This is a genomic window from Niallia sp. HCP3S3_B10 (genome assembly GCF_052064465.1).
Taxonomy (GTDB): Bacteria; Bacillota; Bacilli; order Bacillales; family Cytobacillaceae; genus Niallia; species Niallia hominis.
The window spans coordinates 1-57,671 of record NZ_JBQHVO010000011.1; the positions used below are offsets into that span (position 1 = coordinate 1).

Annotated in this window: 52 protein-coding genes and 1 riboswitch (1 of these 53 running past the window's edge); of the genes, 39 read left to right on the plus strand and 13 right to left on the minus strand. The window is 35.7% G+C overall.

Features of this window, described 5'->3' with window-relative positions:
• Positions 1–140: 140 nt before the first annotated feature.
• A complete protein-coding gene (locus ACTNDN_RS07510; RefSeq protein ID WP_251628321.1) occupies positions 141–1,694 on the minus strand; it encodes an ABC-F family ATP-binding cassette domain-containing protein in 1,554 nt (517 codons plus the stop codon).
• A gap of 323 nt (positions 1,695–2,017) precedes the next feature.
• On the opposite strand from ACTNDN_RS07510, the gene ACTNDN_RS07515 reads away from it, so the two are divergent.
• Positions 2,018–2,506 carry a hypothetical protein gene (locus ACTNDN_RS07515; protein WP_441131021.1) on the plus strand — a complete coding sequence of 163 codons (489 nt, stop codon included), beginning with the start codon at positions 2,018–2,020 and terminating at the stop codon, positions 2,504–2,506.
• A gap of 96 nt (positions 2,507–2,602) precedes the next feature.
• Here ACTNDN_RS07515 and ACTNDN_RS07520 read toward each other — a convergent pair whose 3' ends face one another.
• Positions 2,603–3,691, minus strand: a complete 1,089-nt coding sequence (locus tag ACTNDN_RS07520) for a diguanylate cyclase (protein ID WP_441131022.1) — start codon at positions 3,689–3,691, stop codon at positions 2,603–2,605.
• A 442-nt stretch (positions 3,692–4,133) separates the two neighbouring features.
• On the opposite strand from ACTNDN_RS07520, the gene ACTNDN_RS07525 reads away from it, so the two are divergent.
• The 4 genes from ACTNDN_RS07525 to ACTNDN_RS07540 all read left to right on the plus strand — a co-directional run bounded on the left by ACTNDN_RS07525 (position 4,134) and on the right by ACTNDN_RS07540 (position 7,853).
• Positions 4,134–5,195 carry a diguanylate cyclase gene (locus ACTNDN_RS07525; protein ID WP_441131023.1) on the plus strand — a complete coding sequence of 354 codons (1,062 nt, stop codon included), beginning with the start codon at positions 4,134–4,136 and terminating at the stop codon, positions 5,193–5,195.
• Between the two features lie 122 nt (positions 5,196–5,317).
• The gene (locus tag ACTNDN_RS07530; RefSeq protein WP_441131024.1) at positions 5,318–6,547 is read left to right on the plus strand and encodes an ATP-binding protein; all 1,230 of its coding nucleotides are present in this window, start codon (positions 5,318–5,320) and stop codon (positions 6,545–6,547) included.
• Positions 6,548–6,632: 85 nt separating this feature from the next.
• Complete coding sequence (locus tag ACTNDN_RS07535; RefSeq protein WP_031539990.1) at positions 6,633–7,127, plus strand: DUF1456 family protein; 495 nt, start codon at positions 6,633–6,635, stop codon at positions 7,125–7,127.
• Between the two features lie 18 nt (positions 7,128–7,145).
• Positions 7,146–7,853, plus strand: coding sequence for a M48 family metallopeptidase (locus ACTNDN_RS07540; RefSeq protein ID WP_441131025.1), 708 nt, complete (start codon positions 7,146–7,148; stop codon positions 7,851–7,853).
• A 198-nt stretch (positions 7,854–8,051) separates the two neighbouring features.
• Here ACTNDN_RS07540 and ACTNDN_RS07545 read toward each other — a convergent pair whose 3' ends face one another.
• Complete coding sequence (locus ACTNDN_RS07545) at positions 8,052–8,960, minus strand: LysR family transcriptional regulator (RefSeq protein WP_441131026.1); 909 nt, start codon at positions 8,958–8,960, stop codon at positions 8,052–8,054.
• A 139-nt stretch (positions 8,961–9,099) separates the two neighbouring features.
• Between ACTNDN_RS07545 and ACTNDN_RS07550 the strand changes: the two genes are divergently transcribed.
• Positions 9,100–10,188 carry an NAD(P)-dependent alcohol dehydrogenase gene (locus ACTNDN_RS07550; protein WP_441131027.1) on the plus strand — a complete coding sequence of 363 codons (1,089 nt, stop codon included), beginning with the start codon at positions 9,100–9,102 and terminating at the stop codon, positions 10,186–10,188.
• A gap of 432 nt (positions 10,189–10,620) precedes the next feature.
• Here the strand turns inward: ACTNDN_RS07550 and ACTNDN_RS07555 are convergent, their stop codons facing one another.
• Both ACTNDN_RS07555 and ACTNDN_RS07560 read right to left on the minus strand, forming a co-directional pair.
• Positions 10,621–11,196 (minus strand): DUF6944 family repetitive protein, encoded by a 576-nt coding sequence (locus ACTNDN_RS07555; protein ID WP_048717068.1) that lies wholly within the window; start codon positions 11,194–11,196, stop codon positions 10,621–10,623.
• A 127-nt stretch (positions 11,197–11,323) separates the two neighbouring features.
• Positions 11,324–11,563 (minus strand): hypothetical protein, encoded by a 240-nt coding sequence (locus ACTNDN_RS07560; protein ID WP_031536027.1) that lies wholly within the window; start codon positions 11,561–11,563, stop codon positions 11,324–11,326.
• A 342-nt stretch (positions 11,564–11,905) separates the two neighbouring features.
• Between ACTNDN_RS07560 and ACTNDN_RS07565 the strand changes: the two genes are divergently transcribed.
• The 7 genes from ACTNDN_RS07565 to ACTNDN_RS07595 all read left to right on the plus strand — a co-directional run bounded on the left by ACTNDN_RS07565 (position 11,906) and on the right by ACTNDN_RS07595 (position 17,889).
• Positions 11,906–12,739: a phosphate ABC transporter substrate-binding protein gene (locus ACTNDN_RS07565; protein WP_035416093.1), complete on the plus strand. Its 834-nt coding sequence runs from the start codon at positions 11,906–11,908 to the stop codon at positions 12,737–12,739.
• 37 nt (positions 12,740–12,776) lie between these two features.
• Positions 12,777–13,691, plus strand: a complete 915-nt coding sequence (gene pstC / locus ACTNDN_RS07570; protein WP_035416095.1) for a phosphate ABC transporter permease subunit PstC — start codon at positions 12,777–12,779, stop codon at positions 13,689–13,691.
• A gap of 1 nt (position 13,692) precedes the next feature.
• Positions 13,693–14,517, plus strand: coding sequence for a phosphate ABC transporter permease PstA (gene pstA / locus ACTNDN_RS07575; RefSeq protein ID WP_031536034.1), 825 nt, complete (start codon positions 13,693–13,695; stop codon positions 14,515–14,517).
• Between the two features lie 18 nt (positions 14,518–14,535).
• Positions 14,536–15,369 carry a phosphate ABC transporter ATP-binding protein PstB gene (gene pstB, locus ACTNDN_RS07580; protein WP_081836559.1) on the plus strand — a complete coding sequence of 278 codons (834 nt, stop codon included), beginning with the start codon at positions 14,536–14,538 and terminating at the stop codon, positions 15,367–15,369.
• Positions 15,370–15,381: 12 nt separating this feature from the next.
• Positions 15,382–16,041 carry a phosphate signaling complex protein PhoU gene (phoU, locus tag ACTNDN_RS07585; protein ID WP_031536038.1) on the plus strand — a complete coding sequence of 220 codons (660 nt, stop codon included), beginning with the start codon at positions 15,382–15,384 and terminating at the stop codon, positions 16,039–16,041.
• A 163-nt stretch (positions 16,042–16,204) separates the two neighbouring features.
• Positions 16,205–17,341, plus strand: a complete 1,137-nt coding sequence (locus ACTNDN_RS07590) for a M20 family metallopeptidase (protein ID WP_031536040.1) — start codon at positions 16,205–16,207, stop codon at positions 17,339–17,341.
• Between the two features lie 116 nt (positions 17,342–17,457).
• Positions 17,458–17,889 (plus strand): VOC family protein, encoded by a 432-nt coding sequence (locus ACTNDN_RS07595; RefSeq protein WP_048719315.1) that lies wholly within the window; start codon positions 17,458–17,460, stop codon positions 17,887–17,889.
• 59 nt (positions 17,890–17,948) lie between these two features.
• Here the strand turns inward: ACTNDN_RS07595 and ACTNDN_RS07600 are convergent, their stop codons facing one another.
• Positions 17,949–18,782, minus strand: a complete 834-nt coding sequence (locus ACTNDN_RS07600) for an AraC family transcriptional regulator (protein WP_031536042.1) — start codon at positions 18,780–18,782, stop codon at positions 17,949–17,951.
• Between the two features lie 329 nt (positions 18,783–19,111).
• Here ACTNDN_RS07600 and ACTNDN_RS07605 point away from each other — a divergent pair, with 329 nt between their 5' ends.
• The 7 genes from ACTNDN_RS07605 to ACTNDN_RS07635 all read left to right on the plus strand — a co-directional run bounded on the left by ACTNDN_RS07605 (position 19,112) and on the right by ACTNDN_RS07635 (position 26,933).
• Entirely contained in the window at positions 19,112–19,966 is an 855-nt protein-coding gene (locus ACTNDN_RS07605) for a sugar phosphate isomerase/epimerase family protein (protein ID WP_031536044.1), read from the plus strand.
• A 13-nt stretch (positions 19,967–19,979) separates the two neighbouring features.
• Positions 19,980–21,140: a Gfo/Idh/MocA family protein gene (locus ACTNDN_RS07610; protein WP_048719320.1), complete on the plus strand. Its 1,161-nt coding sequence runs from the start codon at positions 19,980–19,982 to the stop codon at positions 21,138–21,140.
• A 345-nt stretch (positions 21,141–21,485) separates the two neighbouring features.
• Positions 21,486–22,469, plus strand: coding sequence for a ketoacyl-ACP synthase III (locus tag ACTNDN_RS07615; protein WP_031536048.1), 984 nt, complete (start codon positions 21,486–21,488; stop codon positions 22,467–22,469).
• A gap of 343 nt (positions 22,470–22,812) precedes the next feature.
• Positions 22,813–24,033 (plus strand): MFS transporter, encoded by a 1,221-nt coding sequence (locus ACTNDN_RS07620; RefSeq protein ID WP_048719323.1) that lies wholly within the window; start codon positions 22,813–22,815, stop codon positions 24,031–24,033.
• Positions 24,034–24,164: 131 nt separating this feature from the next.
• Positions 24,165–25,208: an ArsR/SmtB family transcription factor gene (locus ACTNDN_RS07625; RefSeq protein WP_441131028.1), complete on the plus strand. Its 1,044-nt coding sequence runs from the start codon at positions 24,165–24,167 to the stop codon at positions 25,206–25,208.
• Between the two features lie 262 nt (positions 25,209–25,470).
• Positions 25,471–25,638 carry a hypothetical protein gene (locus ACTNDN_RS07630; RefSeq protein WP_441131029.1) on the plus strand — a complete coding sequence of 56 codons (168 nt, stop codon included), beginning with the start codon at positions 25,471–25,473 and terminating at the stop codon, positions 25,636–25,638.
• Positions 25,639–25,715: 77 nt separating this feature from the next.
• Positions 25,716–26,933, plus strand: a complete 1,218-nt coding sequence (locus ACTNDN_RS07635; protein WP_441131030.1) for an MFS transporter — start codon at positions 25,716–25,718, stop codon at positions 26,931–26,933.
• A 55-nt stretch (positions 26,934–26,988) separates the two neighbouring features.
• On the opposite strand, the gene fabF is transcribed toward ACTNDN_RS07635, so the two are convergent.
• A complete protein-coding gene (fabF, locus tag ACTNDN_RS07640) occupies positions 26,989–28,221 on the minus strand; it encodes a beta-ketoacyl-ACP synthase II (RefSeq protein ID WP_048719327.1) in 1,233 nt (410 codons plus the stop codon).
• A gap of 106 nt (positions 28,222–28,327) precedes the next feature.
• Here fabF and ACTNDN_RS07645 point away from each other — a divergent pair, with 106 nt between their 5' ends.
• Complete coding sequence (locus tag ACTNDN_RS07645) at positions 28,328–29,161, plus strand: helix-turn-helix transcriptional regulator (RefSeq protein ID WP_031536056.1); 834 nt, start codon at positions 28,328–28,330, stop codon at positions 29,159–29,161.
• Between the two features lie 49 nt (positions 29,162–29,210).
• On the opposite strand, the gene ACTNDN_RS07650 is transcribed toward ACTNDN_RS07645, so the two are convergent.
• Entirely contained in the window at positions 29,211–30,065 is an 855-nt protein-coding gene (locus ACTNDN_RS07650) for an SDR family oxidoreductase (protein WP_441131031.1), read from the minus strand.
• Positions 30,066–30,240: 175 nt separating this feature from the next.
• Between ACTNDN_RS07650 and ACTNDN_RS07655 the strand changes: the two genes are divergently transcribed.
• The gene (locus ACTNDN_RS07655) at positions 30,241–30,588 is read left to right on the plus strand and encodes a winged helix-turn-helix transcriptional regulator (RefSeq protein ID WP_031536065.1); all 348 of its coding nucleotides are present in this window, start codon (positions 30,241–30,243) and stop codon (positions 30,586–30,588) included.
• A gap of 35 nt (positions 30,589–30,623) precedes the next feature.
• On the opposite strand, the gene ACTNDN_RS07660 is transcribed toward ACTNDN_RS07655, so the two are convergent.
• Together ACTNDN_RS07660 and ACTNDN_RS07665 are read right to left on the minus strand one after the other, a co-directional pair.
• Complete coding sequence (locus tag ACTNDN_RS07660) at positions 30,624–31,352, minus strand: amino acid ABC transporter ATP-binding protein (RefSeq protein ID WP_031536067.1); 729 nt, start codon at positions 31,350–31,352, stop codon at positions 30,624–30,626.
• The gene (locus tag ACTNDN_RS07665; RefSeq protein WP_031536069.1) at positions 31,339–32,787 is read right to left on the minus strand and encodes an amino acid ABC transporter substrate-binding protein/permease; all 1,449 of its coding nucleotides are present in this window, start codon (positions 32,785–32,787) and stop codon (positions 31,339–31,341) included. The genes ACTNDN_RS07660 and ACTNDN_RS07665 overlap by 14 nt, the downstream gene beginning before the upstream one ends.
• A gap of 481 nt (positions 32,788–33,268) precedes the next feature.
• Here ACTNDN_RS07665 and abc-f point away from each other — a divergent pair, with 481 nt between their 5' ends.
• Positions 33,269–34,903 (plus strand): ribosomal protection-like ABC-F family protein, encoded by a 1,635-nt coding sequence (gene abc-f, locus ACTNDN_RS07670; RefSeq protein WP_031536071.1) that lies wholly within the window; start codon positions 33,269–33,271, stop codon positions 34,901–34,903.
• Positions 34,904–34,933: 30 nt separating this feature from the next.
• On the opposite strand, the gene ACTNDN_RS07675 is transcribed toward abc-f, so the two are convergent.
• On the minus strand, positions 34,934–35,146 hold the full coding sequence (locus ACTNDN_RS07675; protein WP_031536072.1) for a DUF5316 family protein: 213 nt from the start codon (positions 35,144–35,146) through the stop codon (positions 34,934–34,936).
• A 124-nt stretch (positions 35,147–35,270) separates the two neighbouring features.
• Here ACTNDN_RS07675 and ACTNDN_RS07680 point away from each other — a divergent pair, with 124 nt between their 5' ends.
• The 3 genes from ACTNDN_RS07680 to ACTNDN_RS07690 are packed head-to-tail and all read left to right on the plus strand — an operon-like array spanning position 35,271 to position 38,168.
• Complete coding sequence (locus ACTNDN_RS07680) at positions 35,271–36,236, plus strand: S66 family peptidase (protein WP_031536074.1); 966 nt, start codon at positions 35,271–35,273, stop codon at positions 36,234–36,236.
• Positions 36,237–36,258: 22 nt separating this feature from the next.
• Positions 36,259–37,329, plus strand: coding sequence for a UvrB/UvrC motif-containing protein (locus ACTNDN_RS07685; protein ID WP_031536076.1), 1,071 nt, complete (start codon positions 36,259–36,261; stop codon positions 37,327–37,329).
• A gap of 14 nt (positions 37,330–37,343) precedes the next feature.
• Positions 37,344–38,168 (plus strand): GNAT family N-acetyltransferase, encoded by an 825-nt coding sequence (locus tag ACTNDN_RS07690; RefSeq protein WP_031536078.1) that lies wholly within the window; start codon positions 37,344–37,346, stop codon positions 38,166–38,168.
• A gap of 48 nt (positions 38,169–38,216) precedes the next feature.
• Here ACTNDN_RS07690 and ACTNDN_RS07695 read toward each other — a convergent pair whose 3' ends face one another.
• Complete coding sequence (locus ACTNDN_RS07695) at positions 38,217–38,753, minus strand: CueP family metal-binding protein (protein ID WP_031536081.1); 537 nt, start codon at positions 38,751–38,753, stop codon at positions 38,217–38,219.
• Positions 38,754–39,009: 256 nt separating this feature from the next.
• Positions 39,010–39,095, plus strand: a riboswitch (cyclic di-GMP riboswitch).
• 107 nt (positions 39,096–39,202) lie between these two features.
• Between ACTNDN_RS07695 and ACTNDN_RS07700 the strand changes: the two genes are divergently transcribed.
• From ACTNDN_RS07700 to ACTNDN_RS07740, 9 genes are all read left to right on the plus strand, one after another.
• The gene (locus tag ACTNDN_RS07700; protein ID WP_031536082.1) at positions 39,203–40,183 is read left to right on the plus strand and encodes a sensor domain-containing diguanylate cyclase; all 981 of its coding nucleotides are present in this window, start codon (positions 39,203–39,205) and stop codon (positions 40,181–40,183) included.
• Positions 40,184–40,463: 280 nt separating this feature from the next.
• Positions 40,464–41,573, plus strand: a complete 1,110-nt coding sequence (locus ACTNDN_RS07705) for a sugar ABC transporter substrate-binding protein (RefSeq protein WP_031536084.1) — start codon at positions 40,464–40,466, stop codon at positions 41,571–41,573.
• A gap of 133 nt (positions 41,574–41,706) precedes the next feature.
• Positions 41,707–43,227 carry an ATP-binding cassette domain-containing protein gene (locus ACTNDN_RS07710; protein WP_441131032.1) on the plus strand — a complete coding sequence of 507 codons (1,521 nt, stop codon included), beginning with the start codon at positions 41,707–41,709 and terminating at the stop codon, positions 43,225–43,227.
• A gap of 16 nt (positions 43,228–43,243) precedes the next feature.
• Positions 43,244–44,410, plus strand: coding sequence for a sugar ABC transporter permease (locus tag ACTNDN_RS07715; protein ID WP_441131033.1), 1,167 nt, complete (start codon positions 43,244–43,246; stop codon positions 44,408–44,410).
• Positions 44,411–44,616: 206 nt separating this feature from the next.
• Positions 44,617–45,603 carry a sugar ABC transporter substrate-binding protein gene (locus tag ACTNDN_RS07720; RefSeq protein WP_031536091.1) on the plus strand — a complete coding sequence of 329 codons (987 nt, stop codon included), beginning with the start codon at positions 44,617–44,619 and terminating at the stop codon, positions 45,601–45,603.
• Positions 45,596–47,026 carry a sensor histidine kinase gene (locus ACTNDN_RS07725; RefSeq protein ID WP_441131034.1) on the plus strand — a complete coding sequence of 477 codons (1,431 nt, stop codon included), beginning with the start codon at positions 45,596–45,598 and terminating at the stop codon, positions 47,024–47,026. The genes ACTNDN_RS07720 and ACTNDN_RS07725 overlap by 8 nt, the downstream gene beginning before the upstream one ends.
• Positions 47,027–47,037: 11 nt before the next feature.
• A complete protein-coding gene (locus tag ACTNDN_RS07730) occupies positions 47,038–48,585 on the plus strand; it encodes a response regulator (RefSeq protein WP_441131049.1) in 1,548 nt (515 codons plus the stop codon).
• A 66-nt stretch (positions 48,586–48,651) separates the two neighbouring features.
• A complete protein-coding gene (gene xylF, locus ACTNDN_RS07735; protein WP_031536097.1) occupies positions 48,652–49,731 on the plus strand; it encodes a D-xylose ABC transporter substrate-binding protein in 1,080 nt (359 codons plus the stop codon).
• 94 nt (positions 49,732–49,825) lie between these two features.
• Positions 49,826–51,301, plus strand: a complete 1,476-nt coding sequence (locus tag ACTNDN_RS07740) for a protein adenylyltransferase SelO (protein WP_441131035.1) — start codon at positions 49,826–49,828, stop codon at positions 51,299–51,301.
• An 844-nt stretch (positions 51,302–52,145) separates the two neighbouring features.
• Here the strand turns inward: ACTNDN_RS07740 and ACTNDN_RS07745 are convergent.
• Positions 52,146–52,664, minus strand: a complete 519-nt coding sequence (locus ACTNDN_RS07745) for a cysteine hydrolase family protein (protein ID WP_349204834.1) — start codon at positions 52,662–52,664, stop codon at positions 52,146–52,148.
• A gap of 289 nt (positions 52,665–52,953) precedes the next feature.
• Between ACTNDN_RS07745 and ACTNDN_RS07750 the strand changes: the two genes are divergently transcribed.
• The 4 genes from ACTNDN_RS07750 to ACTNDN_RS07765 all read left to right on the plus strand — a co-directional run.
• The gene (locus ACTNDN_RS07750) at positions 52,954–53,982 is read left to right on the plus strand and encodes a TFIIB-type zinc ribbon-containing protein (protein ID WP_349204836.1); all 1,029 of its coding nucleotides are present in this window, start codon (positions 52,954–52,956) and stop codon (positions 53,980–53,982) included.
• Positions 53,979–54,836, plus strand: a complete 858-nt coding sequence (locus ACTNDN_RS07755) for a TPM domain-containing protein (RefSeq protein ID WP_441131036.1) — start codon at positions 53,979–53,981, stop codon at positions 54,834–54,836. The genes ACTNDN_RS07750 and ACTNDN_RS07755 overlap by 4 nt, the downstream gene beginning before the upstream one ends.
• A gap of 33 nt (positions 54,837–54,869) precedes the next feature.
• Entirely contained in the window at positions 54,870–55,877 is a 1,008-nt protein-coding gene (locus ACTNDN_RS07760; protein ID WP_441131037.1) for an SPFH domain-containing protein, read from the plus strand.
• Between the two features lie 132 nt (positions 55,878–56,009).
• Positions 56,010–57,671, plus strand: the 5' portion of a protein-coding gene (locus ACTNDN_RS07765; RefSeq protein ID WP_441131038.1) for a helix-turn-helix domain-containing protein. It continues 117 nt past the right edge of the window; the window shows 1,662 of its 1,779 coding nt (coding positions 1–1,662); its start codon is at positions 56,010–56,012; its stop codon lies off the right edge, out of view.

The window sequence follows — 57,671 nt, forward strand, 5'->3', positions numbered from 1 at the left end:
GTTGAATAAGCAAATATTATAAAATGGAACTTCCGTAAATTAGGAGGTTTCGTTTTATAAGAAATATCAACATTAAACTTTAACAGAGCCAAAATTTTAAAAGGGGTACCCAATTGCAATGGGTACCCCTTCATCTTTACTTAAAACACCTTCGTAGTCCAATCCTCGCAATTCCAAATATCTGTCGCGATTTCACGATAGAAATCAGGTTCGTGGGATACCATTAAGATGCTTCCGCGATATTCCTTTAATGCACGTTTCAGTTCTTCCTTTGCATCGATATCCAAGTGATTGGTAGGCTCATCTAGGATTAATAAGTTCGTTTCTGTGTTTAAAATTTTGCATAAGCGAACTTTGGCTTTTTCCCCACCAGAAAGGACTTCGATTTTACTTTCAATATGTTTCGTTGTTAATCCACATTTTGCAAGAGCAGCACGAACTTCCGCCTGATTCATGCTAGGGAATTCGCTCCAAATTTCTTCAATACATGTATTGTAGTTGGACTCTTTCACTTCTTGCTCAAAGTAGCCAATGTGTTGATAATCACCGCGTTCTACGGTACCCGAAATTGGGGTGATTAATCCAAGAATACTTTTTAACAGAGTGGATTTACCAATACCGTTTGCACCAACGAAGGCAATTTTTTGTCCACGTTCCATTTTCAAATTTAGGGGGCGAGAAAGTGGTTCGTTATAGCCAATAACAAGATCTTCTGCCGTGAAAATCCAACGACTAGCTGCGCGAGCTTCTTTGAATTTAAACTCTGGTTTTGGCTTTTCTTTCCCTAATTCAATAATTTCCATTTTGTCTAGTTTCTTTTGACGGGACATTGCCATATTACGGGTTGCGACACTTGCCTTGTTGCGAGCAACAAAATCTTTTAAATTTGCAATTTCTTGTTGTTGACGCTTGTAAGCAGATTCTAGCTGTTGTTTCTTCATTTCATGTATTTTTACGAAGTTGTCATAGTCACCAGCATAGCGATTCAACTCTTGGTTTTCCATGTGATAGATCAGGTTAACAACACTGTTCAAAAATGGAATATCATGTGAAATCAAGATAAATGCATTCTCATAATCCTGTAAATAGCGCTTTAACCATTCGATATGCTGTTCATCTAAATAGTTCGTAGGCTCATCTAGTAAGAGGATTTCAGGTTTTTCTAGTAATAGCTTAGCCAGCAAAACTTTCGTACGTTGCCCACCGCTAAGATCAGCTACATCTCGATCAAGTCCAACATCATCTAATCCTAGACCACGAGCCACTTCCTCCACTTTTGAATTAATTTGATAGAAATCATTACTATCTAATGTTTCTTGTAGCTCTCCAACTTCTGCAAGTAATGAATCGATATCAGCATTTTCATCACCCATTTTTGCATAAAGCTCATTAATCTCTGCTTCTGCATCAAAAAGATATTGAAAAGCAGTACTCAAAGCTTCACGCATCGTAGTCCCTTTTTGAAGTACGGCATGCTGATCTAAATAACCAACACGAACTTTTCGTGACCACTGTACTTTCCCTTCGTCAGGTTGCAGCTTGCCGGTCACAATATTCATGAAAGTAGATTTCCCTTCACCATTTGCCCCAACAAGTCCAACGTGTTCCCCTTTTAAAAGTCGAAAAGACACATCATTAAATATCGCACGATCACCGAAACCGTGGCTTAAGTTTTGTACGTTTAATACGCTCATTTTTTTAACCCCTTCTTTTATATCACATGTGGATATCATACTAAATTTAGAATAGATTTTCTAACTCGAATTTTATTATTTGTGCAAAACGTAATTCAATTTTGGGGCTAACTTGAAGACTACCCTTTCTTAATTGAATTAGATCATTGAATCGTCTAAACGATTGGATAAAAGTCTATTATACAATATGCTACAAGGTTTTCCTATATAGGAATAGTTGAATAAAAAATGAAAGAAAAGAATTCATCCCATACGTAAACATTAGCAATTTTTGGGGAATAATATTCTTAATGAATGTTTAAAGGGTGTGTAGGATGAAAATAATGAGATATTCCAAGACAGTATTGTCCTTGTCCATGATATTGCCTTGGGTTACTGCGCCGTTATTAGGGAAGAAAACGTTCAAGCGTTATTTGCCAGCAGGAGTCTTTATTGCATCAATGGTGAAGTTAGTCAATGTTATAGCTAAAAAGCGAAAATGGTGGTGGTGGTATGAAACCCTTCATCCTAGATTATCAGGAGAAATTCCTTTTATGCTTGGTCCTTTTTTTGTTGGTTCAATATGGATATTAAAATGGACGTATGGCAAGTTTTTTAGATATTTTGCATTAAATATGCTATTTGATGGAATGTTTACATATACTGCAGTGCCTTTCTTAACAAAATTTGGTATAGCATCTTTAGTACGAATGAAAAAAATACAACTTATGTATGTTTTTTCAATTTTGTCGTTAATGTTATATATATTTCAATATTTATATGAAAAATTCTGTTTTACTAAGTGGAGACTTATAAGATTAGAAATAAATTAATAAAAACTATGTGATTAAAAAAGTGGAAAGAATGAATCGTGAAATAGCTGATTCGTTCTTTCCATTTTTACTTCTATTCATTCTAGGTTTGGGATCTTATTTTTCCGTAAACTGGTTCGCTATACATACTTTATTTCTTCCAGAATTTTTTGCGTAATAAAGGGCTCTGTCGGCATCATCAATAATATCTACTGCTTTGAGAGTAGTTTCATTGTAGCAAGCAATTCCTATTGAAACGGTTAGGTGGATTTTTTCTTCTAACGCATAGAAAGGAAATTCCTCTACAGTTTTTCGAATGTTTTCTGCTATTTCTTTTGCTTTTTCCAAAGGGCAATCTAATAATAATACGGTAAACTCTTCTCCACCATTTCTACTGACGACATCATATGACTTGGTACATTTTTGTAATATCTCCCCAAGGCTTTTTAGTATTTCATCTCCCTTTAGATGTCCATATCGATCATTAATTTTCTTAAAGAAATCAATGTCAATATAAAGGAGTGAAAGTTTTTCTTCTTTAACAGTAACTTGATTTATTAACGAATTAAAGAGCTTGTCAAAATTCCGATAATTATTTAATCCTGTAAGACCATCTATTGTGGACTCATCTCTATATTTTTCAAACAATAATTGAATCGATCTTAAATGATTTATGACATAAAATCCAATAAATCCACCAAGATAGGAAATGATGCAATAGGTTGGAATTAACACAAAGAGAATATTCCAGTCATTGATTAAATAGATGGCGAATATGGTAAAAACAAAATTATTCCAACTTAAGGTTAAAATGATTTTGTTTTTGGTAGATAGGGTAACATAGGAAAAAAATACAGCACCAATAGTAGATGAAAAAATGAGAGCAATGGCCAAAAAGGATGCCAAATTAATGCCATAAAATAATCGACCTATAATGATTAAAAGCATGGAAATAAATGCAGGGATTGCTCCTCCATAAAAAGCTAAAATCATAATTGGAATATGTCTAAGATCTATAATGATATCTCCAATATGAATACTATAATGCATGAGTATATTTCCGAAAATACCTCCTACAATCCCAATTGTTATTTTCCTCTTTAACGAGGATTGACGATTTAAAGGCTTCTGTTTGGTTATTTGACTATACAAAAAAAGTAAGGATACCAATATGGCAAGATTAGAAAATAACTCTTTTATTATCATAATAATTAATCACCTTAATTAAGATAACATAGCTATAAATAGAATGGAATTGATTTGGTATGGTTTTTTATGGAAAAAGATATCGGGTGAAATTAGGATGAAAAAAATCAATCAAAAGGATAATAATACAGGTAATGGTAAAAATATGAAGATAATATTTAAATATAGATGGTTAAGGAGAAGCCAATATGTATTTGCTTGTAAACATTCTTATCCTCTTGCTTTATTTCCGATAGAGTAAGTATGAAAAGGGAGCAGGAACAAGCTTAAATGCATTAGTTGAATCAGTATTTTCCCTGATTATATAGCAAGTTTTACTTATTCTGTTTTTGTTAATATAATGGATTGAATCAATTTTCTTTTTCTGTAGATGTAAGGAGATTCTACTAAAGGAAATTTTTGAAATCTACTCAGGTAAAGGTCTACTTTTAGGAGAATCAATATGAGCTTTTTTATAAAAAAAATAAATGTACTTTTATTTATATTAGTAGCTTTAGCAATAATGGAGCTGTTCATTGGATTTGAAGCTTCAAAAGAAACGTGGGAAATGATTGTCACTATTGCAGTTCAAATTCTCCAATTTCTTTTGTTCATCTTACTTATGGTCCTTCTTAGAAAGATCATTCGTCAGTCAGCAGACAAAGAAAAGCAGTATCAAAGATTACTTGATCATTCACCAGAAGCTATTTACGTTCATCGAAAAGGAATCCTTGTCTATTCAAACGATGCAGGAGCTAAATTGTTTGGCTTTAAGGAACCATTTGAATTGATCAATTTGCCTTGGAAGGAAATTTTGAATGATAAATCTTATGAAAGCTTAAGATTCTCTAGTGAAAAATATGAGGTGGATCAGCAATTTAAAATCCATCATTTTAATTTATATGACGAAGATGGAACTGTTCGATACATTGAAGCAAAATCAACCTATATCCTGTTCGATGGGGAACTGGCTAGAGAAGTTATCGCAAGAGATGTAACGGATCAGGAAAAAAATAGCCAAAGGTTAAAGGATTTATCCTATTTAGATACTTTAACTCAGCTTCCAAATCGCAGAAGTCTGCTGGAGTGGCTTAATCAAGTAATCGAAGAATCGAAACAAAACAATAAAAGTTTCGGGATTATGTTTGTCGATTTAGATGGTTTTAAACAAATAAATGATACTTACGGGCATGCTAAAGGTGACTTTTTGTTAAAGCAAGTTAGTGAATACCTGAAACTTTGTATAAAAGAAGACGATGTAGTTGGAAGGTTTGGTGGAGATGAATTTATCATCATCCTCCCAAATGCTGTCCAAACAGATTGTCTATCATTAGCAAAAAAAATAATCGACAATATGCCTTTATTTATTTCGGAATCTAATCAAGTAACATTTAGTATTGGAATTTCTCTTTATCCTCAAGACGGAAATGATCTTGATACGATAATGAAGCTTGCAGATAATGCGATGTATAATGCAAAAAAACGCGGTAAAAATAATTTTCAGTTTTTTGACATCGGTACTTAAATGGAAAGTAAAACCAAGAAAACCTATCAATATGGTAAAAAAATAGTCATATTTACCCCTTTGATTCAAAAAAATGATATATTTTAAAGTGTGTATAAAGATTAAGAACGTAAGGGGTATCCATGAAGGAGATTAAAAATAATTTTAATATAAAAATTTACTATATTGTCGTTTGGGCTATTATAGCTATTATCCTTGGTGGGTTATTTATTGATAATCCACGATTAAGCAATTGTGGATGGGGGTTTATAGTTCAACTTATCTGGGCATTCAGTTTGTCTTTGTGTTTATTGCTTTATCCTAAAAAAGAAACAGATACTCTTAGAATATGTATCATCGGATTAGCATCCATTTATTTCTACTCCCTGTTTCTTTTTTATCCAGATACGGGGTCTAATTTTATTTTATTATGTTTTATACCGGCCCTATCCATCTTATTTTTTAATTCAAAGCTTTTTTATTTTACCTTGTACTTAAATGGAGGATTAATTTTAATTTTATTTGGTTACATTATGTTAACGAATCAGAAGCCCCAATATAGTTATTTAGAACAGGATTTAATTGGAAACATTTTAAACTTTATTGCGAGCCAAATTATCATCTATTTTATTTTTTATTTAACGAATGGGCGAATGAAAAAACAGCAATTATATTATGAACAAATTCAGCAATCAGAGCGTCTAAAGACATCTGGTCAACTTGCAGCAGCGGTTGCCCATGAGATTCGAAATCCTCTTACTGTTGTGAAAGGATTTTTGCAATTATATGAAAAGGATAAATCATTTTCCTCCGATCAAAAACGCAATTTTACTTTGATGATAGATGAATTAAATATGGCTGAACAGGTAATTACACAATTTTTAACAATGGCAAAACCAGAGCAAGAACAAGCGGCAGAGATAGTAGATGTTAAGGATGTTCTACAGAGTGTCACAGATTTGCTCCATTCCTATGGTCTATTACATGATAATCGGATTGAATTAAAAGTAACAGATGATTGTACAATCTCTGCTAACATCATCGAATTAAAGCAATTACTCATAAATATTATAAAAAATGCGATTGAGGCTTCTAATTATGGCGAATTAGTAATAGTAACGGCTGAAAAGGAAAAAGAGTTTGTTGTAATAAAAGTAATCGATCATGGAAAAGGAATGTCGGAGGAAGAATTGGCAGCTCTTGGCACCCCCTTTTATTCTTTAAAAAGTAAAGGAACAGGTTTAGGCTTGATGATATGCTTTAATATTGTCGAGAAATATAATGGCAAGATTGATTTCGTAAGCTCTAAAAATCAAGGAACAACTACTAGCATTTGCTTTCCATATTATGATAAACAAAGCTATTTTAGATAAAGTAAATGTCCTAGCGTGTTGTCTTTGCAATAAGAAAAAAGATAAACTAAAAAAATAAGTAGTTTTGTAAATTGGAGGTCAAACAATGGAAAATAATGATATATTAATTCGATTAAGATATGCATTAGAAATAAAAAATAGTGAAATGGCAGAAATATTTAAGCTTGGCGGGAAAGAGATATCTGTACCTGAGGTAGTTAAAATACTTAAAAAGTCAGATGAAGAAGCAGAGAATGATGATCAAATAAAATTGACGAATAGTATGCTAGATTCCTTTTTAAATGGCTTTATCATTTATAAAAGGGGAAAGCAAGAGCCGAAACCAGGACAACCAAATACACCTGAATCGTCAATAAAAAACAATACGAGTGTAAATAATATCCTTTTAAAGAAAGTCAAAATCGCGCTGTCATTAACAACTGATGATATGATAGATATATTTAAAAAAGCTGGATTAAATGTATCAAAAGGGGAACTAGGCGCCTTTTTACGAAAAGAAGGGCATAAAAATTATAAAGTATGTTTAGATAATTTCGCTCGAAACTTTTTAAAAGGACTAGCCATTAAATATAGGGGTTAAGAGCAGTTAGGTGAAGCTATGATACATACATATTTAGGGGAAACCATCCTTTTTGATGTAAAGTATAAAAATCGAACTTCCATTGGGATTAAGATAGATGGATATGGAAATATAGAAATTTTAGCACCTAAAAAGACGCCTGATGAACGGATAATTCATGTGTTAGAAGGAAACTGGGATTCCATCCATAGTAAAGTACAAGAAATGAAGAAAAGAATGGATGGACCACAGGAAAAGGTATATGAGAATAATGAAAGATTTCTTTATTTAGGTAATTCCTATCCTATTCAAATTATCCAGGATATCACTATTACGCAAGAAAGAGTTGCGTTTTCTGAAGAAATCCTGCATATCTATGTAAAGCATCTTGATAAGGAAAGAATCAAACAATTACTGAGAAGATATTATTATCAGAGAAGTAAGGCTTTAATGGAAGAGAGAGTTTCCTTCTATCAAAGCAACTTTAAAACAAAGCCCCGATCGATACGTATTACAGATAGCAAAACCAATTGGGGAACCTGTGATGCTAATTTCCAATTAACCTTTAATTGGAGATTAGCGATGGCTCCACTTGAAGTAATTGATTATGTTGTTGTGCATGAAATGTGTCATATGGTTCATCTTAATCATGACCGATCCTTTTGGAGGCTTGTTGGGAAGCTGATGCCTGATTACAAAGAAAAAGAGAATTGGCTCGCTTTGTCTAGTTGGAAGATGACGGTTTAGGAGAGAGAAAACAGAATCTGACTGGAGCATTTAATCCAGTCTATGTTCTTCTTTTGAATGATGGAGAATGATAGCATAAAAGCTATCATTAATTTCTTATTCTATATTCTATGGCTGAAAAGTTATGTTTTTTGGCTGATAAACCCCAATTTTTGCTGATATGTGCTGGAGTTTGGCTGATATCCTAACATATCTTACTTAGGTTTTGCCTATGTCTCCGTTCTTTTTATTAATTTCCATAAACGATTCAATCATATGTTGCCGAAATTGTCTTGCTACATAAGAATAATGTCTACTTTTTAGCCATGCGAAACCGACCATTTGATAACAATGGTCATTTTTTAGACGAATGATTTTACTGTTGGTTAGTTGTTTTCCTAAAAAGGAATACTGCGGATAGAAGGAAATCCCTTCTCCTTCATCAACAAGCTGCAAAACAATCGACATTTCCGTTCCTTCAAAAACCATATTCGGTGTAAATCCCGCTTGTATACAACATTTTTCATACATACTTATAGATTCTAATCCTGACTTATATCCAATAAATCGTTCATTTTTTACTTCTAGTAAATCAATTTCATCTAAGTGTGCCAATCGATGATTTTTCGGAACAATTAAATCTAATCGTTCTTTTAAGACAGGTAGCCATTCTATATCTGGCCCTGTTATGGGAGTATTAGAAACACATAAATCAATTTCTCCTCGGAGTAATCGTTCTTTTGCGATAAGGTCTGGTAATATTGATTGCTGAATCCGTACATTTGGTCTTCTTTCGTAGAAACCTTTAAAAACAGTCGGAAGTATGGTGGAACTCATGACACTAATAGACACTTGATCTTCCTCTATTTCTGCCATTTCTTGAACAGTTTCATGGGCATCTTCTAAGATTCTAAGTGCTAGTTCTACTTCCTTTGCATAAAACTTTCCATAACTATTCAGTCGAATACTCTTTCCATGTCTATCAAATAAAGGTACACCTAACTCCTCTTCTAATCTAGCGATTGTTTTGCTTAGTGATGATTGTGAAATATCTAAATGAAGTGCTGCTTGAGACATATGTTCAGTTTTGGCAACAGTTAGAAAGTAGTTTAATTGTAATAATTGCATACGAACCCCTCTTATGAATCATAATAAATATACATATTCCTTTACTTATATTGTATCTATTTTCAGAAAGGATTACGATGAAAATGAATTCACAAATTTGTCACATTTAATTACATATCATATCAAAGGAGGATTTTATATGAAGATTAAAGCAGCAGTTACACCTGGACAAGGTAAAGATTTTGTTATAGAAGAAGTAGAATTAGCTCCCCCAAAGGAAAATGAAGTATTAGTAAAAATTGTTGCAACAGGTGTTTGTCATACAGATGCTGTTGCACGTGACGCAGCAATTGCTCCACTGCCTGCAGTACTTGGTCATGAAGGAGCAGGAATTATCGAAGAGGTTGGTTCTGGAGTTACACGCTTGGCAAAAGGTGATCATGTTGTATTATCATTTGCACATTGTGGACACTGTGAAAATTGTTTAACAGGACATCCAACAGTTTGTGAAACATTTAATGATTTAAACTTTGGTGGTGCCCATGATGATCATACACATCGTTTGTCCAAAGATGGTACGTCACTTTCCACTTTCTTTGGTCAGTCCTCATTTGGTACATTTGCGATTGCGCATGAGCGTAATGTTGTCAAAGTGGATAAACAAGTAGATTTAGCGCTTTTAGGACCTTTAGGCTGTGGAATCCAAACAGGAGCAGGTACTGTTTTAAATAAAATTAAGCCTGAATTTGGATCAACTATTGCTATCTATGGTGCAGGTGCAGTTGGTTTAAGTGCTATTATGGCTGCAAAAATAGTTGGCTGTAAAACAATCATTGCAGTTGATATTCATGATACACGATTAGAACTTGCAAAAGAACTTGGGGCGACACATACCTTTAATGGAACAAAAGTAGATGTTGTGAAGGAAATTAAGGAATTAACAAACGGTGGAACAAAATATGCAGTAGATACAACTGGTTTCCCTCCAGTAGTACGTCAATGCTTACAAGCACTACGCCCATTAGGTGTTGCAGCAGTAGTAGGTGTTACACCTGAAATGAATATCGATGTTCACAATGATATAATGGCGGAAGGAAAAACCATGATGGGCGTAATTGAAGGAGACTCTGTACCAAATGTATTTATCCCGCAACTAGTAGAATACTACAAAAATGGTCAATTCCCATTTGATAAATTAGTTAAATTCTATGACTTTGACCAAATTAATGAAGCTTTCGAAGATTCTAAAAAGGGAGAAGCAATTAAACCAATACTACGATTATGTTAATATCAACTCGTAAATTGTTTAGTATAAACTGCACTCCAGGTTAGACAGATGTAACAATATGGAAGATATAGTTTTTCTTTTACTTCTATGTTAAATACAATATGATTATAATATGAGAAAATGGCGTTCAATAAGCTTATATCGGCTAGTTGACGCCGTTTTTATATTCTGAAAACAATCAAAGTTTTCATTCTAAATAAAGATTAAGCTTAAGTAATAATATACCTATGTGATTGGAACAGGTATATTATTAAGCTTGACTATTCTAATCAGGGAAACAGCTCGTACAGAAGCTCTAGAGGATGTAGTAAAATTATGGACAATAGTATTAAGCGTTGACCTGATTATAGCGATTTTGAACTTCATTTGGCCAAAAAGGAAAAAAGGAGAGAGGAAGAGTTTTTCTTCCTCTCTTTCTACTACCAGCACTAATTATTCATTTATATTTAAGACGATTTCTTCAACTTCTTCTTTTACTTGCCCAATGAGCGAAAGGACAGCTCCAGTCGCTTGAATCCAGCTTCCGATGGTACCGAGGTTTTGCTGGCTACTTATACCTTTTAATTGTTCCGTTCCACCCACTGCCTGCAAAGAATTTCCAATCCCCTGTAATAAACCACCAATTATATTTTCGATTCTTCCATCTGCCGTATGGTCAAAAAATTCATCTGTAAGTCCGACAAAGCTACCTAATGCTTGAATCCAGCTACCCGTAATAATTAATTTTTGTTCAGTTGGGATCTTACTCAATTTATAAAGAATTAAGCCGGTTACAACCGTTGAATTTCCAATTGCTTGAATTTCATCTCCTAGCATTTCTAATGAAATCGTTCCTTGTCCGTCAGCTGATAATGCGCTGCCTGTTCCTTGTAATACATTACCAACTAACCGGAGTTGATAATTCGTTTCTTTAGAAAGGTGGAACGAAGGGGTACTTCCAATAGCAGCTTGGATAGTACCAATCGTGTTGATTGTAGATCCGAATATTTCTTTAAAATGTCCACTCATTTATTATCTACCGCCCATTCACTTTACACCCAATATCATATTCAATAAAAGGATAAGTGGGATAAAAAAGACAAGCATTGGAGATAGTTCTGTTTTGTGAGCTCTATTTAAATGAAAGTCTACATTCTTACTTACTTCCGAAGTTCCCGGAAAACTGCTTTACAATTGCTTGGATTTCTTCTAATTTTTCTGGTCTTATCAGAGTAATCATTTTAGGAATAAATTCTGCAATATCACTTTGAGAAAAAGTGCCTTCATTTTGTTTTCGGAAGTTTTCCATTAATATGGCTTTCGCTTCTTCTTCCTTTCCTTCTTGTACTCTTTGTAAAATAAAGGATAAAAATCTTTCTTGACCTTGTTTGTCCATTTTGCAACCTCCTAACCTACATAAAATAATACATCTTCGCCTATTATAATCTTAAACGCTGCTTTTTAGAAAGTTATACCAGTTTAAATATAAATTATACAGAGAAAAAGATTAGGTATATTATCTGTTCGTTTTTGAAAAGTTTTGTAAGATGTTTTCTAAAATTTTTACTATCATCTATCTATTAAAATTATTTTTACAAAAAATAACACACACTATCTTGTTTTTAACGTAATTTACAAAACCTTTACATAGAGTCAATGGAATATTTACACTGGAGATTTATCATACTATTAGACAAGATATGACAAAGAAAAGTTGCTATTCTTTTGGAGGTAAATCATGGTCATAATTAAAAAACTAAAAATGGTATTCATGTTCCTGACTATACTTGCTTTATTATCAGCATGTGCAAGTAATGCAGAAACAGAACAATCGACAAATGACAGTAAACCAATATCGATTTCAGGATCTACTTCCGTTGGACCGCTTGCTGAGAAATTAGCGGCAAAATACCATGAACACGATAATACAAAAATTGAAATAAATCAAATTGGGTCTTCTGCAGGTATTACAAATGCAATAAGTGGTGTCTCAGAGATTGGGATGTCTTCCAGGGATTTAAAGGAAGATGAAATGCAAAAATTAAAGGAAGTTGTAATTGCTTATGATGGAATTGTAGTAGTCACTCATCCGAGCAATAAAGTAAAAGATTTAACTTTAGAACAAGTAAAGCAAATTTTCACTGGTGAAGTGACGAACTGGAGTCAGCTTGGTGGAGACGACATGGAGATTGTGGTTGTTTCTCGGGAGGATGGATCTGGTTCACGTGATGCCTTCCAGGAGATTGTAGGCTATAGCTCAGGCGAATTAATTAGAAACTCTATCATCGCAAGTGGGAATGGAAATATTAAAACAACCGTTGCAAATAATAAACATGCAGTTGGCTTTATTTCCTTTGAATATATTGATGATACTATTTCGACAATCGATATTGATGGTGTAGAAGCCACGGCTGAAAATGTATTAGCAAAAAAATATAGTTTATCACGACCGTTTTTGTTTGTTTATAAAGAAGGAGATCTAACTGCGAATGGACAGAAATTCATCGATTATATTTTAAGTGATGAAGGTCAAAAGATTGCAGCAGAAGCAGGGGTTATCCCAATAAAGTAAAACCAAATCTTTAGAAGTAATCTTGGAGGAAAACAAAGTGTCTATTCAAACGACTGAAAAGCAAGCCTCAGAGATGGGCAAGGCAAATAAAAGAAAATATTTGTTTGAGAAGGTGTCAGCAAGAGTATTCTTGGTTTGTGCTCTTCTTTCCGTCATTAGTTTGTTATTAATTATTGGATTTGTATTTTATAAAGGAGCTCATCCATTTATCGCGGAAGGATTTAGTTTTTTTGACTTTCTTTTTGGCGTCGACTGGGTGCCGAGTGAAGGGAAATTTGGAATTTGGCCAATGATTGTTGCATCCCTATATGCAACAGTTGGAGCACTTATTATTGGCGTTCCGATTGGTTTGTTTACGGCAATCTTTCTCGCAGAAATCGCTTCAAAGCGGATAGCGAAAATTGTTTCACCAGCCATTCAGCTTTTAGCAGGTATTCCTTCCGTTTTATACGGGGTTTTTGGTCTAGCAATTATTGTTCCATTTTTACAAAATACATTAGGATTAGTAAAGGGTCAAAGCTTATTAGCTGTTATTTTAGTGTTAGCAATTATGATGCTGCCAACGATTGTGACAGTGGCAGAGACGGCGATTCGCGCTGTACCAAGAACATATCGTGAAGGATCTCTTGCACTTGGAGTATCGGAAATCGGCACTATTTTTAAAGTCGTGGTCCCAGCTGCTAAATCCGGGATTATGACAGCTATTGTATTAGGGTTAGGGCGAGCAATTGGAGAAACAATGGCAGTAATTCTCGTTGCTGGTAATAGTTTGATTGTGCCAACAAGCTTAACAGATAGTATTCGTCCGTTAACAACTAACATTGCTCTTGAAATGGGCTATGCTGCTGGTACGCATCAAGAAATGCTATTTGCAACAGGGATTGTATTATTCTCATTTATTCTAATCTTGAATTTTGTTTTAGCAAAAATTAGTTCGAAGGGTGGCAAATAAGATGAGAAAGATGAAAGATAATTTGTTGCATGGACTTCTTTGGTTTTCTGCCATCTTATCCGTTGCCGTACTCGTAATGATTGTAGGATATATATTTTATAAAGGTGCACATTTAATTAGCTTCGAGTTTATTTTTGGCGATTATTCCCCAACAGGTGGTGGCGGAATTTGGCCAATGATTGTAACAACCATCTATACGATTGTCATTTCTTTAATTATTGCAACACCGATTGGGATATTAGCGGCTGTTTATTTACAAGAATATGCGAAGCAAGGCCGATTGGTAAAAGTAATTCGCTTTGCAACAGAAAGCTTAACAGGTATTCCCTCGATTATTTACGGCTTATTTGGGGCAGTATTCTTTGTAACAACCTTAAAATTAGGAATGTCTATTTTAGCAGCTTCCTTAACATTAGCAATTATTGTTTTACCGGTTATTATCCGAACTACAGAGGAATCTTTAAAAACAGTTCCTCCAACCTATCGAGAAGGATCTTTAGCCCTTGGTACAACGAGATTACAAACATTATATAAGGTTATTTTACCTAGTGCGATGCCAGGTATCTTATCCGGAATAATTCTTTCCATCGGGAGAATTGTTGGGGAGTCTGCAGCTATTTTCTTGACTGCCGGAACAGTTGCAGCAATGCCAGAGGGCTTGCTTTCTTCTGCACGAACATTAACCGTTCATTCGTTTTTAGTAACACAAGAGTCTGGAGATATAGAACTAGCTGCTGCAGTCGGGATTGTTTTAATTGTAATAATTCTAGCTATCAACCTTATTGCAACATATATATCCAAAAAGTTGAATAAAGCAGACTACTAATTCATAAGGAGTATGTTTATGACTACAACAGTAAAGGAAAAAAACCAAAAGAAAACTGGGAAAGCATTTTTACAGGTCGGTCAAGAAGAAGCTACACTTGGTACATCGAAAATTAGTGTGAGTGATTTGAATTTATTTTACGGGGAAAAGCAAGCACTGTTTGGCGTATCTCTTGATATTGAAGAAAAAAAGGTAACGGCTTTAATCGGACCATCTGGATGTGGAAAATCAACCTTCCTAAGAACACTTAATCGTATGAATGATTTAATTGATGGTGTAAAAATTGCAGGAGATATCGTCATTGATGGGGAAAATATATATGCTTCAAATGATGTCATAAAATTACGTACAAGAGTAGGTATGGTATTTCAAAAGCCTAATTTATTCCCAATGAGTATTTTTGATAATGTTGCCTATGGTCCGAGAATGCAAGGAATAAAGAATAAGAAAGAATTAAATAAAATTGTGGAAGAGAGCTTACGAGGGGCTGCGATTTGGGAGGAAGTAAAAGACCGTCTAAAAACCTCTGCACTTGGCTTGTCAGGTGGACAGCAGCAACGTGTTTGTATAGCCCGTGCCATTGCAATGAAACCAGATGTCATTCTAATGGATGAGCCGACGTCGGCTCTAGATCCGATTTCTACCTTGAAAGTAGAAGAGTTGATTACAAAAATGAAAAAAGAATATACGATTGTTATTGTTACACATAATATGCAGCAAGCGGCACGGATTTCCGATAAAACAGCCTTTTTCTTAAATGGTGAAGTGGTTGAATATGATGAAACAAACAAGATTTTTTCTACACCAAGAGATCAGCGCACAGAAGATTATGTAACAGGTCGCTTTGGATAATAGGAGGAAATAATGGTCATTCGAGAGAATTTTGAGAAGAAACTTGAAGAGTTAAAAGGAAAAATTAGCGAAATGGGTGAAATGTCGATTGTTTCTTTGGAAGAGTCGTTTGATGCCTTAAAAGCACAAGATGTAGAAATTGCTTTAAAGGTGATGGAGGAAGATACGGATATTGATAACCTTGAATCTGAAATTAATCATTTTGCGATTTGGTTAATGGCGAAAGAGCAGCCAGTTGCAAGAGATTTACGTGTTGTAATTGGTGTTATCAAAATTTCCTCTGAAATAGAACGAGTTGCAGATTTTGCTGTAAACATCGCCAAAGCAACGATCAAGATAGGAAAACCGACTTCGCTACTAGATATCACTCATTTAGAAAAAATGAAGGAAATATCTGTTGAAATGCTGAAAAAGGCAATTCAATCCTTTATAGAAGAAGATATTGTCCTTGCGAAAGAAATTAGTAAGCTAGAAGATGAAGTAGATGATTATTATTTAGAAACATATAAGAAACTGACAGCATACTTAAGTGAGCATCCAGAAGAAACGAATCAGCTTGTCCAATTATTATTTATCAATCGCTATTTGGAAAGAACTGCTGACCATATTACAAATATGGCGGAAAGTACAGGGTATTTGATTAAAGGAAAAATATATGATTTCAATTCTTAACTAGTATATAGCAAAAGGAGAGAGGAACTAAATAAGTTTTTCTCTCCTTTTGCCTTTTTAGTCTATAATAATCGTTTGTTATGTTTTTATTTTTTGATATTTCTGATAAATTGATAATTGTAGATAAAATATCGATTTGTATGATAAATAGGGAGGTAGAGGAATGCAAGACTATTTTGAAAAAGAAAAGGATAATATGCTCCACTTGCTTGAGCGAATCGTAAATATAGATAGTGGATCCTATCAGAAAGCAGGAGTAGATAAAGTAGGAGACATTTTAATTAATGAATTTGCCCAGCTTGGTTTTATTGCAGATGTACACGAAATACCAGACAAAGGAAATAATATCGTCTTAAAGCATGAAGAGGCAACAAATCCAAGCATTTTACTAATTGGACATATTGATACCGTTTTTCCCGCTGGCACAGTTGCCAAACGTCCGTTTACAGTGGAAGGGGATTTTGCAAAAGGTCCAGGAGTTTTCGATATGAAGGCAAGTCATGTAATGACATTGTATGCTTTAAAATACTTAATTTCGCAAAATAATGATGCATATAAAAATGTCTTGATAATTATTAATACAGATGAAGAAATAGGTTCCATTTCATCGCGAGAATTGATAGTAGCTACTGCAAAGAAAGTACAGTATGTGTTTATTATGGAGCCTGCTGATCTAGCTGGAAATGTGGTTACTGGCCGTAAAGGTGGCGGGAAATTCTTTGTGAAAATATACGGAAAATCAGCACATGCCGGTGTTGCACCAGAGAAAGGGGCAAGTGCTATACAAGAGCTTGCATTAAAAATTGTTGCATTACATGAGTTGACGAAAAAGGAAGGTATTCATGTAAATGTAGGTTTAGTGAGCGGTGGTCAATCTGTTAATACAATTGCACCCTTCGCAGAAGCAGGAATTGACTTGCGTTTTGAAACACAGGAACAGGGAGAATTTGCTCAAGCAAAAATTTTAGAAATTTGCAGCTTCACGGAAACTCCAAATACTCGTATTGAAATTAGCGGAGGGATTACTCGACCAGCATGGAAAACGGATGAAAGGCAGAATGAATTACTTTCATTCATGAGAGATGCTGCTTCTGAATGGAATATAGATTTAGGATCTACCTATAGTGGTGGTGGTTCAGATGGTAACTTCACAGGAAATATGGGAATTCCTACAATAGATGGTTTAGGACCAAGGGGAGGAAATGCACACCAAGACGATGAGTTTATGGTTATATCATCATTAAATGAACGAGGACAATTATTGGTAAAAGTATTGGATAAAATAAATAAGCGGAATTAGGCAGAAAGCCTTCTAAACAGTAAGTAAAGGAATAGAATGGGGAAGATTATCTAGAAAGAAATTTGGTAAGAATAATGAGAGGAAGATACATGGAAAAAAGTTAAAGAGGTGTATTTATGATTTTAGGAATTCATCCGTATTTACGAACGAATGGAAATGGCAAGGAAGCAGTTGCATTTTATGAACAGGCATTAGAAGCTGAAAACCTTGGCGTACAAACATATGCCGATCTGCCTGATAACCCAGAATTTCCCCTTTCGGAGGAAGCAAAAAATCTTGTTTTACATGCACAATTAAGAATCGGAAATACATTTCTCATGATATCTGATACTTTCCCTGGACAACCATTCCAAGTTGGTTCACAAGTGGATGTAGCAGTTCTCTTAAATAATCCAGAAAAAACAAAAGAAGTATATGATAAACTTTTAGATGGTGGAGAAGTAGTAATGCCTCTTCAAGAAACTCCTTGGAGCCCATCTTTTGGACAAGTGAAAGATAAATTTGGGATAACATGGCAGATTTCAACAATTACAGAAGAACATAGTTGATAAAAAGAAGGGAGATTTCGCGAATGTAAATCTTCCTTCTTTTTTAATTTATAAGGAACTTATTGATTACAATACTGTCTAGGAGAAGAACCAGTAATATTTTTGAATGCCTTATAAAAGGTAGAATAGTCCCCAAATCCAACACGATGAGCTACATCCAGTGCCGAGTCACCCGACAGGAGCAAATCCATCGCCCACATAATTCTTTTATATGTTAAATATTCCATAACCGTAAATCCTGTGCTCTTCTTAAAAATATGGCAGAGGTAATATTTATTTACAAAAAACTCCGTCTCTAATAAATGTAATGTAATTTTTTTGTCTAAATTTTTATTGATAAATTCTAAAATGGCGACCACTTTTTGATTATAACTTTGACTAGTCACCAAAGGATTATTATATGTCATAAAGATGTTATTCATATTAATGAGCATCTGTATGAAATAGGTTTTCATTAAGATTATCTTTTCAGGAGAATGACTAAGTGCTGTTTCTTCCATTTGCGCCCACATCTTATCAATTCCTGCTTCTCGTACATCTTTAGCAGAAATCTTATTAAAATAACCCAATTTTCTACGTTCAATAAAATGAAACATATTATATTCTTCTATTTGAAAAGAGGATATGTATTCTGGGGAAAAGTGAATATACTTTCGTTCATAACAATCATTGGAATGGAAAACAATTCTATGTAGCTCTCTCGCGTTTGTGATGATGATATCATGGGGATGTAATTCATAAACTTGACCTTCAATATAATAAGTAAGACCGCCAGAAATAAAGTAGAACAACTCATAGCAGTCATGTATATGTGTATCAATATTATGAGGAGAATCATTGATTGTGTGGTTCAAGGTAAAGTAATCACTACTATAATGTAGGATTTCTTTCATAAGGATTTCACCTCTCCTTTTTTGTTGACTAATTTATACTTCTTCTTCTTACTTTAGCGCTTACAAAACGAAAAAGCAATATTTGCAATAAATTAAGCAATAAGTTCAAAGAAGAAAGGACAGTAGATAGTATAAAATACGGTTAGAACTACTGGTAGTCACTTAACTATAAACAGAGGGCACTAAAAAGTATAATATCTTCAAGCTAAATAAGGATTTATTTATTTGTAAACAAATGAAATAGCTTAATTTAAAAGTCGGTCACCAATAATTATGATTAAATGGCAGTTTTTTAGTGGTTTCATAAAACTGATGTGAGGGTGAATAGAATGAGTAGATTTATATTGTCTGCATTTGCTGACGAAATAAATGATCAATTAAAAACGCAGATGGATGTATTAGAATCACACGATATTAAGTTTATAGAGATGAGAGGAGTAAATGGAAAATTACTTGTCCATCATACGTTAGAAGAGGTACAAGAGATAAAACGTCAAATGGATGAGAGAGGATTTAAGCTCTCCGCAATTGGTTCTCCAATTGGCAAAATCAATATTACCGACGATTTTAGACCACATCTACAGTTGTTTAAGCATACGTTAGAGATAGCTGAGATTATGGAATGTAAATATATTCGGATGTTTAGCTTTTTTATGCCTAAAGGAGAGGATCCAAGTGTTTATAGAGAAGAAGTAATAAACCGATGGAGAAGCTTTATTCAAGTTACAGAGGGGAAAAATGTGGTTCTTCTCCATGAAAATGAATCCGGCATTTATGGAGATACGCCAGAAAGATGTTTCGATCTATTAGAGACATTGAATTGTGAATATGTGAAAGGAATTTTTGACTTTGCAAATTTTGTGCAATGTAATGCCAAGAATTATCCAGAGGCATTTATGCTGCTAAAAGATTATATTGCATATATTCATGTGAAGGATGCCGTTTACAGTGATCATCATGTGGTACCTGCAGGGAAAGGAGACGGAAACGTATCAGAAATTTTACAGGAATTATATAAAACAGGTTATGATGGCTTTTTATCACTAGAACCTCATTTATGGAATTATTCTGATTTTTCTTTGCTTACTCCAGACTCTCCTGGTTATGATTTACCTGTTGGAGGAGAAAAAAGATTTGCGGTTGCTGTACGAGCAATAAAAAATATCATAAATAAGATTCAATAAGAGGAGGATCCTTATGAATAAAGTGCGTATCGGAATAATTGGCATCGGAGCAATGGGATCAAATCATGCTGAAAGTTTGGTTACAGACAAAATTCCTCATGCAGAGCTTACGGCAGTCTGTGATATAAGTGGGGAAAGGCTAGAATGGGCAAAAAAGAAATTTGGAGAACAAGTTAAACGCTTTCATAATGTGGATGATTTCTTTAATTCCAATGCTTTTGATGCAGTGATGATTGTTACCCCACATTATGACCATCCAAGTCTAGCAATTAGAGCTTTACAAGCTGGCTATCATACCTTAATTGAAAAACCTGCTGGAGTATATACAAAAGCGGTAAGAGAAATGAATGAAGTCGCTAAAAAGAGTGGTAAGGTATTTGGTATTATGTATAATCAACGAACGAATCCATTATATCGAAAAGTAAAGGACTTAATGGATTCAGGAGAACTGGGAGAATTAAAGAGAACGGTATGGATTATAACAAATTGGTATAGACCGCAAAGTTATTATGATTCTGGTGGCTGGAGAGCAACCTGGTCTGGTGAAGGAGGCGGTGTCCTGCTAAATCAAGATCCACATCAACTTGATTTATGGCAATGGATTTGTGGAATGCCAAAGCGAGTACGTGCTTTTATGGATTTTGGAAAATATCACGATATTGAAGTGGAAGATGATGTTACCGCTTACGTAGAGTATGATAATGGAGCTACAGGTGTATTTATTACTTCTACTGGCGAAGCGCCAGGAACAAATAGATTAGAAGTGACAGGTGATAAAGGCAAGATTGTTATTGAAGATGGTAAGTTAACTTTTTGGCGATTGCGCGTATCAGAAAGAGTATTTAATAGAGAGTTTAAAGGAGGATTTGGTAGTCCAGAGTGTTGGAAATGCGACATTCCGATTGAAGGAGACAACACCCAGCATGTTGGCATTATCGAAAATTGGACAAATGCCATTAGAAATGGAGCAGAGCTCATCGCACCAGGGATAGAAGGCATCGATGGATTAACGATTTCAAATGCCATGCATTTATCTGCATGGACAGATCGTTGGGTGGACATTCCCTTAGATGAAGACCTATTTTTTGAACAATTGACACAGAGAATAGAGCAGTCTACCTTTCAAAAGAAGCAGAATGACGTAGGAACATTGGATGTTTCAGGAACGCATTAGGATTCATTAATATTTCTGTATGGGTGAGACTCTATATTTGTAAGAATCTATTTACAGATATAGAGTCTTTTTTAGCCTTTTTCCTTAAAATTTTATGGTATTAGTATAATTCATCATGCTGTGTGGGTATTCCACGTCCACAGAAAGAGAAGGATTCCTCATCTTCATAATAAGGTGAGGGATTTTTTGATGAAAAATAGGTAAACCAAATAAAGCAAAAATACATATTCTAAAGGGAGATGAATAGCATTTTTTTAAACAGAGGGAATAGTTTGAGTATAAATTAGTACCAGGTAATAGTAATTGGTGTTAAAATATAAAGAAATGAATAATGAGGTGATGTGAATGTCAGCTTCTAAAGCACGTATTACAGCAATAGGTTCATACGTTCCAGAACGTATTTTAACAAATAATGATTTAGAAAAAATGGTTGATACGAACGATGAATGGATTGTGAAACGAACAGGTATAAAGGAACGGAGAATAGCAAATGAAAAAGAGTATACGAGTGATCTTAGCTATAAAGCAGTACGTAATTTGATAGAACAATACGATAAAACGATTGATGATGTTGATTTAATCATTGTTTGTACGATGACTCCTGACTATACAACGCCAAGTGTTGCATCCAATCTGCAAGCTAAGCTAGGGATAAAGAATGCTGGTGCGATTGATTTAAATGCTGCCTGTGCAGGATTTACTTATGGGTTGTATGTTGCAAATGGGCTAATTACAGCGGGTTTAAATAAAAAAGTCCTTGTCGTAGGTGCAGAAACTTTATCAAAAATTACGGATTTCACAGATCGCACGACTTGTATCCTTTTTGGCGATGGAGCAGGGGCGGTTCTTATAGAATATGTGGAGGATCAACCAAGCTTTATTTCTTCCCATATAGGGTCTGAAGGGGAGGGTGGTCAACATCTATATTGCACAAATCTGGCTACTCAAATGAACGGCATCGATTTACTGGGAAATGGCTGCATTGTTCAAAACGGGAGAGAAGTGTATAAATGGGCTATTAAAACAGTTACGAGCGGTATGAAAATTGTTGCGGAAAAGGGAAGCCTGTCCTTGGATGATATAGATTGGTTTGTCCCACATAGTGCAAATTTAAGAATGATAGAATCGATTTGTGAGAAAAGTAATTTTCCAATAGAACAAACAATCTTTAGCCTTGTTCATTACGGAAATACTTCTGCAGCTACTATTCCATTGTCATTGGCTATAGGTGTGAAAGAGGGGAAATTAAAAGCCGGTGATAATGTTTTATTATATGGTTTTGGTGGAGGCCTAGCACATGCAGGATTATTGATTAAATGGTCACTTTAAAAATAGTTAACCTTAGTAATAGTATATGGAATGATGAGAAAGGGCATTAGGAAAAGTGCTCTTTTTTTGCATGACGAGGAAGTGGCGGTAAGAATATGTGGCGTCTTATTAGAATCAAGAAAAGTAATAGAGAAATTATCTATCCTATCATCAAAAACAGCAAAATCTAAAAAGAGGTAACCGAATATACTATTGGGTGTTAAAATAGATGTAAGAAAATTTTGTGATAATCCTCTATCCCCCTGGCTTATCCGTTCTAAAGGAGTATGTACAAAAGTGAACTGTCCAATTTAATAATCTCCCATTAACTAAATTTACTTTAATAAATAATGGGGGATAAAACATGAATTTTAATAAAAATTTTTCATTATTAATGATCGGGCAATCTTTTGCGAATATAGGGGATGTTCTCTATATTGTAAGTGTTATTAGTATTATCTATGACTTGAAGGGATCAGCAACAGCTGCATCATTTGTCCCTTTTACCATTACAACTTGTATGTTTATTTCCAGTATAATAACACCCCTTCTCGTCGGAAAAGTAAGGTTGAACTGGTTAATGGCGGGTTCTCAATTGGGGAAGACAATATTGCTAATATTATTAGGCTTTTCATTAACAGGGTTAAATGAATCAAATTACTTTGTGGTCTTTATCGTCATAGGATTCATTGCATTTCTTGATGGATGTGCAAATCCAATAAGACAAACTTTGATACCGTATTACGTTGAACCTGAGTATTTAATGAAAGCGAACGGAATTGCAGAAACGGTGACCCAATTGATTCAAGCAACAATGTGGTTTGTTGGAAGTATGTTTCTCCTAATTTTAAGCTCACAACAACTTATTTGGTTTGTTAGCTGTCTGTTTATTATTTCCAGTTTCTTACTATGCTTTTTGGAAACCGTCTATGCAGAAACAATGAAATCAGCGAGAAAAGTAGAACAAATCAAAGAGGGGTGGGAGATACTATTTCATACTCCGGTATTAAGAAAAATTGCCTCCATTGATCTTTTAGAGGGTTTTGCTGGAACAGTATGGATTGCGGCTGTTTTATACGTATTTGTTAGTGATGCTTTAGAAGTGGAACAAAAATGGTGGGGCTTTATTAATGGAGCCTTCTTCTTAGGACTAATTTTAGGAAGCCTCTATTGTATAAAATATGCTTCCTTAGTGGAAAGAAAAATAGGGAGCTTTTTATTAGTAGGCGCATTCTTTAGTTTTCTTCTTACCATATTATTTAGTTTAAATAGTATTCCTGTATTCGCGCTAGTTCTATCGTTTGGTGTTGGCATTTTTACACAAATAAAAAGTATTCCTCAACAAACGGTCATTCAAACGAGCTTACCAAAAGAACAATTATCGAAGGTATATACCTCATTGGGAGCAATTGGTACAGGAATCTTTGGTATTGGGTCTTTGCTGATGGGAATGCTTACTGATTTATTAGGCGTAAGAATGGTGTTTGTTCTATCAAGCTTACTTCTTGCATTTGCCAGTATAATCATCTATAAAAATAAGTCCTTGTTTGCTAGCAATAGTTATTTCGGCAAAGAAAGAAACTAATCTCTGGAAAAAACTTGACCTTTATAAAAAAGAGGTCGAGTTTTTTTGAATAAATATTCGAAAAACGTTGAATTAATAATTCTAATAATTTAGAATATAGTTAACTGAAAATAAAATAGAGGTGTTGTTGAATGGAAGTTTTTAGTACTACTGGTCGGAAAAGAGAGACGTACCAAGTTGAAATGAAGTATTCACTACTATGGGAGTGTGCACTTGGCATAGCAGCTATCACGAATAACCGGCTACTCAATTCGTTAGATAGGCCAACAAGTTATTGGAAAGATGTAAGAACGAGTCTTTCTGTCGATTTACAAGCAGAATTAGATTATGTAGAAAAAAATAATACGTGGAAGGCATTACTTCAATTACTCCATCAAAAGGATTTTGCCAGCCTAGAAGCATTTAGCGAATATATCAATAATCTCACTGAAAGAGAATTGATCTACCAATGTATTCCGTTTATAACGGAAGCCTATCAGCCTATTAGAAAGAAAGCCGCAAACAAAAATGCAGATGCGATAGAGCAGTTAAGAGACGCAACTAAAAATAACCCGTTTTTTCCAAGCTATATCTCTTTCATTTGTACGATTGATCCACAACAGCTGAAACAGCATCTGATTATAGTCATGAGTGGTTGGTATAAAGCAGTCATAGAACCTGATTTGGAAAACTTGAAATCTATCTTACAAACGGATGCCTGTGCAAAAGAAAAAATGAAAAAGAAAATGGAACCCGAAGAATTTGTAGAATGGGCGACGGGTGGGATTAAGTATATGCCAGAACCAAGCGTTTATAAAGTATTACTTATTCCACAATACATATATCGACCATGGAATATTGCAGCAGATTTAGAAGAAACGAAAGTATATTATTATCCCGTTTCAAATGAAAGCCTATCTCCGAGTGATAAATATATGCCGAGCAATTTTCTTGTATTGAAACATAAGGCTTTAGGGGATGAAGTACGCATGAGAATAGTGAAATTATTATTTGAACAAAGTCGAACACTTCAGGAAATGACGGAAAAATTAGCGTTGGGAAAATCAACGATTCACCATCATTTAAAGATATTGAGATCTGCACAACTAGTAGGAATAGAAGAAGGGAAGTATGTATTAAAGACGCGAGCTATCATGTCATTAGCAAAAGAATTAGAGCAATACTTTCAACAATGAGGGATTTAGAAGAAACCACAAAAAAATGATTGAAACGCAGTATAATAAGATCCAATTCTACAAGGATATCAGCCAAAAATAAGGATGTATCAGCTAAAATAGGAATATATCAGCCAAACCGACAAGGATATCAGCCAAAAAAAGAATATATCAGCCAAACCGACAAGGATATCAGCCAAAAAAAGAATATATCAGCCAAACCGACAAGGATATCAGCCAAAATGAGGATATATCAGCCAAACCGACAAGGATATCAGCCAAAATGGGAATATATCAGCCAAACCGACAAGGATATCAGCCAAAAAAAGAATATATCAGCCAAACCACCAAGGATATCAGCCAAAATATGAATATATCAGCCAAAGTAACAAGGATATCAGCCAAAAAAAGAATATATCAGCCAAACCACCAAGGATATCAGCCAAAATGAGGATATATCAGCCAAAGTAACAAGGATATCAGCCAAAATAGAAATATATCAGCCAAACCAAAGAAAGTGGTGCTAGTTTGTATATTTTTCGAAATAAATCATTTACATATATGTGGATTGGTAATGGCATATCAGAATTAGCAGGAGCTTTTGGAACCTTTTGCAATTCGTTATTAATCTATGAAATAACAGACTCATCTTGGGCATTGGGGAGTATGTGGCTATTATATTTCCTGCCCTCCCTTGCGCTTCAGGTTTTTATTGGACCTTATATTGATCGTTGGAGTAGAAAATGGACCATGATTTTTGCACTTTGGAGCAGGGGACTTGTGTTTGTCATACCCCTTATCGGTGTTATAACAAACACATTAGTCCCATGGCATATTTTTATTGTCCAAATCATTATAGGATTAATAACACCTATTTATTCACCAGCCAATCAAGCGATACTATCCAGTATTGTTTCAAAAAAACAATTGCATACAGCTAATGCATACATAGAAGGAATGGCGAGATTAATGACCTTTACGGCTCCTGTTATGGCAGGGGTGGTCATTGAATATATCGGGGTTAACAGCACTTTATCTTTTATTTGCCTTTCATTGATTATTAGCGGAAGTCTTTTATTAGGGGTTTCCGAAGAAAGAGAAAAGAGACCGGAGAGAAAAGCATGGGGTACTGAATTTATGGAGGGAATCAGTTATTTTTTTCAGCAAAGGACGATAGTGTGGTTAGGAGTTTTTCTAGCATTTGTCCAATTTGGAGTAGGGGTTACGATGGTAATTAATATTCCATATATCAAAACGGTTCTATACGGAAATAATGCCATGTATGGTTATTTTATGGCGGGATTTCCGTTAGGCTATATGATAGGGACATTATTGGTTGGGAAATTAAAATACGCCTCAAGACGAAGATTGATGCTAGGGGCACTTTTAATTGGAGGGTTGACTTATATTAATCTTGGGATAACTAGCTCGCTCATTTTTGCCATAGCAACAGAATTGATTGCAGGTATCGCGATGGCTTTTTTTAGTATCCATAATATAACGATTTGTCAGCAAACTGTTCCTAATCATCTAATGGGAAAAATTATTTCCGTGCGCTCTTTTATCATTCGTGCAATGATGCCGCTTGGCGTATTAATAAGTGGAGTTCTAAGTGAAGTATGGGGAATCCGACCTTTGTACATTTTAATTGGAACATTAATTGCTATTATTTCCCTACTAGGAATGCTACTACCATATTTTGCGTTTATAGATAACGTGAATACTGAGGAAAAGCTTGCTTCCTAAATTCCGATAAAAAAGACTAGGAAACGCTGATAGTGATTTTCCTAGTCTTTTCCCTTTAATACTTTTTCAACAAAATCGCAGAATTATGACCGCCAAACCCAAAGGAATTGGATAAACCAATAGATAAGGAAGCTTTTCTTGCTCCTTCTGGGACATAGTCTAAATCACAGTCAGAATCTGGAGTTTTTAAATTAATAGTTGGTGGAATAATACCTTCTCGCAAACTCTTAACTAAGGCGATTGCCTCCGCTCCACCCGCGGCACCAAGCATATGACCAAGCATCGATTTGTTCGCGGTTACTGGTATTTTATAAGCTTCCGCTTCAAATAATTTCTTAATAGCTAATGTTTCCGATAAATCGCCTACTGGTGTACTAGTCGCATGAGCACTAATTACATCCACATCAGAAGGGGAGACATTTGCTTTTGCTAATGCATTTTTCATGGCGAGATATGCGCCTCTTCCTTCTGGATGGGTTGCAACCATATGATGAGCGTCAGAGCTCGCTCCATAGCCAATAATTTCAGCTAATATCTTAGCATTTCTCTTAAGGGCATGTTCCAAGTCTTCAACGACCAAGATTGCCGCACCTTCACTCATTACAAATCCATCTCGATTTCTATCAAAAGGTCTGCTTGCTAATGTGGGTTCCTCATTATTAGTAGATAAGGCCCTTGCATTACCAAAGCTAGCTAAGGATAAATTTGTAATAGCTGCTTCCGCTCCACCGGCAAACATCACGTCTGCATCACCATTTCGAATGGTGTGAAAAGCTTCCCCAATCGAGGTATTTCCAATGGAACAAGCTGTTACAGGAGAAAGGGAAGGACCTTGGGCTCCGAATCTAATACTAATTTGTGCCGCAGCAGCGTTTGAAATCATCATCGGCACTAAATTAGGACTTACTCGATTAGGCCCTCGTTGATTTAATGTATTTACATTATCAATAAGGGTGGTTAAACCGCCAATCCCTGAACCTACATAGACACCTAGCCGCTCTTTGTCTACTTTATTTAAGTCTAGCTGAGAGTTAGATAAAGCTTCATCTGCTGCTGCTAATGCAAACTGGCTAAATCGGTCAAGCTTCTTCGCTTCCTTTGTACCCCATCTTTCTTCTGGATGAAAGTCCGTTACAACTCCAGCTATTCTTGTTTTTAATGAAGAGGCATCTAAATGCTCGATCATACTGATTCCAGATATTCCATTTAAAAGGTTCTGCCAATAATCATCTACATTGTTTCCTAACGGTGAAATGATTCCCATTCCAGTGATAACGACTCTTTTCACAAATTTTCCCCCATTCCTTTTTTATTTATTGTATGCTTTTTTTATCCTATTACAAGTTGTAGTTTATACTAGTATAATTAATACTAGGTTAAAAAGGAGAATGTATATGAATAGAGACATCCGATTAGAAGCGCTATCCGATTTTCTAAAAACAAAACGGTCAAAAATACAGCCACAAATGGTTGGACTTCCTGCTGGTAGTAGAAGAAGAACGGCAGGACTTCGTCGCGAGGAAGTAGCACAATTAGCTGGTGTAAGCACTACATGGTATACCTGGCTAGAGCAAGGTAGAGACATTAAAGTATCTATTTCAGTTTTAGACGCTGTTGCAGATGCGCTCCAATTGAGTTTAGATGAGAGAAAATATGTGTACGGATTAGCTTTTGAAGAAGGTGGTTCCTTCTTTCCAAAAGGAGAGGAAGAGGAAATGATTACGCCATCCTTGGAGAAAATTTTAAAAGAGCTTCGTTACTGTCCTTCGATTATTACCGATCGACGCTCCTTTATTGTAGGATGGAATGAAGCTGCTAAACAAGTATTCTTGGATTTTGAAAAAATTCCACTTGAAAAAAGAAATCTAATTGAACTGGTTTTTTCAAGAAAAGAGCTAAGAGCATTAGCTGTTAATTGGGAAGACTTTGTCAAAGGATTTCTCTCTATCTTTCGCACTTATTTAGGGCAGTATATGGCAGATGAGTGGTATGGAGAATTTATTGAAGAGATGAAAAAGAACTATCCGGATTTTAATAAAATGTGGAATGAAAGTGAAGTAAGTTCTGCGCCTGAAGTATTAATTGAATTTCGTCACTCCAAGGCTGGGAAAATGATTTATAATTTAACTTCTTTGCAAGTTCATGGCCGAAATGATTTAAGATGTAGCATTTATACGCCTGTTGATGGGACTGGTACAGAAGAGAAGATTAAGCATTTGATGAAATAGTTTAGAATAATAAAGGGACACAGCAGTGGTTGTGTCCCTAATGTTCCAATCAATTAATAAGCTGTCTAATTCCCTCTACAATAGGAGTTTCCGAACGTCCAAGCAATTTCTCAAAGTCTTTGCTTTCTATTTCTAGGGAACCTTCGCGAATATCCTTTTGAATTGCAACAAGCATAGGAACGACAAAGTCTGGTACGCCAGCTTTAGTCATTATTTCAGCATAAGTTGTGTCATCAACCTGTTGAACGGGTACTTCTTTTCCAATCACTGTGCTAACAGCAGCAGCGATATCTTCCTGAGATAATAGTTTGCCAGACAGCTCATAAATCGTATTCTCATGTCCTTCTCCTGCTAGTACTTCTGCTCCTGCTTCTGCGTAGTCTTGTTGTAAAGCCCAGCCGACTTTTCCCTCTCCAGCAGAGGTAATCCATGGTACTCCCGCTTGAACACCTTGAATAGTAGAAAGTTCATTTTCAAGGTACCAGTTGTTACGCAAGAAAGAATAGGGGATGCCTGTTTGAAGAATAGCTTCTTCTGTTGCTTTGTGAACTTCAGCAAGGAAATTTGTGCTTTCTTGTGCATTTGCAATACTTGTATATGCGATAAACGAAACACCAGCATTTTTGGCTGCCGCGACTGCGTTACTGTGTTGACGAATTCTTGTTTCCGTGTCTCCATCTGCTGAAATAATCAATAATCGATCAATTCCTTTAAAGGCTGTTTCCAATGTTTCTGGCTTATCGAAATCTCCCTCGCGAACATCTACACCTTTTACACGTAAATCTTCTGCTTTTTCAGGATGACGAACACTGACTGCAAGCTGGTCAGCAGAAACTTTTGATAGTAAAACATTCACGATTTTAGAGCCGAGTTTACCAGTAGCACCTGTTACTAATAGTTTCATTTTATATTTCCTCCCATTCATTTTCTTATTTCATTATAACCAAATGTTTCTGACAAGATGTGTTGTTGTATATTCAATATAGGTATATAGTATATTCATAGTTAGAAAAATAAAAGTAGTTATTTTTTAATGACATAGTCACATAAATAGTACCATGGGAAAGGAGATAGATCAGATGGCTCGTTATTTTGTTCAAAGAACACCTGACTCGAGTGAAGAGGAAGGGTTCTGTCCTGTTACTTATACGCAAAATTTAACAGCGGGAAGATGGAAAATTATTATCTTATGGCATTTAAGTCAAGGAACAAAACGCTTTAATGAACTACAAAGGCTGTTACCAGGCATTTCAAAAGGAATTTTAACAAGACAGCTAAGGGAATTGGAAGCAGATCAAATGGTACATCGAGAAGTATATAAAGAAGTGCCGCCTAAAGTGGAGTATTCTTTAACAGAAAAGGGAGTAAGCTTTATCCCCATTCTTGATTTAATGGGGGAGTGGGGGAAGAAGCATTATAAGGACTAAAGAAAGATGGGGACAATTGATTGTCCCCATAAGCTTTACAATACTTTATTCAAGAAATCTTTCGTACGCTCATTTTGTGGGTTTCCAAAGATCTCTTGTGGTGTACCTTCTTCGACAATGTATCCATTATCCATGAAGATTACACGGTCCGCCACTTCTCTAGCGAAGCCCATCTCATGTGTAACGATAACCATGGTCATTCCTTCTTGTGCCAATTGTTTTATAACATTCAATACTTCTCCGACCATTTCCGGATCTAAGGCACTTGTTGGTTCATCGAATAGCATAATATCAGGATTCATGGCAAGGGCACGTGCGATTGCGACCCTTTGCTTTTGGCCACCAGATAATTTAGCTGGATTTTCGTTCGCCTTTTCTTTCAAACCAACTCGATCTAAAAGTGCTAATGCTTTTTCTTTCGCTTGCTGTGGCGTTGCTTTCTTTAAATCAACTGGTGCTAGCGTGATATTTTCTAATACCGTTAAGTGTGGAAAAAGATTAAAGTGCTGGAACACCATTCCAATATTTTCTCTAATTTTATTTATGTCATTTTTTTTATCGGTTAATTTAAAGTCATTTACTACTACTTCTCCACTTGTTACTTCTTCTAACATATTTAAACAGCGCAGAAGGGTACTTTTACCAGATCCAGAAGGACCGATTAAGCAAACAACTTCGCCTTCTGTTACCTGTAAATCAATTGATTTCAATACTTCGAGACTACCATATGATTTTTTCAGATTCGTCACTTTAAGCTTGGCCATTTTTTATCCTTCTTTCTAATACATTTGATACTTTTGTTAGAATCATAATGACAATAAAGTACATAATGCCGACAATTAGCCACATTTGGAATGATTCTAAGTTTCTTGCAATAATAATTTTTCCGCTTTGTGTCAATTCATTGATACCGATAATCGAAAGAATAGACGTATCTTTCAAGGTGATAACAAACTGGTTAATAAATGCTGGAATCATTAATTGAATCGCCTGTGGAAGGACGACTTTTCTCATTGCTTTTCCATAAGGAAGTCCCAGACTACGTGCGGCTTCCATTTGTCCTTTATCAACCGATTGAATTCCTCCGCGGACAATCTCAGCCATGTAAGCACCAGCATTTAAACTTAGGGTAATAAGACCGGCAGCAACAGCTGAAATGCGAAAATCAAGAGCTGCTGGTATTCCAAAATAAATAAAGAATGCTTGAACGATTAATGGTGTTCCTCGGAATATATCGATGTAAATAATAGCGATTGTGTTTAACACTTTATTTTTTGCAATACGTAATAATCCGAAAATAATCCCAAGTACGGTTGCAATTAACAGAGAAATAACGGTTAAGATCAATGTCATTTTTAAACCAGATAGCAAGCTTGGGAAACTTTCTTTCAATAGACCGAAAAAGCCGCTTCCTTCTTCCACATCTGAGCCAGTTTCTAAGTATTTATCTAATATTCTTTGATATTCACCTGACGCCTTTAAATTAGCCAAACCAGTGTTAAACATCTCAAGAAGCTCTGTGTTTTGTCCTTTTGAGACAGCAAAACCATATGATGCTCCTGCTTCTTTATCTGTGACAATTTTTAATCCATTTCCTTGCTTGATTCCATATGCTAATACAGGATAATCATCAAATACAGCAACGGAATTTCCTGTTCTTACTTCTTCGTACATATTAGCAGAATCGTCAAAAGTCACGATTGAAAATCCGTATTCGTCTTTGATGCTCTCTGCAAAGCTAGCACCTTCTGTTCCTGTTTTCACAGCAACTTTTTGACCTTTTAAATCTTCATAAGAGGAGATGGTCTCATTATCACTATCAACCGCCATAATGATACCTGAATCAAAATAAGAATCAGAGAAATCAAACTTCTTTTGTCTTTCCTCTGTAATACTCATTCCGGCAATAACAGCATCTACTTGGTTTGATTCAAGCGCTTGAACAGCAGCGTTAAATCCAAGTGGCTTCATTTCATATTGGAAGCCTTGGTCTTTTGCAATAGCAGCGATTAAGTCCATATCAATTCCAACGAAATCACCATTTACATCCTGAAATTCAAATGGTGCAAATGTAATATCTGTTGCAATCTGATATACTTTCTCCTTTGCTTCTGCTTTTGTTATGGGAGAAATAATACTCAATATAGTTAAGATAACTACAAAGAATAAAATAAATTTAGACATTCTTTTTTGCTTCATTCGTGTAACTCCTTTTCGCATTATTCTTGATGTTGATAAGTTTTGGATATCTTATGTTAGATTATCTAACAAAAACATAATTAAAATAATACTAAACAATCGTGATATTGTACAGATAGGAATATAAAGTGAAATTTTTCCATATTTTTTGTCAGAAATGGATTACATTACAGAAAGTATGTTATACTACAGTTACTTACAACGAAAGGGATGATGGGTGAACGATGAAGAACTAATCTTATTTTTCAACAATTTGAATGAAAAAATTTCAAATTAACCAAAAATAGGATTAGTCTGCCCATTTTCATATAACGCTTTTCTGTGTATATCTCTAATGGTATGCGCACAATTAGTGGTCGATATGCACGGTTTTTTTGTATATGATCATGATTGGGAACGAGCGGATAATTAGGTACGGCTAATCCTTCCAAGGAAAATTGGGAGGATTTTTTTTCTCCCTTCATAGAAAGGGTTTGATCGGATGACAGAACTATTTAAATTAGTGAATATCAGTTATGAAGTGTTGGATGCAACCATTTTTGAAAAAATAAATGCAAGTGTACGGCAGGGAGAGGTTATTGGGATTATTGGCAAGAATGGTGCAGGCAAATCAACATTATTGCAATTAATAAATCAAGATATAGCTCCTACAAATGGGCATTTGAAGTGGATAAAGGAAAATTTGGTTATTAGAATGGTTGAGCAAGAAACAGAAAACTATGACCTAGCGGAAGAAAATTCAACTGAAATGAAGCTGTTGGAAAAATGGCAAGTGCCAACAAATGATTTTCAGAATATGAGCGGTGGGGAAAAGTTAAAAGCTCGGCTTGCTAGAGGTTTTGCTGTTGAAGCAGACATACTGCTTTTAGATGAACCAACCAATCATTTAGATGAGCGAAGTATGAAACTCCTTCAACAGCAAATCAAAAAATATAAGGGTACCATTCTCCTTGTCTCTCATGATCGTTATTTTCTAGATAGTGTAACCACAAAGATTTGGTCTATTGAAAGTAGGAAGCTTATTGAACATAAAGGAAACTATTCCAGTTATATGGAAGCGCGCGAACAGAAAAGGTTAACCCAGCAGAGGGAATATGATAAACAACAAAAGAAGATTAAACAAGTCGAAGGACAAATGAAAGAGATTACCTCTTGGGCGCAAAAGGCACATGCGCAATCAACCAAACAAGAGTTTCCAAAGGAATATTATCGGGCAAAGGCGAAACGAATGGATGCTCAAGTGAAATCGAAGCAAAAACGATTGGAAAAGGAACTGGAAAGAAATAAAGTGGAGCGTGTAGAAGAAGAGTATACGGTATCTTTTTCGATTGAAGCGAATAAAAAGAAAGGAAAACGCTTTTTGGAGATTAAGGATTTATCGAAGAAATTTGGCTCTCGCGTTTTGTTTGAAAAAGGGAATATTACGATTCAATATGGCGAGAAGGTTGCTATTATAGGTCCGAATGGAAGCGGGAAGACAACCTTATTAAACATTATTTTAGGAAAAGAAAAAGCAGACGGGGAAGCCTGGATTTCTCCTACGGCCAATATGGGGTATTTAACACAGGAAGTATTTGATCTCCCTTTAGAGGAAACACCAGAACAGCTATTTTTTACTGAGACGTTTGCTGCAAGGGGAAAAGTACAAACGTTAATGAAACATCTAGGGTTTATGCCGTCCCAATGGAAGGAACCGATAAAAAATATGAGCATGGGGGAACGGGTAAAGTGTAAGTTAATGGCATATATTTTAGAAGAAAAAGACGTGCTTATTCTGGATGAACCAACGAACCATCTTGACTTGCCATCCCGTGAACAATTAGAAGAAACGTTATCGCAATATAATGGGACTCTTCTAATCGTTTCCCATGACCGCTATTTTTTGGAGAAAACAACAACAAGCAAAATAGTTTTAGCAGAAGGATTCTTAAAGAGGCAATGGACAGAATCGGAGAAGCAGGAAAGGGACAATAAAGAGGAACTGCGTTTAAAGCTAGAAACAGAAAGACAAGAAGTTCTAGGAAAATTAAGCTTTATGACACCAAAGGATAAAAAATATGCAGAATTAGATAGAAAGTTTCTGGATTTGACGAAGCGAATGAAGGAGTTGGAGTAGTGGGACGTGGGGCCGGGTTCCTTGTCCCACTCAATTTACAAAATAATAAATTGCTGTAGCTATTGCTAATGACACAATCCCAATCAAACCAACTACTATGGAAATCTTTGTGTTTAATGCGCGATCTTCTTTTGTTTCTGTGAAATAATGGTTTCTATGTTGCCGTCCATCGGGCCATGCGCCTACCATAGTTACAGCGATAAAAATCGCGATAATCCCAATGACTAAAAAAAATGTAAACATAGTTATTCCTCCTTTTCCAATGAAGCACCTTTTTCTTTTGTAAAATATACGTTTTGTCCTCCCTAAAAGTTACAGAAATATAAGATTATTTGTGTTTTAATAAAAAGAAAGAGGAGGAATAGGCATGAGAGTACCTGTTAAGCTACAAAAGGGGGATGAAATTAGAGTAATCGCTCCTAGTCGAAGTGCAAAAATTTTATCGGAAGAGGGAATTGTGCAAGCAAAGAAAAGATTAGAGGATTTTGGATTTGTTGTTACGTTTGGTAAGTATATTTTTGAATCCGACTTACAGTTTTCCACGACAATAGAACATCGAATAGAAGATATTCATGATGCTTTTCGGGATAAAAAGGTGAAAGGGATTTTAACTGTAATTGGTGGATTTAACAGTAATGAGCTATTGCCTTATTTGGATTATGAATTAATAAAAAACAATCCAAAGATACTTTGTGGGTATAGTGATATTACTGCTTTAGCAACAGCCATCACAACAAAGGCTGATTTTATTACATATTCAGGACCGCACTTTTCTAGCTTTCAAATGGATAAGTTACAGGAATACCAAACGGAATATTTCCAGAAATGCTTGATGGAATCACAGAAATTTATGGTTGAGCCTTCTGATGTATGGACAGATGATGCATGGTATTTGGATCAAGAAAATCGTAACTATGAACCTGGTGGCTGGGAAGTATACCAAGAGGGTAGGGCAAAAGGGCAAGTGTTTGGCGGTAATCTATGTACCTTAAATTTACTGCAGGGAACAGAATATATGCCAAATCTGAAAGACAGCCTTCTGTTTGTAGAAGATGATGAATTAACCATTCCAGAAACGTTTGCAAGAGACTTAACTTCTTTATTACAGACTGCTGGCTCCATAAAAGCGCTAGTAATTGGGAGATTTCAAAAAGCTTCTAAGATGTCAGAGGAGCAGCTTCTATTTATTCTGGATAAACATCCTCTTTTGAAAAAAATCCCTGTTCTCTATAATGTTGATTTTGGACATATTCAACCATTCTTTACTTTTCCAATTGGAGGAGAAGTAGAGATTGATACGATGACACATGGAATAAAGATGACTACTTTTTAAACAATCCAGAGGAGGAATCGACTTGGAGCTTAAAGAAAAAATAAAAAATCTGCCAACATCTCCAGGGGTGTATTTGATGAAAGACTCCTCTGGTCACATCATTTATGTTGGCAAATCAAAAAAATTAAAAAATAGAGTTTCTTCCTATTTCCAGCATTCGAAAAATCGGTTTGGCAAATGGGAGAAGCTTGTAAAGCATATAAAGGATTTCGACTTTATCCTAACAGATACGGAATTTGAGGCATTGATGCTGGAATGTAAGTTAATAAAGGAAATTCAACCTATGTACAATAGAATGATGAAAACAACAAAGGCTTATAACTACATCGTTTTTCGATGGCAGAAGGGAAACTATCATATGGAGATCGCCAATGAGTTAGATAAGGACGATGTTCATTATTACTTTGGTCCCTTCACTAGTAAAGGAACAGTAGAAAATGTGATAAATGGAATAAAAGCATTTTATAAAATAAATTGCTCCCAAGAGAAGTGGAGTCAAAGTCCGTGCTTGAATTATTCCATCGGAAAGTGTATGGGGATTTGTTTTGATCCAATAGCCAAAGAAGCTCACCAACAAATTATTCATCGGCTTATCGCTTTATTTAATAAAAAGGATAATGGTGTACTAGAAGAGATGTCCACAAAAATGATTGAAGCCTCCAGTAATGTTGAGTTTGAGAAGGCAGCAGAAATTAGAGATACGATTACGAAAATAAATACGATTTTGCAAACAGAATCAGTAGTAAGTTTTATGGTGGATAATCATCTAATAATGGCAGTAGAATCCTTAGCTGACTATCGAATAAAGCTTTTTCTTATTAGACGAAATAAAATTATTTATCAACAAATATATGAAGTCAATCAGGTAGATATTCAAGAAGTGAAGAGAAGGATAGAATCCCTTTCTGTACCCAACCAACATATCAGTGCTTTGGGAAAAGAGGAAATAGATGAAGCGTATATTATTTATAAATATTTAAACAGCGACAATTGTACGTATACTGTTATAGAGGATGATCGAGTAAGTAGCACTGAATGTGATTATTTGGAAGATGTTCTTAGGAGAATCCTTCCGATTCCTATCCAAAATTAGAGGAGAAAATAAATATGCTGTCAAAAGAGCAAATTGCAGAAATAAAATCACTTAAAGAAATTTGTGAGCAAGAGGAAGGATATGAGTTAAAGCTTAACTTCGATATGCTAGAAAACCGAAATGGAGAAAATAAAGAGGACTTTTTCCATAATGAAGACGGCAAACTAGTTGGATTTTTAGGAAGCTACTATTTTGGAAGAAAAGTAGAGTTTTGTGGCATGGTTCATCCACAGTATCGAAGAAAAGGGATTTTTACAGCATTACTGGCGGAAGGTCTAGAGGAGGCAAGAAGGAGAGGGGCGACGAGCATATTATTGAATGCTCCTGCTACATCCCAGAGTGCGAAAGCATTTTTAGAGAAAATTCCTTGTTCCTATACCTTTTCGGAGCATCAAATGAAATGGCAGAAGGCAAACATAATCGAGGACACAGCGATTAAGTTAAGACCCTATGATTATGTTCATGACAAAGAAGTAGAAATCCAGCTTGATGTCCGAGGATTTGGAATGGTGGAAGAGGATGTCAGAGCATATGTAGAAACAATAAGGGAACTGGATGATGATCACCGTATGATTATTGAGGTGGATGGAAAAATAGCAGGGAAAATCAGAGTTTCTGAAATGAATGGAGAAGCATGGATTTATGGTTTTGTGGTATTTCCAGAGTTCCGCGGGCAAGGAATTGGCAGAAGGGCATTATCGAAAGTAGTAAAACAAGAAGAGCAAAAAGGCTTGCCGATTTTTTTAGAAGTAGAAGCCAAAAATGCTCGTGCGCTTAAGCTTTACGAGTCTTGTGGATTTCGAAGCTATCATTCTCAGGATTATTACGAAATTAAGTAACTGTCAAAAAAAGTAGGTAACCTAGAAAATAGGTACCTACTTAGCATGTTAGGTTAAAGGAAGGGTAGTAATACAAGTGTTATCATCTTTAAAAGTAGCAAATTCGGTCTTAGCTGTCTTGCCATTATAAGAGATAGTCATTTTAAAATCCTTGTTGCGAGGAAGCCATACATCGATAAAACCATTTGCTTGGGATGTTATCTGTTCATCCACATAAACCTTTCCATCTTGATCTTCAATATATACAGCAAATTCCTTATTAGCCAATTCTCCGCGGCAACCTGCTAGATTATGGATTGCGCAAGGGTGTGTATCAATTAAGTAAGGAGCAAATGATACGAAAAATTCACCTTTAGGCAACTGATAGATAAGTTCCTCGTTTTCAGGCGTGCTTACTGTTAGTGTATCGGAGCTAATCGAAGCAGAAACGGCTGATATTTTGCCAGTACTATAATCATGGACGAGTTGTTTAACATCTCCACTTTCCATTTTTTCATAGCGATTATTTTGATTGATTAATAAATAGATAGTTATGGCAAATACTATTGTAATGAATATTGGGATGATAAGTTTATTTTTTTTCATCTTAATCGCATTCTCCCTTTTTAGTTTGATTGCTTATTTATTAAGATATCAAACTAAACCGCAAAAAAGAGGAAAGAGAAATGGAGATTTTGTGAATTTTTCAAATTAAATAGGAAGTGATATTTTTGCTAGTTATGTAAGAAAATGTGAAAAAAGTCCTTCCTGTCTCTTGTGCATCTGACTATTTTCCTATAAAATTTGTAATAGAAGCTAGAAAAAGGAAAAAATGTAATGCAATAATTCATTAAATATATTAAGGTGTTAAAGGCAAATTCATCGAAAGGTGAAGACGCAAAGCTATAGGGACTAAGATCTTGGAGATTAAGTCAGCCAGTTACCGATTTATCTTTATAAACGGAAGGCTAATCGGAAGAAGATTAGTTTTTTTCTGTATTTAGATCGTTGTAATATGCCGATGATAGTCTCACAAATTTAAGGTGAGGATGAAGATGGGGATTTTCTATTTTTTTTGCGGGATAATATTTGGTATTTTCTTTTGGAAGGTAAATGCCAAACGAAAACATAATAGCTGGAAAGTGAAAATGGAAAGGGAAGATATTATGTTTCGCTTAGTGGAAAGCTCGAAGGATATTGTTTACAGATATGAAGTAAGACCGCAAATGAGACATTCGTATATTAGTCCATCCACCGATTATATTTTAGGAGAGGGAATGGTTAAGGAATTCTATCGAAATCCCCATGCTCCTTTAGAATTAATCCATCCAGATGATTATCATATTATGTACAAAAAACTCATTGGAAAGATAGATTATAGTGAGCCATTGATCCAACGTATGAGATGTGTAGACGGTAATTATAAGTGGTTTGAGGAATATGCCACCCCTATTTATGAACTAGGGAATCTAGTAGCTATACATGGAATTATTCGCAATATTGATGAGAAAGTGCGACTGCGACAAAATTTAGAGTATCAACTGATTCATGATGCACTGACAGAGGTACATAATCGATTTTATTTTGAACAAAAGATGGAAGAATTTGATACAAAAATAGATGAGGCAATCGCTATTATTTTATGTGATTTAGACGAACTAAAGCAGGTAAATGATAAATATGGGCATAAACAAGGTGACGATCTAATCAAAGAAGCTGGAAAAATACTAAACACTTTTTCTTCCCCGTATATAACGGTCTCAAGGATCGGTGGGGACGAGTTTGTCCTACTAATACAAGGAATGGGAAAGGAAGAAATAGAAGAGTTGTACAAACGTATGTCCATGGAATTAAGCGGCGATGAGGAAAGGGATACGGATACTACTGTAAAAATGTCTATAGGCTATGCATTTGTTTCAAGCTCCCTTGGAAAAATGACTGCGTTATTTACAGAAGCAGATGATAATATGTACCAAAATAAAATGAAGAAAAAGAAAAATACCATACCTTACGGAAATAGAGTGATTGTAAAGTAACTGGTTGGATAGCTAGTATATTGGTTGAAAGAACGGCCTTCATTAGTCGAATGAGGGCTATTTTTTTTACCACTATAAAAGATGAAGTGCTCCACTTTTGAAATATCCTTACCCTCAAGCATTGCTAAGCCAAATAAAATCCTTTTACCACCCCTATATTAAAAAAATACAGATGATATTAAAAGAGTACTATTGTTAACGCTTACAAAAAGGCGTTTTTTCTCATACAATTTTAACTGTAAAGAAAGGAAAGAACCAAATTCAAAGGGGGAAAAAATCAATGAAAAGATGGAAATCCATATCCTTATTACTTGTAGTAGTGCTAATTGCTGCTCTGATGGGAGCTTGCAACAGCACAGGTGGAAGCAGCAATAAAATTAGTGTGGGAATTGTCTTGCCAACGAAAGATGAGCCACGCTGGGTACAGGATGAACAGCGTTTTAAAGATGCCTTAAAAGACTCTGAATATACGACTGAAATTTTATTCAGCCAAGGTTCTTCTGCGAAGGAAAAAGAAAATGTGGAAACGTTAATTAATAAAGGAATTGAAGTACTTATTATAACTCCACAAGATGGAGCGGCAGCAGCGGCAGCTGTTGAGGCTGCTAAAAAAGATGGCATTAAAGTTATTTCATACGACCGTTTGGTTACAGATACTGATGCAGTTGATTACTATGTCACTTTTGATAGTGTGGCAGTTGGTGCTGCACAAGGGCAATATTTGATTGAGCATTCAGAAGGAAAGGATGTCCCTTTGTATCTATATGCAGGAGCTGCATCAGATAACAATGCCTTTTTATTCTTTGAGGGAGCATGGAATGTACTTCAACCAAAAATTGCGGATGGAACATTCAAAATTGCTAACTCAAGTGAAGCAGAAAAGTTAAAAGATAAGCAAGAGCTTAGTCGTGATGAAATGAGTAAAATCTTAGGCCAGGTTACAACAAACTGGGATCCAAACGAAGCGAAAAATAAAGCACAAACTCATTTAACAGCGGTAGGAACAGACATGAAGGGCGATGTTGCTGTCTTAGCGCCTAATGATGGAACTGCCCGCGCAATTGCTGATGTTTTCGCTTCTGATGGAGATATTTCTAGTTATACCGTGACAGGACAAGATGCAGAAAAGGCATCTATTCAATATGTGATTGATGGAAAGCAATCCATGACCGTATTTAAAGATGTTCGTACCTTAGTAACGGACGCAATGGGGATTGCTGTTGATATCTTAGATGGAAAATCACCAGAAACTACAGGTTCTTATGATAATGGAGCGATTGAAGTAAGTGCGAAGCAAACAAATGTCATTGTTGTAGATCAAGATAATGTCCAAACAGAATTAATTGACTCAGGCTATTATGAAGCAAGTGAATTTACAGGATTAAAGTAATTTTATAGAAGGGACTTCCAAAAAAAAAATGTTCGGCCTCCATTGGCTATATCGATTGCTTTTGGTGATTGATATATCAAGGGAGGTCGGCCCTTTCATCCATTCCCTTGTCAGCTTTTAAAGGAGGAAGAAAATGAGTGAATATATTCTTGAAATGAATGGGATCACAAAAGAATTTACAGGAGTTAAGGCGTTAAGCAATGTGAATTTCAAGGTTAATAAAGGAGAGATTCATTGTTTAATAGGAGAAAATGGAGCTGGTAAATCGACTTTGATGAAAGTGTTGAGTGGAGTCCATCCATATGGAACGTATGAGGGGGATATTGTCTTTGAAGATGAAATTCAACAGTTTCATAAAATTAGTGACAGTGTGAAAACAGGGATTGTCATTATTTATCAAGAGCTTGCTTTATTTCCTGATTTATCAGTGTATGAAAATATTTTCGCTGGCAATGAAGTGAAGCAAGGTGGAGTAATCAATTGGAACCAAACGATTGTAGAGTCAAAGAAATTACTAGAAAAAGTAAAACTGGATGTTGCTCCAGACACACTTGTAAAAGATTTAAGTGTCGGGAAAAGACAGCTAATTGAAATTGCTAAGGCATTAAGTAAAGATGTAAAGCTTCTTATCTTAGATGAACCGACAGCTGCATTAAATGAAGATGATAGTGAAAATCTTCTTCGCTTGTTAAAGGAACTAAAGCATCAGGGGATTACTTGTATTATGATTTCCCACAAGCTAAAGGAAGTTATCTCGATAGCAGATAAAGCGACTGTCCTTCGAGATGGCCAAACAATTTGTACCCTAGAAGCTGCTAAAGGAGAAATTACAGAGAATTTTATTATTAAAAACATGGTTGGTCGAGAAATAGAGGATATTTATCCAAAACGAAATAAGAAAGAAAAAGGAACCCCTATTTTAGAGCTGAAAAATTGGAGTGCCTTTGATCCTCAATTAGGGAGAGATGTGGTAAAGAATATTAACCTCCATGTGAAAAAAGGGGAAATAGTTGGGATAGCAGGCTTAATGGGGTCAGGACGAACGGAGCTTGCATTAAGTATATTTGGAAATGCAAAATCGTATAAGATTCAGGGTCAAATATATTTGAATGGGGAACCGCAAAAATTTAAACATACGAGTGATGCTATTCAAGCGGGAATAGCGTATGTAACAGAAGATCGTAAAGGAGACGGATTATTCTTGCTGCAAGATATTAAGAGTAATATCTCCGCTGCTAATTTGAAAGGAATTGCGCAAAAAGGAGTCATTAATGAAAATGAGGAAATTAAGGTTGCTGACTCCTATAAAAAGTCGCTTCATATAAAAGCTTCATCACTTGAACAGTTCGCAGGTAATTTAAGTGGAGGAAATCAGCAGAAAGTCTCACTTGGAAAGTGGCTCTTTGTTGCCCCAAAACTATTAATCTTAGATGAACCAACCCGTGGCATTGATGTTGGTGCTAAATTTGAAATTTATACTGTTATGAATAAGCTGATTGAAGAAGGATTAAGCATCATCATGATTTCTTCTGAGCTAGGAGAGGTGCTTGGCATGAGCGACAGAGTGTATGTCATGGCGCAAACAGAATTAAAAGGTGAATTGTCTATAGAAGAAGCGAATCAAGAAAACATTATGCAGCTGGCAACACAATAGGGAGGGTGGAAAGATTATGTATCAAGATGCAAAAGCACTTATTCGAGCGAATATTCGTGATTATGGAATGTATATCGCTTTGTTTGTTATTATTCTTACGTTTACGATTATGACAGACGGACTATTTATCTCTTCGCGAAATATAAGTAATTTACTAGACTCAGCAGGATATATAGCCGTGCTTGCAGTTGCGATGACATTGATTATAGTTATTCGTCATATCGATTTATCTGTTGGATATGTTGCGGGATTTCTCGGGGCGATTGCCGCAATCCTACTGACACAGGCAGGCGTATCTGTATATATTTCCATCCCCATCATTCTCATTCTAGGAATTGTAGTAGGATTATTTAATGGGCTGTTAGTAGCACAAGTAGGCATACCATCCTTTGTGGCTACTTTAGCAGGAATGCTGATTTTTCGGGGTGCTTTATTGCAAGTAACGGAAAAAACAGGAACTATTATTATTCAAAATGATGCATTTAATGCAATTGGCAATGGATATATTCCATCCATGTTTGAAGTAAATGGACTGCATTTTTTATCCTTATTGGTAGGGTTAATAGGGATTCTGCTCTATATTTATAGCGAAATAACAAATAGAAGGAACAAATTAAACTATCAATTCGATGTATTGTCTAAACCGATGTTTATTTTAAAATTAGCATTTGTTTCAATCATTATTGCTTATATTACATGGATTCTTGCTGGGTATAATGGATTTTCTTGGACCGTTATTGTAATGCTTGCAGTTGTTTTTGTGTATCATTTCTTGACTACGAAAACAGTACTTGGAAGACATATTTATGCAGTCGGAAGCAATCCAGAAGCTGCTCACCTTAGTGGGATTAATGTCAAAAAAATTACTTATATTGTTTTTGGATCCATGGGAATGATGGCAGCATTATCCGGTATTTTATTCACGGCTCGTCTTCAATCAGCAACCACAACAGCCGGTACTCTATTCGAATTAGATGCCATCGCTGCTGCCTATGTAGGGGGAGTTTCAGCTGCTGGAGGAGTTGGAAAAGTAACAGGTGCTATTATTGGTGCAATCGTTATGGCATCACTTTCAAGTGGGATGAACTTACTAGGTGTTGGAATATCTTATCAATATATGATTAGAGGCGGAGTTTTAGCAGGTGCGGTTATATTTGATGTAATGACGAGAAAGTCAAAATAAACTAGAAGGAGAGACAGCGGTCTCTCCTCTTTTCCGCTTTTTCACTAGGACAAGCCTATGCCACGTTTTTCACTAATCCCTTTTTTGCTGTTATTTCCCACTAGATAAATGATATTACTTTTCCCAGAAAAGATAACTATTGAACAATCTACAAAGGATGCTATGATGAGTTTGTGGGATACAATTAATGGAAGGAGACTGATCTTTTGCGAAAAACAATTATGGTTATATTTTTAACGGTCATCCTAATTCTTTGTTATTTTACATTTGATGCAGCAAAAAATGTTTTTCGTGCGGATTGGCAATTCCCCTCTGATGATAGGATGAACAATCAAGATCAGCAGCGTCTTGTCTTAATCACTCAGGAAAGAGATACTCCTTTTTGGGATAAAGTAGCAAAGGGTGCGAAGAAGCAGGCGGAAATTGAAGAAGTTAGTCTTGAAGTTTGGGGGAGCTATAGCCATAATCAGGAAGATTTTCTGAAAAACGTCGAAATAGCGATTCAATCGAAAGTAGATGGAATTATTGTTCAGGGGTTAGATACGGATGAGTTTAAGAATTTGACAAAAATAAAAGCCTCCTTTTATGGAGTTCCTATCATTACTGTTGCCAATGATGTTCCGATAGCTGACAGTTTGCGAAGAACTTATGTAGGGTCCGATCAATTTTCAGCTGGAAAAATGATTGCAGAGCAACTAGTAAGGGATATGGGATCAAAGGGGAAGGTTGTTCTCATGCTTGAATCCCAGGAGGAATATTTTCAAAAACAACGATTGAAAGGCATAGAGGAGATACTTAAGCAATATAAAGATATTAATGTTGTGTATGCAAAAACAATTGATACAACGAAAGAGCAAGTAGTTGTGACAACACAGGATATTTTAAATAAGGAACCTGATACGAATGCGTTCATTGCTATTAATGCAAATGTTTTGGGAACTTTGGTTAAAGAAATTAGTAAGCGTTACCAAATCGATCCTTATTATTTATATTCCTTTGATGATGGACCGGAATCCATCTCCCTATTAGAAGAGGGAACCTTAGATGCCATGGTAGAGCAAACTCCTGAAGCAATGGGAGAACAGAGTGTCCAGTTAATGATGGAATGGCTGAACGGTGAAAAAGTTCCGTTAGATAAAAATGGCTATCTTACAGATATAAAGATACAAAAGGCGGAAAATACAAATGAATAGTATTCAGAAAAAAATTCTTCTGCTCACAACCATTGTCTTGATTATCATGTCTGTTATATGGATTGCGCTTACTTACTATAATCACAAGACGCAACAACAGTATAATGAGATTTTGCAGCGTTATTTAAAACTAAACGAAGTTACCACTAGTAGCCAGAATGTCATTACTGATATAAATAACTACATGATAAAACCATCTGAAGAAAATATGTCTCAGCTTAACCAAAGTAAGAAGAGAATGGAAGAAGCAAAGCAAGGTGTTATTACACTAAGAAATGAAGAAAACAATTTTACCTTAACAAACTATGTTCATTTAATGGATAGTTTTATTGAAACAACCAATCGACTTCTGCTATTTTTATCAGAAAATGACAGTGAAGCGGCAGCTCAGGAATTTTCTGAAGTAACAAGCATATCAACATATATTTCAGAGATGTCTTTATCTTTAGTAGATACAGAGCTAAAGACCTATGACCGTTTTTATAGAGGTATTATTAAACAGTCAGGTGAAGTAATGAAATTAGGAATCTTCCTTTTATTATTAATCATGTGTGTATTGTTTTTGGTAACATATTGGTTTTCTCTAACTATTACTAGACCAATATTTAAGCTAACCCAGGCAGCAAACGAATTGTCTAAGGGCCGATTTGATTTGCAGGTGAAAGTAGAAACAAAAGATGAGATTGCCTTTCTAGCGAGAACCTTTGATCGAATGAGAAAGAACATTAATATGCTAATTTCAGAAATAAAACATAAGGCACAGTTAGAACATGAATTACAGCAGAGCAAACTATTACTGCAAGAAAGTCAATTTAAAAGTTTACAGAGTCAAATCAGTCCCCATTTTCTGTTTAACACCTTAAATACGATATCTAAAAAGGCTTATTTAGAAGGTTCAGAAGAAACAAGTGATTTATTAGTTAGTGTAGCAGGAATTCTGCGCTACAATTTAAAGCAATTAGATCGGTCGGTGACACTGCGAGAGGAAATAATGGTAGTAAGGCAATATATGGATATACAAAAAGCAAGATTCACAGATAGATTACGATTTTTTATGGAGATAGATGAATGTTGTCTAGATTGGAAAATTCCGTCGTTAACTTTACAGCCAATTATTGAGAATGCAGTTATTCATGCAGTGGAACCAAATGAGGATGGTGGAACGATTTGGGCAAGAGTAATCGATGAGAAGGATACAGTCCTAATCGAAATTGAAGATGATGGGATTGGAATACATAAGGATAAAATACACCTATTACTTACAGAGGATTCACAGCTAGTTGAAAATAAATCAAAAGGCATTGGAATAGGATTTAGCAATGTAGTAAAAAGATTACGACTGTTTTACGGCGAGGAAGATGTCATAACGATTAAGAGTGAGATTGGCTCAGGAACTAAGGTGATCATTCAAATTAAAAAATAGGGTGTGGGATGATGATAAAACTCCTCATTGTAGATGATGAACAAATAGAGAGAGATGGAATGGAGGCAATCATAAAAAAAGGTTTTCCTGATACAAAGATAATGCAAGCGAAAAATGGAAAAATGGCAATCGAATTAGCGGAAACATTTCGACCTGATTTAATACTAATGGATATTAAAATGCCTGGCATCAATGGCTTGGAAGCAATGGAAAGGATTACCGCAAGCAATTCAATGGTTCGCTTTATTATGGTCACTGCTTTTGATACGTTTGAATATATGCGTCGATCCATAAAACTAGGAGTGAAGGATTATATTCTTAAACCGAGTCGAGCAAGTGAAATTATTACAACGGTCGGAAAGGTTTTTCAGCAGATTAAAGAGGAACATAGAGCAACTATTGTCAGAAAATATCAAGAAGAAGCATTTTTGAAAGCGTTATCTCTAGTGGAAACTGATGTGGTGACACAATTATTATTCGATCATGTCCACGAAGTGCATGTTGATATGCTTGTAGAAATGTTAGAGACGCCATCTACACAGGAAATGTTTGTCATGCTAGTGCTAATGCCAACAGGGGGAGAGTCTCTTTATTCGGTCATAAAAGAGAAAATTAGAGAAACGAAAAGCTGCTGGGTAGGTGCCCTTTATGGTAGTCATCTTCCTATCATTGTGTTTAGAGACGAAAAAGTTTCTTATCGTTCACAGGCAACTTCTCTAGCTCAACAAGTGCTTTCCATTGTTAAACGTACGAAGAAAGCGGATTGTTTTATTGGAATAGGGAATGTTTCGGATTCCTTAGAGAAGGTTCGCCAGTCGTACCATGAAGCTCTATTTGCGACGATGGATATTTCCTTACCAACAAAATATCGTTTTTATTCAGAAGAAGCAGCATCTTCAAGTGATACGATGAGTGGAAGATTAATAGAGCACCGGAAAAAGGAATTTGCTGACCAAATTCGAATGGGGCAATGGGAGAATGCACGAAAATATATTTTATATGTTCTGCAGCACTATGAAAAAGAAGCGGCAGACGTATTGCATACACAGCAACGAATATTAGAAATTCTTTGGATTATATCACGAGTGATGGAAGATATGGGAATGGAGACAGATCCCCCTTTATATGCATATAAGCCTTTAAACTACCGGGAATTGCAAGTAGAAACAACGAGATTACTTGATGAAATGGTTCATTCTTTTAGACAAAGAACAGAACGATTGGAAGCAGATGCGATTCATCAGTTGAAGCAATATATTCTTTCCCACTCTCAAGAAGATATATCCTTAGATTCATTGGCTAGGAAAGTCGGTCTTAGTCCTATTTATATAAGCAAGATTTTTAAAGAAAAGCAAGGGGTTAACTATATTGATTTCTTAACAGAATGTCGAATTGAAAAGGCAAAGGAATTAATAAGAGATACGGATAAAAGTATAAAAGAAATTACCTTCGAAGTTGGTTACCATGATCCCAACTATTTTAGTAAAGTCTTTAAAAAGCTATGCAATATGTCACCAAAGGAATATCGGAAGTTATTATTAGCGAATAAGACATCCTAGATACTTCTTTGATTAACAAGACCATTAGAAGAAAGAGCTAAAGTGATTAAAATAGGAGAGAGTTGGATGAGACGGATAGGAAAACAAACATTGTTCATTCTGTTACTATGCTTAACAGGTATTTTTGCTGGCTGTTATAAGGAACAAGGAAAACAGGAAGGGTATTTGCCGTCTAAGGCTACTTCCAAAACAATAGAAGCAAAAGAAGAGACTAAAAAGCTTAAAATAGGATTTTCAATGGATACCTTGAAAGAAGACAGATGGCAAAGAGACAGAGATTTATTTAAAGAAGCAGTGGAAGAACTAGGTGCAGAAGTAGAAAGCGTTGCTGCGAATGGTGATGACGCTTTGCAAATTTTACAGGCAGAGACGTTAATAAGCAAAGGGGTCGATTTATTAGTCGTAGTCCCACATAATGCAGAAGCAATGGCAACTATTGTGAACAAAGCTCATTCGTCTGGAATAAAGGTTCTCTCGTATGATCGATTAATAAAAAATGCCGAAGTCGATTTATATATTTCCTTTGATAATGAAATGGTTGGAACATTGCAGGCGGAAGCAATTACAAAATTAGTGCCAAAAGGGAAGTATGTATACATTGGAGGAGCAGATACGGATAATAATGCCCATCTTATTAAAAGAGGCGTATTTCAAGTTTTACAACCTTTTATAGATAGAGGTGATATTACCGTAGTGTATGATCAATGGTCAAAAAACTGGAATCCAGAATATGCATACAGTAACATGGAAGAGGCTTTAAAAGCAAATGACAATAAAATAGATGCTGTTATCGCGGCAAATGACGCAACTGCTGGAAGTGCCATTAAAGCACTTAAAAAATATGGACTAGAAGGGAAAATTCCTGTTGCTGGACAAGATGGCGATCTTCCAGCAGCACAACGGATAATCCAAGGAACTCAAACGATGACCGTATATAAGCCAATTAAAGCATTAGCTGAAGAAGTAGCTCAAATTGCTGTTCGGATGGCAAATGGAGAAATGATCCCTGTGGAGAATAAGGTGAATAATGGGAAAATAGAGGTTCCGACTATCTTGCTTTCACCAGTTGCTGTGACAAAAGAAAATATGGAAGAAACAATCATAAAAGATGATTTTCATTCAAAAGAAGAAGTGTATAAAAAATAAACGATTTCGTACCTATTTAGAGGTTATTGCATGTTCCATATGAAGAAGAGGGTATAATAGAAAATATCCAAATAACGATTGGAAGGGAGCTAATATGAGTAATAGTGAAATGAAAATAAATGCTGGCTGGAATTTTGATAACAGCTATGCTCGTCTTCCAGGTGTTTTTTATTCTGAAATGACGGTAAATCCAGTCAGTTCGCCAAGCTTGGTGAAGCTAAATTACGATTTGGCAAAGACATTAGGATTAAATACGGAACAATTGCAAAGCCCAGAGGTGATACAAGTATTAAGTGGTAATGAGATTCCGGAAGGAGGCTTTCCTCTTGCACAAGCGTATGCAGGGCATCAATTCGGCCATCCAACGATGCTTGGAGATGGAAGGGCAATGTTGATCGGTGAGCATATTACGCCGACAGGTGATAGAGTTGATGTTCAATTAAAAGGTTCTGGCCGCACTCCGTATTCTCGCGGAGGAGATGGGCGAGCTACTCTTAAGCCAATGCTGAGAGAGTATATTATAAGTGAAGCAATGCATGGACTTGGTATTCCAACAACAAGAAGTCTTGCAGTCGTGGCAACTGGAGAAAAGATTGTTCGTGAAACAGATTTGCCAGGAGCAATTTTAACGAGAGTTGCAGCAAGCCATCTGCGCGTAGGGACCTTTCAATATGCAGCTTCCCTTGATTCGAAGAAGGAACTAAAAGCCCTTGCAGATTATGCGATTGACCGCCACTTTCCAACGATTGAGAAAGATGGAAATCACTATTTAGCAATGTTTAAAGAGGTGATTAAACGTCAAGCTACCTTAATTGCAAAGTGGCAGTTGGTAGGATTCATCCATGGTGTTATGAATACGGATAATATGACAATCAGCGGAGAGACGATTGACTATGGTCCTTGTGCATTTATGGATACCTTTCATCTAGAGACGGTGTTTAGTTCCATCGATGTCCAAGGGCGTTATGCATATGGAAATCAGCCGAAAATCGCTGGCTGGAACTTGGCGAGGTTTGCGGAAGCCTTGTTGCCATTACTGCATGATAATGTGGAAAAAGCAGTGGAACTAGCCCAAAATGAATTATATGCATTTAATACGTATTATCAAGAGCATTGGCTTGATGGCATGAGAGGAAAGCTAGGATTACAAGCCAAAGAAGAAGAACAAGATGCAGAACTAAGTGAGAAGCTCCTTGGCATCATGCAAAATAATCGAGCTGACTTTACAGATACTTTCCGCTTTTTAGCATTAGGGGAAGTAGATAAATTGGAGCTAAGTAAAAATCAAGCATTTATTGATTGGCACAAGGCTTGGAAGGAAAGAATAGAGAGCCAAGAAGGTGGGGAAGTAGGCGCACGTGAAAAAATGAAAAAGCATAATCCAGTCGTCATTCCTCGTAATCACCTTGTAGAAGCAGCTCTTGATGCTGCAGAAGACGGGGATTTAAGTGTAATGGAAGAATTATTGCAAATGCTTTCTAATCCATATGCTTATACAAAAGAACAAATAGAATACGGCATAGCCCCGCAAAAGGTGAATCCAGCTTTTAAAACCTATTGTGGTACATGAGTTAAATGCAATAAATATAAAGTCCTTCAGTAAATGCTGAAAAAGGCAATTTGCGGTCCGCTTTTTTGTTAACGGCAATATGATTTAGGGACTGTTAAAGATGTCTAATCTTCTGTCATTTGCAGTGCTGTTTTGTGTATCAAGGGTTCGAGAGGGTCCGCACTTGTCGGTTGGGGTATAAGGGAAAGCATCTGGGTTGAAAAATAGACGGAAAAATTTCGCTTATTTAGTAATTATTATTAAAAAAGGCTTAAATAGACGGAGAGATTCCGCCTATTGACTCGAAAAATGCGAAAAAGGGAGAGTTTGCTTTGCATAATCGGAAAAAATCCCCTTATTTACCCCGAAAAAAGCTCTATTCTGCGTTTAACCGGAAAACTTCCGCTTATTTCCCTTTTGCCGATTACTTGATTCAGGACAAAACGTCTTGTTTAAAAGGGAGTGAGTCTAAGAAATCCTTATTTTAATGCATGACGGTGAACTGTACCAATAGTAAGTGGGGTTTTATATACCAATAACGCTGCCAATGCCACTGTCAAATCGACACACATTTAAAGAAAAGTACCTCAAAAAGGAACCCTTTAAAGGTAACAGAGAATCGCCCTTTGAGCCCCAACCCAAGAATACCAACAACAAAAGGTAACAGAGAAGGCATCTTACATCTTAAAGCCGATATAATCAAAAAGTAAAAAATGCTGTACGAAAAGTAGCTTGTTAAGCTGAAAATAATATAAAGTACAACCTGATAATACTGTGACATCAACATTAACAGGAGTTTATTTCAAGTAGAAATATACGCTAAAAAAAGACTTCTAAGTTAACCTTTTTCTCCTGGCAATAGCGCCTAAAAACTTATCTTCGAGCAAGGAAAAACATCTGCGAACCATCGCAGCACTTCGTTATGATGTCCAATAATCTGCTCTGCTGTTAATAAATTCGTATCCCAAGTGCTATGGGCATCAGACACGAGGGTCACTTTAAAATCATTGCTAAAAGCACTTCTACAAGTTGTATCCACACATGCTTCTGTTTGAATCCCAGTGATAATTAAATGCTCCCTTTCTAACTTCTTTATTTCTTTCTTTAAAGAAGTGTGAAAAAATGCATCTGGCGTTGTTTTCTGAATGATAATATCCTCCTTTTCTGGAGCGATTTCGGGATGGATTTCCCAACCATGTGTACCATATTCCAGCGGTTTACCAATTGCTGATTGATGCTGTATGTAAAAGACAGGTGTTTTTGTGAAGCGTGCTTGATCCAGTAAAGATTTGATACGACGAAGTAATTGCTCGCCATTATGTACGACATTCCCTTTTTGAAACATGCCATTTTGGACATCAATAATCAAAAGTGCTTTTTTCATTCTTTTCCCCCTATATATAAGTTTCGAAAGTACCCAATTGTTTATTGTGATACACCACATCTAACGTTCGCTTTTTTTCTCCTTTTCTCCTTATTATGCCAGTTCTTTATGAAAATTAGAATAAGAAGTGATTGGGCCTTGATTCTAAGGAGAGAATAGGAAAATGAAACTTTTTCTACATCCAATCAGTATATGTATATATCATCCTTTTTCAAGGGTAGGAAAGCAGTAAGAGGATAATTAAGTTATTATTAGTATATTGATAGATAAATAAATTGAGGTGATTAACTTGATCCTTCATTATAAATGTCCAAATTGTGGGGGAGACATGAGCTTTAATGCAGATACTGGCAGTTTATCTTGCCCTAGCTGCGGAAATGAAGAGAATATTGAAAACTATCCAGAAAACTTAATGTCTGCATCATTTGAAGAAAATGAAGTAAAGGAGTACCATTGTGACAACTGTGGTGCAGTGTTATTAACAGAAGCAGATACTACGGCAACCAATTGTAGTTTTTGTGGTGCGGGAATAGTGATCGCCGATCGGTTGGCAGGTGTGCTTGCCCCTAAAAAAGTAATTCCTTTTACCATCAGTAAAGAAGAGGCCATCATAGCCTTTCGAAAATGGTGCAGAAAAGGACTTCTAACACCAAAAGGATTTATGAGTGCAGATCGGATAAAAAGCATTACAGGTATGTACGTTCCATTTTGGCTTTATGATTTAAATAGTGATGTGGATGTAACAGCATCATGTACGAAGGTTCGGACTTATACAAGTGGGGATTATATTTATACGGAAACGAAGTATTATGAAGCCTATCGGAAAATAAATTTAGATTATGTGAAAATTCCAGTAGATGCTTCTGAAAAAATGAATGACGAGCTAATGGATAAATTAGAGCCTTTTCCTTATGAACAGCTAAAAGATTTTAAAACACCTTATCTTGCTGGCTTTATATCGGAAAAATATAATTATACAGATTCAGCGTTATTGCCGAGAGCAAAAGATAAAATTAGTGATTATGTTGATTCCTTTGTGCACTCCACTTTCGCTGGATATCATTCGATTCATTATCGAGATAAAAATATTGATACGAGAGCGGTGCGAAGTGACTATGTGTTACTTCCTGTATGGATGGTAAGCTATGATTATGAAAACCAAGAGCATATTTTTGCGATGAATGGGCAAACAGGAAAAGTAGTAGGAAAACCGCCAATTAGTAAAGGAAAAGTGGCATTATGGTTTAGTGGAATTGCCGCTAGTTCCTTCCTAGCATTAAAATGTGTCTCCTTCTTTATGGGAGGTGGCTTCTTTTGAGAAAGTTGTTAATCAAGTATAGTAGTTTCCTTTTTATTGCCTTGGCAATAATGTCCATTTTTTCTGGTATGACAGTAAAGGCGGCTTCAGAAAACCAAAAGCAATTTGTTTTTGATCAAGCAATGCTTTTAACAGATACGGAAAGAACAGAACTAGAAAGCTTGGCAGTGGAATTAGGGGAAGAAACGGAAACGGCATTATTGGTACTAACATTAGATGGTACAGATGGAAAAGACATCAAGAAATACGTTGAGGATTATTATGATGATGAGGCACCTGGCTATGATCAGCCTTTTGGAAATACAGCTATTTTGGCAATTGACATGGAACAAAGGGATATTTATTTAGCCGGCTTTAAAAAGGCAGAAGATAATTTGGATAATGCTACTTTAGATTATATTCGGGAACAAATAACGCCAGCTTTATCTGAAGGTGACTATTTTGAGGCCTTCTCAACCTTTATGCATGAATCAGCCTATTATTTGGTTGATGATCCAGCAAATTTAGAAAATGATTATGATTACAGTGGAATTGCTGACTCTCGAAATGAATATATCGAAGGAAATAGTTCAAATGGGATGCTAGGACTTCTTTCTCATTGGGGCTTCCAATTGATTGTTTCTATTGTGCTTGCGGGAATTGTAGTGAGTATTATGGTCTTCCAATCAGGCGGAAAAGTAACGGTAAATGGCAATACGTATATGGATAAACGAAATTCAAAGATTATAAATAGACATGATCGCTTTATTCGAAAAACAGTGACAAAACAACGAAAGCCACAAAATAATTCAGGTGGTGGTGGAGGGATTACTGGTGGTGGTCACTCCCATAGTGGAAGTAGAGGGAAATTCTAAACAGTTATTTGAATAATGAAAGGGGATAGAACGATGTCATTTTTTCGCAATCAATTTGCAAATGTTGTGGAATGGGAAGAATTCAGAGAAGATATGATCTTCTATAAATGGAAAAACCGTGAAATTAAGAAGGGCAGTAAATTAATTATTCGCCCAGGGCAAGACGCTATCTTTTTAAACAATGGCAGTATAGAGGGAGCATTCCAAGAAGATGGAGAGTATGATATTGAGTCACAAATCGTCCCATTTTTATCAACTTTAAAAGGTTTCAAATTTGGATTTAACAGCGGAATGCGTGTAGAGGTGCTATTTGTCAATACAAAGGAATTTACGGTTAAATGGGGTACGAAAAATGCGATAAATATACCAGCAACTGGACTTCCTGGAGGAATGCCAATTCGAGCGAACGGAACCTTTCAATTTAAAGTAAATGATTATATTTCTTTAATTGATAAAATCGCAGGAATTAAGAACCAGTATTTAGTGGAAGATGTAAAAATACGCATTATCTCCGTTCTAGATCAGCTTCTTATGAAATGGATTGTCACAGAAGGGAAGGATATGTTTAATCTGCAGGCAAATGCCTTTGAAATTGCTAAAGGCATAAGAGAAGATTTAGATAGTCAAATGGCCGAAAGCGGACTTACTATCACAGGCTTCCAAATCATGAGCTTTAGCTATCCGAAGGAAGTACAGGATATGATTAATAAAAATGCATCCCATGGAATGGTTGGCAATATTGATAAATATCAACAAATCTCCATGATAGATAGCATGTCTAGTGGGAAAAATTCTGGTGGTGGAACGGCATCTGACATGGCTGGAATGATGATGGGCATGAATATGGCTAATCAAATGATGGATAAAATGAATAAGCAAAATCAAAACCAGCAGCAAAATCAACAACCAGCATCGGAACCAGCATCGGAACCAGCACCACAGAGTCAGGAGAAAAAGCAGCGACCGAATTTCTGTCCAAATTGTGGGACGAAAACAGGGGAAGGGAATTTTTGCTCCAATTGTGGACATAAGTTAGTATAAAAATGGATACAGGACGGTTCTACTCGTTAGCGAGCCGTCCTGTTTTTTTGCGTGAATGTTCTTAACAAAAAATAAATTTAAGGGGATAATACTAATATCTTAATAAATAATTTGTATTAAAGAGGGAAGTAAATGAGCAACGAGAATAATATGGAGCGACGATTAAACACATTTATACAAGTATCGAAAAATATTACGACAAATGATAGTTTAAAGGAATTGATTCAGCAAATTATCGAAGACGTTATTGGCGCTATTGATAAGGCAGATGCAGGATTTTTATTGCTTTGGAATGAGGAAAATCAGTATTTGGAAATTGAGGCTGCCGTTAATTTTAAGGAAGATATCTATTTGCAAAATAAGCTGCTAGAAGGAGAAGGGATTAGCGGAACCGTTTTTGCAGAAGGTAGAAGCATGTTAATCAATACAATCGACGAAATTGAAAAAGCAATGTCCAATATGCGGAATAAGACACTTCAATATTATCTGAAATCGACGGTTCATGCTTTAATGCCAGTTAGCTGTATGTCTGTGTTGCTTGTTTATCAGCAGCAAAAAATTGGCGTTCTTACGATTGATAACTTTAAAAATGAAGGCTTTTTCACAGAAGAGGATTTACGATTTCTAGAAGCAATCGGGAGTCAAATAGCCATCTCTATTGTAAATGCACGTGCTTTTTATGAAAAACAACAAAGAGCTCTACAGTTAGAAACAATTCTTAAACTGCATAATCAATTAAATGAGTCAGTGCTAGAAGGAAACGGGATGCAATCACTTGTAAAAAGTCTTGCCCGAAATCCAAATGATTGCATTTATTATTTTGATTCATTAGGTCGGCTTGATATATCTCATCCAACCTCTAGCGGCGATGTTTCATTTTTAAGCGACTGGCTTAGGGAAAATCGGAAAGTCCTGCAAATCCAGCAGCTACAGAAAATATATAAAAGGGAGGAGTTGTTTGGACAGGCATTATCTGTGCAATCTTCATTTGGAACAATTGGTTATTTAGTGATTACAGGAAAAAGCGTTCCACTCGATATTGTGGGAGAGCTTTCCTTTCAGCATGCTGCTTCTATTATTGCGATTGAGCAAATAAAGCTCCAAGAACAATTAAAGAGCAGACAAGCGGAAAAGGAAGCTTTATTAAAAGATATTTTAAACGTGAATTTAACTACAGAGGTTCAAGGCTATTTAAAAAAACAGGAGATGATTCCTTCCAAGTACTTTGTCTTTCTTGTAATCAAAAGCAAGCAGCATTCCTTTGAAGAACTAACGCAGTTTCATTTGCTAGAGGAAGGGATGCGGCAAGTATTCAAAAAAGAATTTTCAGTGATGATTTTCCCAAATCGAAATAAACTATTTCTGCTGTTAGGCGCAAAGAAGGAAGATTCGGGGAATGTTCAAGTTGTTAGACAATATATAGAACGATTACAAGCGAGCTATAAGGATATACTCGTTTATATTGGCCGTCCGGTTTACTCGATGCGTCACCTCCCCATCTCCTATAAAGATGCTGAATTATTAGAGAAAGAGATGGAGCTCATTCAAAAAGAGGAATCGGTGTTTGACTTTCAAGCTCTTGGCTATAAGCGCTACTTATTTAATGTACCAGAAGAAGAAGCAGAATACTTTGTAGAAAATATTTTGGGACCTATTCTTTCCCAAGTAAATAATCGAACAAAAAATGAATGGTTGAGTACCTTACAAAGCTACTTATATTCGAATAAAAATGTCTCAAAAACAGCTGAAATAATGCATCTTCACCAAAATACGGTCTACTATCGAATTCAACAA

Bases quoted from the DNA above. Each gene is read 5' to 3' on its own strand.
- ACTNDN_RS07510 (WP_251628321.1), bottom strand. From the start codon at position 1,694: ATGAGCGTATTAAACGTACAAAACTTAAGCCACGGTTTCGGTGATCGT.
- ACTNDN_RS07515 (WP_441131021.1), top strand. From the start codon at position 2,018: ATGAGATATTCCAAGACAGTATTGTCCTTGTCCATGATATTGCCTTGG.
- ACTNDN_RS07520 (WP_441131022.1), bottom strand. From the start codon at position 3,691: ATGATAATAAAAGAGTTATTTTCTAATCTTGCCATATTGGTATCCTTA.
- ACTNDN_RS07525 (WP_441131023.1), top strand. From the start codon at position 4,134: ATGAGCTTTTTTATAAAAAAAATAAATGTACTTTTATTTATATTAGTA.
- ACTNDN_RS07530 (WP_441131024.1), top strand. From the start codon at position 5,318: ATGAAGGAGATTAAAAATAATTTTAATATAAAAATTTACTATATTGTC.
- ACTNDN_RS07535 (WP_031539990.1), top strand. From the start codon at position 6,633: ATGGAAAATAATGATATATTAATTCGATTAAGATATGCATTAGAAATA.
- ACTNDN_RS07540 (WP_441131025.1), top strand. From the start codon at position 7,146: ATGATACATACATATTTAGGGGAAACCATCCTTTTTGATGTAAAGTAT.
- ACTNDN_RS07545 (WP_441131026.1), bottom strand. From the start codon at position 8,960: ATGCAATTATTACAATTAAACTACTTTCTAACTGTTGCCAAAACTGAA.
- ACTNDN_RS07550 (WP_441131027.1), top strand. From the start codon at position 9,100: ATGAAGATTAAAGCAGCAGTTACACCTGGACAAGGTAAAGATTTTGTT.
- ACTNDN_RS07555 (WP_048717068.1), bottom strand. From the start codon at position 11,196: ATGAGTGGACATTTTAAAGAAATATTCGGATCTACAATCAACACGATT.
- ACTNDN_RS07560 (WP_031536027.1), bottom strand. From the start codon at position 11,563: ATGGACAAACAAGGTCAAGAAAGATTTTTATCCTTTATTTTACAAAGA.
- ACTNDN_RS07565 (WP_035416093.1), top strand. From the start codon at position 11,906: ATGGTCATAATTAAAAAACTAAAAATGGTATTCATGTTCCTGACTATA.
- pstA (WP_031536034.1), top strand. From the start codon at position 13,693: ATGAGAAAGATGAAAGATAATTTGTTGCATGGACTTCTTTGGTTTTCT.
- pstB (WP_081836559.1), top strand. From the start codon at position 14,536: ATGACTACAACAGTAAAGGAAAAAAACCAAAAGAAAACTGGGAAAGCA.
- phoU (WP_031536038.1), top strand. From the start codon at position 15,382: ATGGTCATTCGAGAGAATTTTGAGAAGAAACTTGAAGAGTTAAAAGGA.
- ACTNDN_RS07590 (WP_031536040.1), top strand. From the start codon at position 16,205: ATGCAAGACTATTTTGAAAAAGAAAAGGATAATATGCTCCACTTGCTT.
- ACTNDN_RS07595 (WP_048719315.1), top strand. From the start codon at position 17,458: ATGATTTTAGGAATTCATCCGTATTTACGAACGAATGGAAATGGCAAG.
- ACTNDN_RS07600 (WP_031536042.1), bottom strand. From the start codon at position 18,782: ATGAAAGAAATCCTACATTATAGTAGTGATTACTTTACCTTGAACCAC.
- ACTNDN_RS07605 (WP_031536044.1), top strand. From the start codon at position 19,112: ATGAGTAGATTTATATTGTCTGCATTTGCTGACGAAATAAATGATCAA.
- ACTNDN_RS07610 (WP_048719320.1), top strand. From the start codon at position 19,980: ATGAATAAAGTGCGTATCGGAATAATTGGCATCGGAGCAATGGGATCA.
- ACTNDN_RS07615 (WP_031536048.1), top strand. From the start codon at position 21,486: ATGTCAGCTTCTAAAGCACGTATTACAGCAATAGGTTCATACGTTCCA.
- ACTNDN_RS07620 (WP_048719323.1), top strand. From the start codon at position 22,813: ATGAATTTTAATAAAAATTTTTCATTATTAATGATCGGGCAATCTTTT.
- ACTNDN_RS07625 (WP_441131028.1), top strand. From the start codon at position 24,165: ATGGAAGTTTTTAGTACTACTGGTCGGAAAAGAGAGACGTACCAAGTT.
- ACTNDN_RS07630 (WP_441131029.1), top strand. From the start codon at position 25,471: ATGGGAATATATCAGCCAAACCGACAAGGATATCAGCCAAAAAAAGAA.
- ACTNDN_RS07645 (WP_031536056.1), top strand. From the start codon at position 28,328: ATGAATAGAGACATCCGATTAGAAGCGCTATCCGATTTTCTAAAAACA.
- ACTNDN_RS07650 (WP_441131031.1), bottom strand. From the start codon at position 30,065: ATGAAACTATTAGTAACAGGTGCTACTGGTAAACTCGGCTCTAAAATC.
- ACTNDN_RS07655 (WP_031536065.1), top strand. From the start codon at position 30,241: ATGGCTCGTTATTTTGTTCAAAGAACACCTGACTCGAGTGAAGAGGAA.
- ACTNDN_RS07660 (WP_031536067.1), bottom strand. From the start codon at position 31,352: ATGGCCAAGCTTAAAGTGACGAATCTGAAAAAATCATATGGTAGTCTC.
- ACTNDN_RS07665 (WP_031536069.1), bottom strand. From the start codon at position 32,787: ATGAAGCAAAAAAGAATGTCTAAATTTATTTTATTCTTTGTAGTTATC.
- abc-f (WP_031536071.1), top strand. From the start codon at position 33,269: ATGACAGAACTATTTAAATTAGTGAATATCAGTTATGAAGTGTTGGAT.
- ACTNDN_RS07675 (WP_031536072.1), bottom strand. From the start codon at position 35,146: ATGTTTACATTTTTTTTAGTCATTGGGATTATCGCGATTTTTATCGCT.
- ACTNDN_RS07680 (WP_031536074.1), top strand. From the start codon at position 35,271: ATGAGAGTACCTGTTAAGCTACAAAAGGGGGATGAAATTAGAGTAATC.
- ACTNDN_RS07690 (WP_031536078.1), top strand. From the start codon at position 37,344: ATGCTGTCAAAAGAGCAAATTGCAGAAATAAAATCACTTAAAGAAATT.
- ACTNDN_RS07695 (WP_031536081.1), bottom strand. From the start codon at position 38,753: ATGAAAAAAAATAAACTTATCATCCCAATATTCATTACAATAGTATTT.
- ACTNDN_RS07700 (WP_031536082.1), top strand. From the start codon at position 39,203: ATGGGGATTTTCTATTTTTTTTGCGGGATAATATTTGGTATTTTCTTT.
- ACTNDN_RS07705 (WP_031536084.1), top strand. From the start codon at position 40,464: ATGAAAAGATGGAAATCCATATCCTTATTACTTGTAGTAGTGCTAATT.
- ACTNDN_RS07710 (WP_441131032.1), top strand. From the start codon at position 41,707: ATGAGTGAATATATTCTTGAAATGAATGGGATCACAAAAGAATTTACA.
- ACTNDN_RS07715 (WP_441131033.1), top strand. From the start codon at position 43,244: ATGTATCAAGATGCAAAAGCACTTATTCGAGCGAATATTCGTGATTAT.
- ACTNDN_RS07725 (WP_441131034.1), top strand. From the start codon at position 45,596: ATGAATAGTATTCAGAAAAAAATTCTTCTGCTCACAACCATTGTCTTG.
- ACTNDN_RS07730 (WP_441131049.1), top strand. From the start codon at position 47,038: ATGATAAAACTCCTCATTGTAGATGATGAACAAATAGAGAGAGATGGA.
- xylF (WP_031536097.1), top strand. From the start codon at position 48,652: ATGAGACGGATAGGAAAACAAACATTGTTCATTCTGTTACTATGCTTA.
- ACTNDN_RS07740 (WP_441131035.1), top strand. From the start codon at position 49,826: ATGAGTAATAGTGAAATGAAAATAAATGCTGGCTGGAATTTTGATAAC.
- ACTNDN_RS07745 (WP_349204834.1), bottom strand. From the start codon at position 52,664: ATGAAAAAAGCACTTTTGATTATTGATGTCCAAAATGGCATGTTTCAA.
- ACTNDN_RS07760 (WP_441131037.1), top strand. From the start codon at position 54,870: ATGTCATTTTTTCGCAATCAATTTGCAAATGTTGTGGAATGGGAAGAA.